Source organism: Corynebacterium nasorum, assembly GCF_030229765.1.
Classification (GTDB): Bacteria; Actinomycetota; Actinomycetes; order Mycobacteriales; family Mycobacteriaceae; genus Corynebacterium; species Corynebacterium kefirresidentii.
The window spans coordinates 1-57,671 of sequence record NZ_JASPGY010000010.1 but is presented as its reverse complement, the minus strand read 5'-3'; the positions used below and the strand labels follow the sequence as shown (position 1 = coordinate 57,671).

The 57,671-nt window shown below is 57.3% G+C and carries 51 protein-coding genes, 2 tRNA genes and 1 pseudogene (1 of these 54 running past the window's edge); 33 read left to right on the top strand and 21 right to left on the bottom strand.

Going from position 1 to position 57,671, the window contains the following annotated elements:
• On the bottom strand, positions 1-1,364 hold the 5' portion of the coding sequence (gene leuS / locus QP904_RS10725) for a leucine--tRNA ligase (RefSeq protein ID WP_284836049.1). Its footprint begins 1,483 nt before the window's first position; the window shows 1,364 of its 2,847 coding nt (coding positions 1-1,364); its start codon is at positions 1,362-1,364; its stop codon lies beyond the left edge, outside the window.
• Between the two features lie 173 nt (positions 1,365-1,537).
• On the opposite strand from leuS, the gene QP904_RS10720 reads away from it, so the two are divergent.
• Both QP904_RS10720 and QP904_RS10715 read left to right on the top strand, forming a co-directional pair.
• Positions 1,538-4,111, top strand: a complete 2,574-nt coding sequence (locus QP904_RS10720; RefSeq protein WP_284836048.1) for a hypothetical protein — start codon at positions 1,538-1,540, stop codon at positions 4,109-4,111.
• Between the two features lie 10 nt (positions 4,112-4,121).
• On the top strand, positions 4,122-4,754 hold the full coding sequence (locus QP904_RS10715; RefSeq protein ID WP_284836047.1) for an MOSC domain-containing protein: 633 nt from the start codon (positions 4,122-4,124) through the stop codon (positions 4,752-4,754).
• A 168-nt stretch (positions 4,755-4,922) separates the two neighbouring features.
• Here QP904_RS10715 and QP904_RS10710 read toward each other — a convergent pair whose 3' ends face one another.
• Positions 4,923-6,134: an MFS transporter gene (locus tag QP904_RS10710; protein WP_023020163.1), complete on the bottom strand. Its 1,212-nt coding sequence runs from the start codon at positions 6,132-6,134 to the stop codon at positions 4,923-4,925.
• 327 nt (positions 6,135-6,461) lie between these two features.
• Positions 6,462-7,937, bottom strand: a complete 1,476-nt coding sequence (locus QP904_RS10705; protein ID WP_023020164.1) for an NAD-dependent succinate-semialdehyde dehydrogenase — start codon at positions 7,935-7,937, stop codon at positions 6,462-6,464.
• A 338-nt stretch (positions 7,938-8,275) separates the two neighbouring features.
• Between QP904_RS10705 and QP904_RS10700 the strand changes: the two genes are divergently transcribed.
• Genes QP904_RS10700 through trpA form a run of 6 tightly spaced genes read left to right on the top strand, consistent with a single transcriptional unit; the run spans position 8,276 to position 15,006 of the window.
• Entirely contained in the window at positions 8,276-9,793 is a 1,518-nt protein-coding gene (locus QP904_RS10700) for an anthranilate synthase component 1 (protein ID WP_284836046.1), read from the top strand.
• Positions 9,790-10,437: an anthranilate synthase component II gene (locus tag QP904_RS10695; protein ID WP_284836045.1), complete on the top strand. Its 648-nt coding sequence runs from the start codon at positions 9,790-9,792 to the stop codon at positions 10,435-10,437. The genes QP904_RS10700 and QP904_RS10695 overlap by 4 nt, the downstream gene beginning before the upstream one ends.
• Before the next feature lies 1 nt (position 10,438).
• A complete protein-coding gene (trpD, locus tag QP904_RS10690; RefSeq protein ID WP_284836044.1) occupies positions 10,439-11,473 on the top strand; it encodes an anthranilate phosphoribosyltransferase in 1,035 nt (344 codons plus the stop codon).
• A complete protein-coding gene (trpCF, locus tag QP904_RS10685; protein WP_284836043.1) occupies positions 11,473-12,879 on the top strand; it encodes a bifunctional indole-3-glycerol-phosphate synthase TrpC/phosphoribosylanthranilate isomerase TrpF in 1,407 nt (468 codons plus the stop codon). The genes trpD and trpCF overlap by 1 nt, the downstream gene beginning before the upstream one ends.
• Positions 12,880-12,892: 13 nt before the next feature.
• Positions 12,893-14,098 (top strand): tryptophan synthase subunit beta, encoded by a 1,206-nt coding sequence (gene trpB / locus QP904_RS10680; protein WP_284836042.1) that lies wholly within the window; start codon positions 12,893-12,895, stop codon positions 14,096-14,098.
• Entirely contained in the window at positions 14,098-15,006 is a 909-nt protein-coding gene (gene trpA, locus QP904_RS10675; RefSeq protein ID WP_284836041.1) for a tryptophan synthase subunit alpha, read from the top strand. The genes trpB and trpA overlap by 1 nt, the downstream gene beginning before the upstream one ends.
• A 26-nt stretch (positions 15,007-15,032) precedes the next feature.
• Here the strand turns inward: trpA and QP904_RS10670 are convergent, their stop codons facing one another.
• The gene (locus QP904_RS10670; protein WP_284836040.1) at positions 15,033-16,244 is read right to left on the bottom strand and encodes a dicarboxylate/amino acid:cation symporter; all 1,212 of its coding nucleotides are present in this window, start codon (positions 16,242-16,244) and stop codon (positions 15,033-15,035) included.
• 192 nt (positions 16,245-16,436) lie between these two features.
• Here QP904_RS10670 and QP904_RS10665 point away from each other — a divergent pair, with 192 nt between their 5' ends.
• The 5 genes from QP904_RS10665 (at position 16,437) to QP904_RS10645 (ending at position 19,310) form a co-directional block, all read left to right on the top strand.
• Positions 16,437-16,907 (top strand): SdpI family protein, encoded by a 471-nt coding sequence (locus QP904_RS10665; protein ID WP_023020172.1) that lies wholly within the window; start codon positions 16,437-16,439, stop codon positions 16,905-16,907.
• A gap of 339 nt (positions 16,908-17,246) precedes the next feature.
• Complete coding sequence (locus QP904_RS10660) at positions 17,247-17,468, top strand: hypothetical protein (protein ID WP_084278937.1); 222 nt, start codon at positions 17,247-17,249, stop codon at positions 17,466-17,468.
• An 85-nt stretch (positions 17,469-17,553) separates the two neighbouring features.
• Positions 17,554-17,919, top strand: coding sequence for a Rieske (2Fe-2S) protein (locus tag QP904_RS10655; RefSeq protein ID WP_259825466.1), 366 nt, complete (start codon positions 17,554-17,556; stop codon positions 17,917-17,919).
• A gap of 101 nt (positions 17,920-18,020) precedes the next feature.
• Positions 18,021-18,986 (top strand): bile acid:sodium symporter family protein, encoded by a 966-nt coding sequence (locus QP904_RS10650; protein ID WP_259825468.1) that lies wholly within the window; start codon positions 18,021-18,023, stop codon positions 18,984-18,986.
• A 15-nt stretch (positions 18,987-19,001) separates the two neighbouring features.
• On the top strand, positions 19,002-19,310 hold the full coding sequence (locus QP904_RS10645) for a hypothetical protein (protein ID WP_284836039.1): 309 nt from the start codon (positions 19,002-19,004) through the stop codon (positions 19,308-19,310).
• A 16-nt stretch (positions 19,311-19,326) separates the two neighbouring features.
• Here QP904_RS10645 and QP904_RS10640 read toward each other — a convergent pair whose 3' ends face one another.
• Genes QP904_RS10640 through QP904_RS10625 form a run of 4 tightly spaced genes read right to left on the bottom strand, consistent with a single transcriptional unit; the run spans position 19,327 to position 22,447 of the window.
• The gene (locus tag QP904_RS10640) at positions 19,327-19,659 is read right to left on the bottom strand and encodes a branched-chain amino acid transport AzlD family protein (RefSeq protein ID WP_200288494.1); all 333 of its coding nucleotides are present in this window, start codon (positions 19,657-19,659) and stop codon (positions 19,327-19,329) included.
• Positions 19,659-20,375 (bottom strand): AzlC family ABC transporter permease, encoded by a 717-nt coding sequence (locus QP904_RS10635; RefSeq protein ID WP_284836038.1) that lies wholly within the window; start codon positions 20,373-20,375, stop codon positions 19,659-19,661. The genes QP904_RS10640 and QP904_RS10635 overlap by 1 nt, the downstream gene beginning before the upstream one ends.
• Positions 20,376-20,414: 39 nt before the next feature.
• Positions 20,415-21,011: a YqgE/AlgH family protein gene (locus QP904_RS10630; protein WP_284836037.1), complete on the bottom strand. Its 597-nt coding sequence runs from the start codon at positions 21,009-21,011 to the stop codon at positions 20,415-20,417.
• On the bottom strand, positions 21,011-22,447 hold the full coding sequence (locus tag QP904_RS10625) for a CCA tRNA nucleotidyltransferase (protein WP_200288492.1): 1,437 nt from the start codon (positions 22,445-22,447) through the stop codon (positions 21,011-21,013). The genes QP904_RS10630 and QP904_RS10625 overlap by 1 nt, the downstream gene beginning before the upstream one ends.
• Positions 22,448-22,535: 88 nt before the next feature.
• On the opposite strand from QP904_RS10625, the pseudogene QP904_RS10620 reads away from it, so the two are divergent.
• From QP904_RS10620 to QP904_RS10600, 5 genes and pseudogenes are all read left to right on the top strand, one after another.
• A pseudogene (locus QP904_RS10620) lies at positions 22,536-23,129 on the top strand (NUDIX hydrolase); the annotation flags it as partial.
• A complete protein-coding gene (locus QP904_RS10615) occupies positions 23,129-25,324 on the top strand; it encodes a DUF6049 family protein (protein ID WP_284836035.1) in 2,196 nt (731 codons plus the stop codon). The pseudogene QP904_RS10620 and the gene QP904_RS10615, both read left to right, overlap by 1 nt.
• 18 nt (positions 25,325-25,342) lie before the next feature.
• Positions 25,343-28,771, top strand: coding sequence for a murein biosynthesis integral membrane protein MurJ (gene murJ / locus QP904_RS10610; RefSeq protein ID WP_284836034.1), 3,429 nt, complete (start codon positions 25,343-25,345; stop codon positions 28,769-28,771).
• Between the two features lie 213 nt (positions 28,772-28,984).
• Positions 28,985-29,518, top strand: coding sequence for a YceI family protein (locus tag QP904_RS10605; protein ID WP_023020184.1), 534 nt, complete (start codon positions 28,985-28,987; stop codon positions 29,516-29,518).
• 179 nt (positions 29,519-29,697) lie between these two features.
• The gene (locus QP904_RS10600; protein ID WP_284836033.1) at positions 29,698-29,985 is read left to right on the top strand and encodes a hypothetical protein; all 288 of its coding nucleotides are present in this window, start codon (positions 29,698-29,700) and stop codon (positions 29,983-29,985) included.
• Between the two features lie 120 nt (positions 29,986-30,105).
• On the opposite strand, the gene QP904_RS10595 is transcribed toward QP904_RS10600, so the two are convergent.
• Positions 30,106-30,741, bottom strand: a complete 636-nt coding sequence (locus QP904_RS10595) for a hypothetical protein (protein WP_284836032.1) — start codon at positions 30,739-30,741, stop codon at positions 30,106-30,108.
• Positions 30,742-31,161: 420 nt separating this feature from the next.
• On the opposite strand from QP904_RS10595, the gene pepN reads away from it, so the two are divergent.
• The 6 genes from pepN (at position 31,162) to QP904_RS10565 (ending at position 38,382) form a co-directional block, all read left to right on the top strand.
• A complete protein-coding gene (gene pepN / locus QP904_RS10590) occupies positions 31,162-33,687 on the top strand; it encodes an aminopeptidase N (protein ID WP_284836031.1) in 2,526 nt (841 codons plus the stop codon).
• 82 nt (positions 33,688-33,769) lie between these two features.
• Positions 33,770-34,318: an RNA polymerase sigma factor gene (locus tag QP904_RS10585; protein WP_239206122.1), complete on the top strand. Its 549-nt coding sequence runs from the start codon at positions 33,770-33,772 to the stop codon at positions 34,316-34,318.
• Positions 34,319-34,402: 84 nt separating this feature from the next.
• Entirely contained in the window at positions 34,403-35,329 is a 927-nt protein-coding gene (gene trxB / locus QP904_RS10580; protein ID WP_023020189.1) for a thioredoxin-disulfide reductase, read from the top strand.
• Positions 35,330-35,335: 6 nt separating this feature from the next.
• Positions 35,336-35,659: a thioredoxin gene (gene trxA, locus QP904_RS10575; RefSeq protein WP_023020190.1), complete on the top strand. Its 324-nt coding sequence runs from the start codon at positions 35,336-35,338 to the stop codon at positions 35,657-35,659.
• Positions 35,660-35,744: 85 nt separating this feature from the next.
• Positions 35,745-36,926 (top strand): N-acetylmuramoyl-L-alanine amidase, encoded by a 1,182-nt coding sequence (locus QP904_RS10570; protein ID WP_023020191.1) that lies wholly within the window; start codon positions 35,745-35,747, stop codon positions 36,924-36,926.
• A gap of 94 nt (positions 36,927-37,020) precedes the next feature.
• The gene (locus QP904_RS10565) at positions 37,021-38,382 is read left to right on the top strand and encodes an MFS transporter (RefSeq protein WP_396130209.1); all 1,362 of its coding nucleotides are present in this window, start codon (positions 37,021-37,023) and stop codon (positions 38,380-38,382) included.
• Between the two features lie 594 nt (positions 38,383-38,976).
• On the opposite strand, the gene QP904_RS10560 is transcribed toward QP904_RS10565, so the two are convergent.
• The 7 genes from QP904_RS10560 to rpmH are packed head-to-tail and all read right to left on the bottom strand — an operon-like array spanning position 38,977 to position 43,275.
• Positions 38,977-40,017, bottom strand: a complete 1,041-nt coding sequence (locus QP904_RS10560; RefSeq protein ID WP_248100270.1) for a ParB/RepB/Spo0J family partition protein — start codon at positions 40,015-40,017, stop codon at positions 38,977-38,979.
• Positions 40,018-40,023: 6 nt separating this feature from the next.
• Positions 40,024-40,872 (bottom strand): ParA family protein, encoded by an 849-nt coding sequence (locus tag QP904_RS10555; RefSeq protein WP_023020194.1) that lies wholly within the window; start codon positions 40,870-40,872, stop codon positions 40,024-40,026.
• A 10-nt stretch (positions 40,873-40,882) separates the two neighbouring features.
• Positions 40,883-41,491, bottom strand: coding sequence for a 16S rRNA (guanine(527)-N(7))-methyltransferase RsmG (gene rsmG / locus QP904_RS10550; protein WP_023020195.1), 609 nt, complete (start codon positions 41,489-41,491; stop codon positions 40,883-40,885).
• A gap of 20 nt (positions 41,492-41,511) precedes the next feature.
• Entirely contained in the window at positions 41,512-42,489 is a 978-nt protein-coding gene (yidC, locus tag QP904_RS10545; RefSeq protein ID WP_284836030.1) for a membrane protein insertase YidC, read from the bottom strand.
• 13 nt (positions 42,490-42,502) lie between these two features.
• Positions 42,503-42,718, bottom strand: coding sequence for a membrane protein insertion efficiency factor YidD (yidD, locus tag QP904_RS10540; RefSeq protein ID WP_080971176.1), 216 nt, complete (start codon positions 42,716-42,718; stop codon positions 42,503-42,505).
• Between the two features lie 47 nt (positions 42,719-42,765).
• Positions 42,766-43,128 carry a ribonuclease P protein component gene (rnpA, locus tag QP904_RS10535; protein ID WP_023020197.1) on the bottom strand — a complete coding sequence of 121 codons (363 nt, stop codon included), beginning with the start codon at positions 43,126-43,128 and terminating at the stop codon, positions 42,766-42,768.
• Positions 43,129-43,131: 3 nt separating this feature from the next.
• Positions 43,132-43,275, bottom strand: a complete 144-nt coding sequence (gene rpmH / locus QP904_RS10530) for a 50S ribosomal protein L34 (protein ID WP_003847033.1) — start codon at positions 43,273-43,275, stop codon at positions 43,132-43,134.
• A 669-nt stretch (positions 43,276-43,944) separates the two neighbouring features.
• On the opposite strand from rpmH, the gene dnaA reads away from it, so the two are divergent.
• The 5 genes from dnaA (at position 43,945) to gyrB (ending at position 51,445) form a co-directional block, all read left to right on the top strand.
• Positions 43,945-45,582, top strand: coding sequence for a chromosomal replication initiator protein DnaA (dnaA, locus tag QP904_RS10525; RefSeq protein ID WP_248100276.1), 1,638 nt, complete (start codon positions 43,945-43,947; stop codon positions 45,580-45,582).
• Between the two features lie 699 nt (positions 45,583-46,281).
• Positions 46,282-47,463, top strand: a complete 1,182-nt coding sequence (dnaN, locus tag QP904_RS10520; protein ID WP_248100278.1) for a DNA polymerase III subunit beta — start codon at positions 46,282-46,284, stop codon at positions 47,461-47,463.
• Positions 47,463-48,656, top strand: coding sequence for a DNA replication/repair protein RecF (gene recF / locus QP904_RS10515; protein WP_248100280.1), 1,194 nt, complete (start codon positions 47,463-47,465; stop codon positions 48,654-48,656). Before dnaN ends, recF begins: the two co-directional genes overlap by 1 nt.
• Positions 48,649-49,218 (top strand): DciA family protein, encoded by a 570-nt coding sequence (locus QP904_RS10510; protein ID WP_200288483.1) that lies wholly within the window; start codon positions 48,649-48,651, stop codon positions 49,216-49,218. Before recF ends, QP904_RS10510 begins: the two co-directional genes overlap by 8 nt.
• A gap of 157 nt (positions 49,219-49,375) precedes the next feature.
• The gene (gyrB, locus tag QP904_RS10505) at positions 49,376-51,445 is read left to right on the top strand and encodes a DNA topoisomerase (ATP-hydrolyzing) subunit B (protein WP_284836029.1); all 2,070 of its coding nucleotides are present in this window, start codon (positions 49,376-49,378) and stop codon (positions 51,443-51,445) included.
• 70 nt (positions 51,446-51,515) lie between these two features.
• On the opposite strand, the gene QP904_RS10500 is transcribed toward gyrB, so the two are convergent.
• The 5 genes from QP904_RS10500 to QP904_RS10480 are packed head-to-tail and all read right to left on the bottom strand — an operon-like array spanning position 51,516 to position 54,374.
• On the bottom strand, positions 51,516-52,991 hold the full coding sequence (locus tag QP904_RS10500) for an MFS transporter (protein ID WP_396130206.1): 1,476 nt from the start codon (positions 52,989-52,991) through the stop codon (positions 51,516-51,518).
• Between the two features lie 42 nt (positions 52,992-53,033).
• Entirely contained in the window at positions 53,034-53,471 is a 438-nt protein-coding gene (locus QP904_RS10495; RefSeq protein WP_284836027.1) for a DUF6918 family protein, read from the bottom strand.
• 20 nt (positions 53,472-53,491) lie between these two features.
• Positions 53,492-53,848, bottom strand: coding sequence for a hypothetical protein (locus QP904_RS10490; RefSeq protein ID WP_284836026.1), 357 nt, complete (start codon positions 53,846-53,848; stop codon positions 53,492-53,494).
• Between the two features lie 37 nt (positions 53,849-53,885).
• On the bottom strand, positions 53,886-54,146 hold the full coding sequence (locus tag QP904_RS10485; protein ID WP_284836025.1) for a cell filamentation protein Fic: 261 nt from the start codon (positions 54,144-54,146) through the stop codon (positions 53,886-53,888).
• A 6-nt stretch (positions 54,147-54,152) separates the two neighbouring features.
• The gene (locus tag QP904_RS10480; RefSeq protein WP_086588404.1) at positions 54,153-54,374 is read right to left on the bottom strand and encodes a CopG family transcriptional regulator; all 222 of its coding nucleotides are present in this window, start codon (positions 54,372-54,374) and stop codon (positions 54,153-54,155) included.
• A gap of 78 nt (positions 54,375-54,452) precedes the next feature.
• Here QP904_RS10480 and gyrA point away from each other — a divergent pair, with 78 nt between their 5' ends.
• From gyrA to QP904_RS10460, 4 genes are all read left to right on the top strand, one after another.
• The gene (gene gyrA / locus QP904_RS10475; protein ID WP_284836024.1) at positions 54,453-57,005 is read left to right on the top strand and encodes a DNA gyrase subunit A; all 2,553 of its coding nucleotides are present in this window, start codon (positions 54,453-54,455) and stop codon (positions 57,003-57,005) included.
• Between the two features lie 3 nt (positions 57,006-57,008).
• A complete protein-coding gene (locus QP904_RS10470) occupies positions 57,009-57,347 on the top strand; it encodes a DUF3566 domain-containing protein (RefSeq protein WP_284836023.1) in 339 nt (112 codons plus the stop codon).
• A 161-nt stretch (positions 57,348-57,508) separates the two neighbouring features.
• A tRNA-Ile gene (locus QP904_RS10465) sits at positions 57,509-57,585 on the top strand.
• A gap of 9 nt (positions 57,586-57,594) precedes the next feature.
• Positions 57,595-57,667: transfer RNA gene (locus tag QP904_RS10460), tRNA-Ala, on the top strand.
• The last annotated feature ends 4 nt before the right edge of the window (positions 57,668-57,671 follow it).

Genomic DNA, 57,671 nt, shown 5'->3' with positions numbered 1-57,671 from the left:
TCGGTCCAGGCTTCTTCGTCCACGTTGCCGCCAGAAACAACCTCCGTAATGGGCAGGCCGAAGGTCTTGGCAAACTCGTAGTCACGGGTATCGTGCGCTGGAACTGCCATGATGGCGCCGGTGCCGTAGCCGGTCAGCACGTAGTCGGCGATAAAGATCGGGACCTTTTTGCCAGAAACCGGATTGGTGGCATAGGTACCCAGGAAGACGCCGGTCTTTTCCTTGTTTTCCTGCCGCTCTAGATCAGACTTGGCGGCAATATCGGTGCGGTAGGACTCCACGGCCTCCTTGGGATCATCGTGACCGTAGGTCCAACGCTCGTCTACGTCATCGTCATAAGGGATGGGGGAGAGGAGGGCGTCGACAAGCTCATGCTCTGGGGCCAGCACCACGTACTCGGCGCCGAAAAGCGTATCCGGTCGAGTGGTAAAGACCTCGATTTCATAGCCCTCAGCGGGGAAGGAGACCTCCGCGCCGCGGGAACGCCCAATCCAATTGCGCTGCATGGACTTGACCTTCTCCGGCCAATCTAAAAGCTCTAGATCATCGAGCAGACGATCGGAATAGGCGGTAATGCGCATCATCCACTGGGACAAGTTCTTGCGAAATACGGGGAAGTTGCCGCGCTCGGACTTGCCCTCTGCGGTGACCTCCTCGTTTGCCAGCACGGTACCCAAGCCTGGGCACCAGTTCACCGTGGAATTAGACAGGTAGACCAAGCGGAATTCATCGATAGCCGCGGCCTTTTCCTCTTCGGTAAGGTCCTCGTAGTAGCGGCCGTCCTTGGTAGTGCGCTTATTGGCCTCTAGTTCCTTGATGAGCTCCGCAATGGGGCGAGCCTTTTGCTGCTCCTCATCGAACCAGGAGTTATAAATCTGCAGGAAAATCCACTGCGTCCACTTGAAAAACTCCGGATCCGTAGATTCTACGGAGCGGCGCGGATCGTGGCCGAGTCCCAACATGCCCAACTGGCGGCGCATGTTTTCAATATTCGCCTCGGTGGTGGTCCGTGGGTGCGTACCGGTCTGGATGGCGTACTGCTCGGCCGGCAGGCCGAAGGCATCGTAGCCCAAAGTGTGCAGCACGTTCTTGCCCAGCATGCGGTTATAGCGAGCATAGGTATCGGTGGCGATATAACCCAGCGGGTGTCCCACGTGCAGGCCCGCACCGGAGGGATAGGGGAACATATCCTGCACATTGAGCTTTTCCTTAGGCAGCTCGCCCGCATCGGAGGCGAGCTCGCCTACCGGGTTCGGGGCGTTGAAAGTGCCATTGTCTTTCCAGTACTGCTGCCAGGTTTTCTCGATCTGGTTCGCCAGCTCCGGGGTATAGCGGTACGAGGTGGAATCGCTCTGGGTATTCATAATCACACAGTGTAATAGCCGCGTGCCGGTGCGGTGTAGTTCGCTGCCCGTTCCGCGTCCTGCTGGGCACGCGCACCCAAAATCTCCGCTGGACTCACCCCCGGCTTTCGGGTCATTTCCCCCGCTCGCAGCCAAAATGCAGATCTGCATGAAAATGATCTAGGCTGGGGTAAATGAGCCAGGAGAAGTTTCGCAGCCAGCTTTCATCTTTTGCAGACGCAGCGGTATTTCAGGGGATTCCGCACCTGCGCCTCTCCCCAGCTACCCACACTCTGGAGCTGTACCTACCAGCCTTAACCGCAGGTTATGAGCCAGAGGATCCCCAGTGGACCGTGTCCGCTCAGCTGCTCGACGACAGCGAGGACACTCGTAAGTTCTACTACGTGGAGGGCGAGGAGCCTGGGCTATGGATCAGCATGCCCCACCCCTTTAGCCACCTGAGCGTCTCCTTTGAGGAGCACACCTTGGAATTCGCCGGCGTGGCCAATGGCGGCTTAGTGCTGGATTCCACCCATCGTCCGGTCGATACCACCGCAGCGATGCCTAAAGGCTCATATACCTGCATCGCCCCTGCTGGCACGGAATTCACCAAGGCTAAGGCCGGCGAAGCTCGCCCACACGGCGCCTGGGAGGGTTGGTCCATCTTCCCGTTAGAGGTGAGCCAATCCTTCACGGTGGAGGCACCACAACAGGAGCCCGCCACCATCAAGGTGTCTGGCAGCCCTGACTTTGCCTGGGATATGGCCGTCAAGTCGCTGCCCAATGCCCACGGGCTAGATGGCGAGCTGGTCTATACCCAGTCACCGCGCGTCATCGCGAACACAGAGCTCAGCATGGAATTGACCTATGTCCCCATCGGTGGGGAAGAAGAGGCCGTGCTGGAGGATGAGCTACCGGAGGGCATCCACGAGGTGCTCCCGGCAGATGCCTTCGAAGATCCCTGGGTAGGTCGTTACCGCTTTAGCTTGTACAAGGATGAGGAACTGGTGGATATCCAGTACCTTAACTTCGCGGAAACACTGCATATGCGCGCCAAAAACGAGGGCCCGCGCGGCACTAACTTCCGCTTCATCGACGCCCTAGGCAATCTTTCACCGTTTAGCTACGCCTTGGCCTCTGCGCCGAGCAAGCCCATCCAGATGGAAAATGGCCAGCGCGTCTTTGGTGAGGACGAGAGCGTGCGCGAGGAGACCATCGGCAGCGAGGCCGGCTATGAGCTGACCTTCCAGGTGGAACCGGCGACGATTCGTACCCGGGTCAAGCGCACCGCGGCCGAACCAGTCGATTACCTCGATAAACAAGTCATCCTGGCAGATCAGCTCGATGCCGATGCCCTCTTTACCATCCACTCGCCGGAGCCTCTGCCACTAGCGAAGTTCGTGGTTATTGATAAAAACCAAAAGATCAGGGACCTCGTCACCGCCAATGGCTCTACGGAGGCGGCTACCAGCCTATCCGTGCCAAACCGGGCGCTGAAGTCTGCGCTGACAAAAAAGACCTCGCTGGAGCTTTATCTCTTGTGGTCCACGCTCTCCTATGAGGAGTACCTCGAGGGTCTGCCAGAAAAGGAGCGCGCAGCGCACCAAAAGCGCAGCTTTGACCGGCGCGTTATGGAATATGAAGCCACGGCGGCCAGCGACCTCATCTATGCCGCCATCGCCACCGTGCGCAAAGCTCCGTTGGTCTCCCGCGCCACCATCGAGGATGGCATCCTCGTCCCCGAGCAGCCACACGAGGAAGAGGTGGAGCTGCTGGCATGGGCTTGGCCACTGGGCAATCCCGCAGGCGAGCCGCTGCCACTAGAGCCCACCGAGGAAGGCTTCGAGCTGCCCGAGGAGCTGCTGGACGCCGGCCACCTCATCGTGGACTTCCGCGAGGATGAGCCGGCCAGCGACTTGGCCGCGCCGCAGTACCCGCCGGCGAGCGCGCTCATCATCTTCCAGGATGGTGAAACCGCAAACACCGAGGGTATGTGGCCCACCTACGCGGCTATGCGCCGCCTAGCGCCCAAGGCCAAGGAAACTTTCGAGGCGATCATCAAGGACATTGAGGCCGATCCGCGTGCCAGCATGGATGCCCTCATGGCGGCGGATTTTGAGCCGGGTCAGCGCATGCGCGCCTTTGTCCGCACCGGCTTGGTCTCCCGCAATTTCCGCCGCGAGGAGCCGGCCGAAAAGCCTTCCTCACTGCTGGCCGCGCTTGCCGACGCCGCCCATGACTACATCGAAGCCCACGGCTCCGCCGCGCTCGCGCGCGTGCCATCCACCGGCGTCGACGATGTCACCCGCCCAATGCTGCTGATGAGCGCCACGGGTGAGGCGCCCACACCATCGACGGCCAGCGATCAGCTCTGCGACGATGCTCACCGCATCGCTGCACTGCGCGAGTGCTTTGCCAACGACCTCGCGCTCACCCGCCTGGGCACCATCTCCAACCTGCGCAGCACCGCCATGCAGCTGCGGGTAACGCTGCAGCAGCTAGGTGTGGATAAGTCCGTACTGCACACCTTGCTCGCGCTCGATGCCTTTGGTGATGGCAATTCGGAGCTCGGCGATTCCGCCTGGATGCCGTTTATCTCCTACGTCTTTGCCATCACGGCGCGCGGCATGGCCAATGGCAAGCTGGCCGACCCCGCTTTCGCCGCTGCGCTTGACGGCGCCCTCCCGCAGCTAGCTGAAGCAGTCTCCCTCGCGCCGCAGCTGTTTTACCGCGATATTCTCACCGCGGAGGCGCTCACGCTCAGCTAGTGTGGCAGGCATGCAGGTCATTTCCACCAATGTCGCCGTCCGCCGGCCAGACCCGAGCGGGCGGCACGAGTTTTCGGGCATCGACAAGCAACCGCAACCTTTCATCGATGTGGCCGCGCCCGGCCCCCATTATGGCGATGGTTCCGGCGTGCACGGCGATATAATTGGTGACACCCAACATCATGGCGGCAATGATAAAGCCATCTACGCCTACGCCCGCGAAGAGTTGAACTACTGGCAATCCGAGCTTTCCCGCCCGCTGGCGTCTGGCTGCTTTGGTGAAAACCTCACCACCCAAGGCGTTGACCTGTCCGCTCTACTCATTAACCAACGCCTAAGAATCGGCACCGCTGTACTTGAGGTATCCGTTCCCCGCCAACCCTGTTCCACTTTTGCCGGCTGGCTAGGGGAGCGCGGGTGGCTCAAGCGTTGGACCGCCCGTGGCGATTGCGGTACTTATCTGCGCATTATTTCCCCCGGCCGCATCCAACCCGGCGACAGCATCACAATAGATGCGCCACCCAACCATGACATCACTATGCGCATCGCCTTTGCCGCCAAAATGGGCAACCGTACCCTTGCCCAGCGCGTAATCGAGGCTGGCTGCTTGCCCCCTCACCAGAACAACAGTCTGCGCGCCTAGCCCTACACCCTGGACTCTTATTCGGCGAGTTTTCCGTTCCTGCGCTGCGCGCGACCCCCAGCCTCCGGACCCTCAAACTACAACCGCACGGTCTACCTAAAGCGAAAGCACACCAACCTCGGTGGCTGGTGTGCTTTTAATGCTTCAGGCTAACAGGGGAGTGCCGTGTTACTTACCTTCGTCGAAGTGTAGATGGTGCCCCTTGGCCTTGGGGAAGCGACCGTGCACAAAGAAGTAGTAGATGGCTGCGATGACTACGAGGGCCGCAAGGATGAGGTACATGGTGTCAAAGCCGGTTGCCCCAACAATGGGGCCTAGGCCGAACGGAGCCAGGCCAATGCCTAGGTCCATCAGGAGGAACATGGTGGAGATGCCCGCGCCCATCTGTGCGGCGGGTACCGAGCGCACAGAGATAGCCTGGCAGGCGGGGCTGAGGGTACCGAAACCTAGGCCGGTGCAGGCGCCTGCAACCACCAGCATGACGTCGTTGGTGGGGAAGCCCATGAGGAGCAGGGCGATAACAAAGGCTGCCAGGCCGAGGTACATCACGGCGTTATCGCCCTTGTGGTCTTGGATGCGGCCCAAAACAAAGCGCATGATAAGCATGGTTACTGCGTAACCAATAAAGAACAGACCTGCACCGGTAACAAGGTCTTCCTTGCGCGCATAAGCGTTGAGATAGGTGACCACACCGGAGTAGGCGATTCCGACCAGCAACATAAACAGACCGATGGGAACCACGTTGGGGTGCACTGCATTGCGCAGCGTAAAGGCCGGCTTCTCGGCAGAAACCTCAGCTGGGTAGCGCAGCACCAAGGCCAGGACCAAAGACACGACATTAGCGCCTAGCGCTACAGCAAAGAGCGTGTTGTAGCCAATGTTATTAGCCAAGAAGAGGCCGAGTGCTGGGCCGAAGGCCGTTGCCAAGGTAGTACCGAGGGCGAAGTAGCCAGTACCCTCCGCGCGGCGCTCGTGCGGAATGACGGACTGTGCCACTGCCATAAGCGCGGTGGAGGTCAAAGCATAACCCGTGCCGTGCAGGAAACGGACGATAATAAGAACGGCGACGTTCTGTGCAAAAAAATACGCCACAGCAACGACTGTGACGAAGACTAGGGAGGTCAGGGCGGCCTTCTTGTGGCCTACGCGGTCCACGAGCCAGCCGGAGAATACGCGCATGCACGTCGCACCGAGAACAAAGGCGCTGGAGGCAAAACCACCCACGGTATCCGATGCCCCGAAGCTCTCTACCGCGTAGAGGGCCATGGTGGTCACGGACAGGTAGAAGACCAAAAACTGACAGAAATTAGCCACCCACGCGAGAACGAACGTGGGCGTAATCAGCTGCGGCTTAGCCGCTGCAGATTCAGTAGACGTCATATACTCACTCCAAATAACAAAAAGAAAATTCCCTCTCCACGAGCAGGCCATGAGGCCACACTGCGCGGGCGAAGGAGATACGAATTAAATTATACGGAGAGGAACTATACGCCCCGCAAGCTTCAATGGTTAATCAAAAACCCTCTTGGTCTTGTTCGGCCTCACTTTTTGCCGCCCAATGCAAACAATATTGACGGTTTGAGCAGGATAAATGCTTTAGGTCGGGGAGGCAGACTCATTTTCAATGAATGTTTACATTATTAGGCCGCAGCCGGGCCCCGAAAGGGAGCCCGGCTGGCCTGTGTGTCTTTTCAGACGCTTGCGTTTCTAAACATTGGCATAAGGGTCACGGATGCCCAGGTATTGAACTGAGGTATATTCCTCAATACCTTCGGCGCCACCTTCGCGGCCCAAACCGGATTGCTTGACGCCGCCGAATGGGGCAGCGGCGTTGGAGATGACGCCGGCATTGAATCCCATCAGGCCAAATTCGAGACCATCGGCCACGCGCCACAGGCGGTCTGAGTTTTCCGTAAAAATATAGGACGCAAGACCATATTCCGTCTCGTTTGCTAACTCTAGGGCTTCCGCCTCCTCGCTGAAGGTAAAGATAGGTGCAACTGGGCCGAAAATTTCCTCCTGGGCCACGCGGGTTTCACGTGAAACATTGCTCAAGATCGTGGGGGCATAAAAGTAACCCTCACCTTCGCCACGCTTGCCACCGGTAACAACGGTGGCACCCTTTTCCACTGCGTCATCCACTAAGGCGGCAATATTGTCGAGCGCCTTGGCCTCAATGAGGGGACCGCAGGTAACGCCTTCGTCCAGGCCATTGCCCACGACGAGTTTGTTAAACTCCGCCGCCAACTTCTGCGTAAACTCTTCCGCCACGGACTCGTGCACTATGAAACGGTTGGCCGCAGTGCAGGCCTCACCAATATTGCGCATCTTCGCACCCATGGCCCCTGCTACGGCCTGATCGATATCCGCATCCTCAAAGACGATGAACGGAGCATTGCCGCCCAGCTCCATGGAGGTGCGCAGCACATTATCCGCGGCACCCTTCAGTAGAGTCTTGCCCACTGGGGTGGAGCCGGTGAAGGAAAGCTTGCGCAGGCGATCGTCGGCAAGCAAAGGCTCCGAAATGGCTGAGGCAGAGCTTCCGGAAACCACATTGAGCACACCCTTGGGCAGGCCGGCATCGAGCATGGTTTGCGCAAAGTACTGCGTAGTCAGTGGGGTGAGCTTGGCCGGTTTCAGAACCATGGTGCAGCCTGCCGCAACAGCAGGCGCAACCTTGCGCGTGGCCATCGCGAGGGGAAAGTTCCATGGGGTAATTAGCAGGCATGGCCCGACCGGCTTGCGGCGTGTGACCATACGCAAAGTGCCCTCCGGAACGGGGGAATAGCGGCCATAATCGCGCGTTGCCTCTTCGCTAAACCAGCGCAGGTACTCAGCACCATAGGTGACCTCACCTTGAGACTCGGCAAAAGGCTTTCCCATTTCAAGTGTCATCAGCGTCGCGAACTCATCGGCGCGCTCGTGTACCAGCTCGAAGGCCCGGCGGAGGATATTCGCCCGCTCGCGCGGAGTGGTTCGTGCCCACTCATCTTGCACCGCACAAGCAGCATCTAGAGCGGCTACCGCATCAGCGGAATTAGCAGAATCGAGAGTAGCAATGGTCTCTCCGGTGGCGGGATTTTCCACCGTGAAAGTCTCGCCGGAAGATGCCTTTCGCCACTCGCCTCCAATCAAAAGTTGGGTAGGAACCTTTGCCACTACCTCATTAGGACTCATAGTCATTTACATCACCTTTCTTCCCTTTGTTAATGCACCCAACAGTACCCCACTCGTTTCTTTAAAGTCTTTAAAGTCCCGAATACGGCTTCTTCTGCGAGAAAGCCAGCTCGGGCTGTAAGAATATTTATCGGCAATATCTTCCGAGTTATAGAAATTTGGGTTAAAGTAGCTGCCATGAAGAACATGACTACTGCTTGGTGGTGGCGCGCGTAACCCGCGGGCCATCTTTCGCAACCTATTTTCAGGCTCGCATTCTGCGGGCCTTTTGGCGTTTTTGTGCCTGTGCTCGTGGAAGCTTAATTTTCGTTTCCCATACCCACCCTCTCCGAAAGGGCACTGCAATGCCATACACGGCTACCCGCGACATACCCTACGACAGCGATGCGGCCGCCACATTTGACGCGCTCGCGCAACCGCACGACTCCCTGTTGCTCGAAAGCGCAGACATCGAGACTAAGAAAAACCTCAACTGTCTCGCCATCCTCAAGGCAGCACTCAGAGTCACGTGCCATGGCCACAGGGTGGAGGTGCGGGCCCTCACCAACGCGGGGGAGGTGCTCCTTCCTCCTCTCCGAGACCGGTTCCGCCACCGCCTAGTTTCACGTGAAACTACTACCGCTGTATTCGAATTCCCGCCTTCTGCCGAACCCGACGAGCGGCAGCGACTCCTTGCTGAATCAACCGCTGACATTCTGCGATTCTTCCAATTAGAGGCCACCTATTCCTCTCCGCTACTACCATTTCTAGGGGGCGGGTTCGCTTATGACTACCTGGCCACCTTCGAAGATCTCCCCGAGGTTAAACCGGGGCCGAATTCCTACCCAGACTATGAGTTCTTGGTGGCTCAAACGGTCCTGGAGGTAGACCACCTGCAAAGAACTGCGCGCCTAGAGGGCTGGGATATCGACGAAGACCACCTTAAAGCGGAACTTGATTCCCTAGCCACGCGGCCGGAGACCCCACGCCCCACGGCACCACAGAGAAGCAAGATCCGTGCGGTGGCTGATGCGGATGACGCAACGTTTCGCGCAGACGTGGAAAAGCTCCAACGCAAGATTCACGCCGGCGATATCTACCAAGTAGTGCCCGCGCGTTCCTTCGCGCTGGAATGTCCAAGCGCCCTCGCGGCCTACCGGACGTTACGAGACACTAACCCTTCGCCCTATATGTTTTACGTTCGTGGCGACGGCTATGAGCTATTTGGCGCGTCGCCAGAATCCAATCTCAGGTTCACGCCGGAAGATAGGAGAGTGCAGCTCTATCCCATCGCTGGCACTCGGCCGCGCGGGCTGCGCCCGGATGGGAGCATCAGCCATAAGCTTGATATCCGCAATGAATTAGAGATGCGTACTGACCACAAAGAGATTGCGGAACACACGATGCTGGTAGACCTAGCACGCAATGATCTCGCGCGGGTGGCCGTTCCTCGTAGCCGCCAGGTGGCAGAGCTATTGCAGGTGGACCGCTACTCCCGTGTGATGCACTTGGTCTCCCGAGTCACGGCAACGCTCCACTCAGATTTCGATGCGCTCGATGCCTATCGGGCCTGTATGAACATGGGCACCCTGACGGGCGCGCCCAAGCTTCGTGCCACCGAGCTGGTGCGGCAAACGGAAGGGACACGCCGCGGATCCTACGGCGGGGCAGTAGGTTACTTGCGCGGCGATGGCGCCATGGATAACTGCATTGTCATCCGCTCCGCCTACGTCCAAGACGGCACCGCAGTAGTGCAAGCCGGTGCCGGTGTTGTCAAAGATTCCGTCCCACAGGCCGAGGCCGATGAAACGGTGCATAAGGCCTACGCCGTGCTCAATGCCATTGCCGTAGCACACGGTGCCGACTTGGAGGTGCAGCGATGAGTTCGCCACACATTGTCCTTCTGGATAACCACGATTCTTTTGTTTATAACCTCGTCGATGCCCTGGCTGGGTTCGATACCACCGTGTTTCGCAATACCGTTACGGTCGATGAGGTATTGGCGGCGCGGCCCGACATCATTGTGCTTTCCCCCGGCCCCGGGCATCCACGGTCGGCCGGCTGCATGATGGAGCTTATCGACGCCACCCTGGGCACCACTCCCATCCTCGGCGTGTGCCTCGGCTTCCAAGCGCTTCTTGAATGCCACGGTGGGGTAGTTGCGCCCTGCGGCCCGGTACACGGAAAATCCGTTCCGATGACTCTCACGCCAGCCGGGGTCCAGCATCCCGTATTCCAAGGGCTTGCCACCGATACCGAACCTGATCAACCAAATAGTCTCAGCACACAGATTCCGGTGGCACGCTACCACTCGCTCGGCTGTACGGATATCCCGCACGAGATGCGCTGCCTAGCACACACTTCCTCAGATATCGGCGAAGTAGTGATGGCCGCGGAGACAAAAGACGGTATGGGGCTAGGTCTGCAATTCCACCCAGAATCCGTCCTCACACCCACTGGCCCCATAATGCTCCAACGCTGCATTCACCAACTATCTACCCACACCACTATGGAGAAGGAAAACTAAAATGAGCCGAACACCACTGCGGACCTTTCAGGCCTATCTAAGCAATCCACAACCCACCATCGAAGAAGCCACGGAGGTATTTACCCCCTTGGCCGTGGGTGCCTACGACGATATCCATATCGCGGCATTGCTCGCTCATATCCGGGCTCGGGGCGAGACTTTCGCGGACGTTGCCGGCGCCGCCAAGGCTTTCTTAAAGGTGGGCTATCCCTTCCCCATCACCGGAAAAGGCCTTATGGATTCGGCCGGCACTGGGGGCGATGGCGCAAATACCATCAATATCACGACGGGGGCCTCGCTCGTCGCCGCTGCCGGGGGAGTGAAGATGATCAAGCACGGCAACCGCTCGGTCTCTTCCAAGTCCGGATCTGCGGATGTACTCGAGGCTCTTCATATCCCGCTCGACTTAGACGCCGCCCGAGCGGTCCGCCAATTTGAGGCCTCGAACTTTACGCTTCTTTTCGCCCCCGCCTACAACCCAGCCATCGCCCACGTCCAACCGGTGCGCAAGGCACTGGGCATCTCAACCATATTTAATACCCTCGGCCCGCTCTTGTCCCCAGGACACCCATCACTCCAAATCATGGGCATTGCAAACCCAGATCAAGGCCAACTCATTGCAGAGGTCTTTCGAGAACTTGGCCGCGAGCGCGCCTTAGTCGTCCATGGAGCCGGCACGGATGAGATTGCCACTCATGGCACCACGCAGGCTTGGGAGCTCAGAAACGGCGACATTATCACCTACCAGCTCACCCCTGAAGAGCTCGGTATCGAGCGCCACGAGCTCGCGGAGCTTGCCGGTGGGGATGGCGCTGCAAATGCCTTAGCCCTCCGCGCGGTATTTGCCGGCCGAGGTAAGCCCGCACACGTGGACGCCATCGCTGCCACCGCCGGAGCCATGTTTTACCTCAACGGGACCACGAGGAGTATCGCAGCAGGAGTCTCTCACGCTAAGGATCTTATTAATAGCGGCGCTGTCGAAAAGTGGCTCCATATCCACGAAAGCGCTAACTATGCGGTAGGGGAGAAGAACTAATGACGGCGAAGGAATTGCCAACCGTGCTACAAGAGATCGTCGCCCAGCGCCGCACTCATCTGCCGGCCATTCGCGACAGGTTGTCCCACGTGGACCTCGCTAGCGTACCACCTTCGGAGCGTTCGCTTGTCGAAGCCCTCGATGGCACCAGTCGCTTCATCATGGAATGTAAGTCTGCATCGCCGTCCCTGGGGTTGATTCGCGCGGACTACCGTCCGGGCGATATCGCTCGTATCTACTCACGCTATGCCTCCGCCATTTCGGTGCTGTGCGAGCCTGCGCGCTTTGGCGGCGACTACGACCATCTGCAAATCGTCGCCCAATCTACCTATCTGCCGGTGCTGTGCAAAGACTTCATTGTTGATCCCATTCAGGTTTACGCCGCGCGACACTACGGAGCCGATGCCATCTTGCTCATGATGTCCATCGTGGATGATGACACCTACGTTAAACTCAAGGCGTTGGCTGATGAACTGGGGTTAGACGTCCTGACTGAAGCCATCACCGAGGAAGAGGTGGAACGAGCGCTGCAATTAGGTGGCGACATCATCGGTATCAATAACCGCAACCTCCACGATCTCAGCATCGACCTAGAACGAACCGAGCGCCTCGCTAGCCATATCCCTGAAGGAAAAACGATCGTCTCGGAATCCGGAATCCGCGACAGTGCCACCGTCCGCCGGCTGGGCTCTCACGTGCACGCATTCCTTGTAGGCTCACAACTCAGCCACCAAGAGGATATCGATCGCGCCGCTCGCGATCTTGTCTACGGTGGCAATAAAGTATGCGGGCTTAACTCTGCCTCCGCTGCGCAAGCGGCGCGTGCTGCAGGGGCCCGCTACGGAGGACTTATCTTCGTACGGGAATCGCCGCGCAGTGTTTCACGTGAAACCGCGCGTGACATCATCTCCGCAGAGCCGGGTCTGGACTACGTGGCCGTGACACGTTCTTCGGATATCGAAGAGCTACAGAGACTTTCTGAGCTCCCAGGACTCAAGGCACTTCAGCTCCACACCCCATTCCAAGGAAGTGGGGAAGCGGAAAGAGAATTCCTACGCCAGGTACGCAGCGTCGCGGGCGGATTATCCGTCTGGCGTGCCGTCGATATGCTCAGCCCCGATTTCGCAGGACTGGCAACTGACCTTGTCCCAGAAGTAGAAGCGCTAGTCCTAGACTCCGGAAGCGGCGGGTCAGGAAGCTCATTCGAGTGGAGCACTATCCCCCCTGAAGTTAAGGATAAATCCTTCCTCGCCGGTGGCCTCCGGTTAGACAACCTCGAAGAGGCTCTGTCGATCGGCACGATGGGGCTCGATCTCAATTCGGGTCTAGAGTACGCACCCGGCCGCAAGGATTCCTCGCTTGTGTCCCAAGCCTTCCACATCATCCGACGCTATACACACCCATAGAAAGGACACGATCATGACCGTTTCACGTGAAACACTCCTTCCAGCATACTTTGGTGAATTCGGTGGACAGTTCGTCCCAGAATCCCTTATCCCCGCCCTCGACCAACTTGAGAAGGCTTTTGTAGAAGCACAGAATGACCCGTCCTTTCGCGAAGAGCTCAGCGGCCTTCTGCGTGACTACCTTGGCCGGCCCACGCCACTGACAGAGGCAAAAAATTTAGGCGGTAAAGCGAGGATCTTCCTCAAACGTGAGGACCTCGTACACGGTGGCGCGCACAAGACCAACCAAGTCCTCGGACAGGCCCTCCTCGCCAAACGTATGGGAAAGACTCGCATCATTGCAGAGACGGGAGCGGGCCAGCACGGCACCGCCACCGCACTGGCTTGCGCACTCTTAGGGCTCGAGTGTGTGGTCTATATGGGGGCAAAAGACGTCGCGCGGCAGCAGCCCAATGTATTCCGTATGGAGCTAATGAACGCGAAAGTCGTAGCCGTTGATACCGGGTCCGGAACGCTTAAGGACGCGGTGAATGAAGCGCTCCGCGATTGGACCGCTACGTTCCATGAATCCCACTATCTCCTCGGCACTGCGGCTGGGCCACACCCTTTCCCGACTATCGTCCGGGAGTTCCATAAAGTCATTTCCGAAGAAGCTAAGCAGCAGATGCTTGAGCGCACTGGCGGCCTGCCGGATGTAGTCGTCGCCTGTGTCGGAGGCGGTTCCAATGCAATCGGTATGTTCGCAGACTTCATTGCGGAGGAAAAAGTGGAACTCGTCGGCACTGAACCGGGCGGTGAAGGACTGGACTCCGGCAAGCACGGTGCCACCATCAACAACGGGACCGTAGGAATACTCCACGGCGCACGCAGCTACCTCATGCGGAACGCAGACGGCCAAGTGGAAGAGTCATACTCCATTTCCGCCGGACTCGACTACCCGGGAGTCGGTCCACAGCATGCTTACCTTCACTCCAGCGGCCGAGCACAATACGTTGGCATTACAGACGCCGAGGCATTGGAAGCGTTTCAACTGCTATCCCAGCGGGAAGGGATCATTCCCGCCCTTGAGTCTTCCCATGCTCTTGCTTATGCCTTGAAACGGAAGGATGAGGACATCACCATTGTAGTCTCTTTGTCTGGTCGCGGCGATAAAGATATCGACCATGTTCGCCGCACACTTGAGGCCCACCCAGAATTTAAACTGCAGGAGAAGCACTAATGAGCAATCGATACGAGAACCTATTCCGATCACTGCGCGAAAGGGGAGAGGGCGCGTTCGTCCCCTTCCTCATGTTGGGCGATCCCACCCCGGAGGACACGCTGGACATTGTACGAACCGTTGTCGCGGCCGGTGCAGATGCACTAGAACTTGGCGTCCCATTTTCTGATCCCGTGGCCGATGGACCGACCATTCAGGCGTCTCACCTTAGGGCGCTAGCGGCTGGCGCCACCGTAGATTCCGCCCTAGAACAGGTGCGGACGATCCGCTCAGAATTCCCTGAGCTTCCCATTGGCATGTTGATCTATGGCAACGTGGCTTTCACGCGCGGCTTCGAGCGCTTCTATTCCGAATTCGCTAAGGCAGGCGCGGATAGCATCTTGCTTCCCGACGTCCCCGTACGCGAAGGCGCTCCATTCATCGCTGCAGCAGAAAAGGCCGGCATAGATCCGATCTTCATCGCCCCGGCTCGTGCCACCGCGAGCACCCTCGAAGGCGTCGCTCACAGCTCGCGGGGTTATATCTATGCCATTTCGCGCGACGGCGTGACAGGTACCGAGAGAGAATCTAAAACCATCGGGCTTGAAGAAGTCGTAGCAAACATCAAAAGATTCGATGGCCCGCCGGTACTGCTCGGCTTCGGCATTTCAGCACCCGAGCATGTGCGCGATGCCGTGGCAGCCGGAGCGGAGGGGGCTATTACTGGCTCGGCCATTACTAAAATCATTGATCGCCACGTTTCACGTGAAACCGCTGCAGAGCGGACCCAAATCGAAGAGACCTCAGGCCGCGCTCGCGTGGACCCCGCGCTGCACAAAGAACTCGCTGAGTTTGTCACCCGCATGAAGGCGGCGACCCGAAAGAAGTCCCACAACGCATTAGACCCCTCGTCAGCTCTCGACAGCTGAACGAGGGGTGTGGTTTTGGTGAGCCTCTACGCGGTTGCTTCTGCAGATTCCTCTTCGGAGGGGTCTTTCTTGTCGCCTGCGAATTTGTCCACGATCATCGCAATAGCACCGTCGCCGGTGACATTGGCGGCAGTGCCGACCGAGTCGATGGCGATGTAGGCGGCGATCATGAGCGCCACCATGCCATCATCAAAGCCCATCATGTCTGCCAGAAGGCCGGCCGCCACCATGACGGCACCGCCCGGAACGCCCGGAGCAGCAATCATCATGATTCCCAACAAGAAGATGAAGCCAAGTCCGGTACCGGTACTAATATCAAGGTTTGCCATATACACGATTGCGAAGGCATAGAGCGTCAGCTTAATCATCGAACCGGACAAGTGGATGGTCGCGCACAGCGGGATAACAAAGCTTGCCACCGGCTTTGAAATGCCATTCTTAAGCGTAGACTCCAAGGACACTGGGATAGTCGCGGCAGAAGAGGAGGTTCCCAAAGCCGTGAAATAAGCCGGCAGCATATTGCGAAGCGCCTTGAAGGGATTCTTCCCGGTAATCGCACCAGCAATGATGTATTGCAAGACTAGGTAGACTAGGGTCATAACAACTGCCAAAATCAAAACCTTGGCAAAGGCCGAAAGTACCGAGCCCAGATTGCCATTCATGCCCAATCCCAAGAACATGCCAAAGATATAGAAGGGCAGAATCGGCACAACAAAGCCCCAGATTACCTTGACTACTACGTTCTCCAATTCCTTGGTGACAGCGTACAAAGTATCGGACTTCACGGTAGTCATAGCTACACCAATGCAGAACGACAACAAGAGGGCAGTCATAACCTCAAAAGGCGGCGCCATCTCCACCTCGAAGTAGGGAGAGAGTGCACCCTCATCAATATCGGAGACATTAGTAATCAGATTCTGACCACTAAGCATGGTGGGGTAGAGCCAGTGGGCAAGCACATAGGCAAGAAGACCGGCGACAATAGTGGAGCCATAGGAAATCCCCGCTGTAACCCCCAGCCACTTACCGGCACCACGCCCGAGACCCGCAATGGACGGAGCGATCAGCGCGAAAATAAGGACCGGGATAAAGAAGTTGAGGAAGTTGCTAAATAGTCCATTGAAGGTGGCGAATACGCGACCAAACCATTCTGGCGCGAATCGGCTGACCACCACGCCAAAGATGATGGCAACGATAATGCGGAACAACAAAGATTCCGAGAGTTTCTTGAGATTCATATACTTACAATCAGATCGGGTGCTCTACCTCTAGGACTAAACGACCGAGGCGAAACAGCGCAGTGCGGAGGCCAAGGTCGATTCAATATCTATCAATCGACCTTAAATGCATACTACCTGAGCGCACACAGCGACAGAGCACTCGGCCTAGGCGCAATTTTTATCTCAGCACTACAAGGCTAAACTGAATACATGATCGCAGTGGGAATCATCTTCTTCATCCTCGCCGTCTTCCTCATCGTTGTAGGTACCATGGCCTCAACCAAGCGCCTACCCGGAAATAACTACATTGGCTTGCGACTGCAAGAAATCCGCAAGTCTCGCGAAGCGTGGGATAACGCCCATCGCATCGCTGGTCCATTCTGGATCCTCAGCGGTGTCTGCCTAATTTTCGGTGGAATTGTCGCGCTTAGCGCTGAGGGCTGGATGTGGCTCCTTCCGGTTCTTACCTTTGTGGCGGCAGTTCTCGCCCTATCTGTAGGTTCCAACCTCGGCTCGCGTGCCGCGTTCCTCTACGAACAGGCACACGCTAGTGAAGAAGGTTGTGGGGATTCCTGCAATTGTGGCTCCGACGGTTGCGGTGGGGAAGAGGCTGCCGCGGCTTCTGCACCGCAGGTCGATGTCGACGCACTCCGTCACGCCGCACGAGAATCTGACAGATAGCAGCGCCTGCTGCACAACCGCCCCCCTCTGGATAAGAATTACGCCTCATCCAGAGGGGGAATTTTTGTAGCTATTTCCTCTCGCTTGAATAGCTTATTGGATGTTTCCCGACAGTCACAGTGACGTTATAGGTCAGGCTCTTTTTACATCTTCTTGTTCCGTCACTTACGATATCCCGTCACTCTTTTAATATATTGGTCCATACAACGCCAGGCTGCGTCAACAATTGGATTACCTACCATTCGCCTTACTGCCAATAACGATGGAGATTGCGTAAAGCTTCCGGGGAACCCAGAAAGTAAAGAGCATCAGAGGCCTCCGCTGGGCAAAATGATACATATGAAGAAAAGCACCGCCCTCGCAGCCATCGCCGCTTCGACCTTTGCCATTGGCGCTTATAACGAGCAAGGCCACAAAGAGGCAACATCCACACCGGTAGCGGAGGGGCAGCAGTCGGCCCATAGCATCGTCGATGATTTAGGCATTGAATCTGGCACCTATGAACTCACTCCTACACCCACTGGCTCCCCTGAAACATGGGAGGGCTATCTGGTTAGTTAACTTCTGTGTTTCACGTGAAACTCTAAATTCGCTTAGCTACACGGCTGAGTCACAAGGCACCATCATCACCAGCTAGACTAAGGGCATGAATAAGTGCTCTCGCCGAATCTTCTTGCTCGGTACCGCTACCACTTTCGCAGGTGCCTACCTAACAGCCTGTGGTTCTTCTCCGTCCGCGGAAATCGCAGCTACGGAAATTCCAGTCGGATCCGCGAAGATTGTAGATGGCGTCATTTTTACTCAGCTGAAAGAAGGTGAGTTCAAGGCCTATTCCCAGACCTGTCCGCACCAGCACAATCCGATCACCGAGATCGATGGCATGACGGCCACCTGCACCGCACATAACACCTCCTATGACCTCAGCGATGGAAGCGTAATATCCGGACCGGGCCGCGACCCCTTGGAAGGATACGAAGTTAAGCAAGACGGCTCTAATGTCACTACAGCCTAGGGTGCATTCCTCCCTCTGTGGTTTCACGTGAAACCACAGAGGGCATATTTTTGGCCCGAGTATTTCCGGGAAGAAGGAGCGGTAGGGTTTAAACTTTTAGAATGCTGCAGAGTTTAAAGAAGCCCGACCCCCTCATAGTGCTCATCATCTTGGCGGTCATCCTTGCGGTCATTGCACCAGCCCGTGGGGATTTTGCCGAGACATTCGGCCAGTTAACAAATGTTGCGATCGCTTTCCTCTTCTTTTTGTACGGCGCTAGGCTCTCCACTCAAGAGGCCCTCAATGGGCTTAAGCATTGGCGCCTACACCTAACGATCCTGGCCTTCACCTTTGTGGTCTACCCGCTAATAGGTATAGCGCTACGACCGCTTACCGCTTTCATTTCGCACGATATGTACCTGGGGATCTTGTTTCTCACGCTGGTGCCGTCCACCGTGCAATCTTCGGTTGCTTTCACTTCCATCGCGAAGGGGAACGTCGCCGGCGCAATCGTGTCAGCATCTACTTCTAACTTGGTCGGAGTATTTATTACCCCTTCGCTGGTTATGCTCCTCATGGGTACCGGGGGAGGAGTCCACATCGACACTTCCGTATTTGGAGAAATCGCGCTCTTGCTGCTGGCTCCCTTTATCCTGGGTCAGCTGACTCGGCGCTGGGTTGGCAAATTCGCCCAAAGCAAGGCCACCAAAGTGGTAGACCGCGGCTCCATTGCCATGGTGGTGTATTCTGCCTTTTCCAAAGGCGTAGTAGACGGAATTTGGTCCTCCATCTCCATATGGGAGTTGGCCTTCCTTGTCGCCTTCGCAGCGATCTTCGTTGCTTTCATGCTGTGGCTCACCAAGAAGGTAAGTGAAAAATTGGGATTCAAGCGCGCCGATACAGTCGCAATCGAGTTCTGTGGATCGAAGAAGTCACTAGCCACGGGCCTACCCATGGCCTCGGTTATCTTTGCTTCTGGGGGAACGTCTCTTGGTCTACTTATCCTGCCGTTGATGATTTACCACCAGGTCCAGTTAATGATGTGTTCGTGGCTGGCATCCCGCTACGCCCAGCGTGCCACCACGTAGCTACACTTAGGTCCTATGGGGAAATTTCTATACGTACGAACTGAACTAACCGTGCCCGGCGTAGGCTCGGCCATCCATATGGCGGAAATGGAGGAGCAAGATGCGCGCAGCTGTCGAATGGTCCGCATGATCGCCCTCGATCCCTCAGATGCCATAGTTGGTGTGGCTACCCCGACCAGTTCCACGGGAAACGTAGATCAGCCGCAGGAGGTTATCCCACACCCGGATACCTACGATGAGTTTCCAGACATTAGCGCCAAATACGTGGACCAATCTCATTTCGACGCCCTATGGTCCGAAGCTACCGCCAAGTTCGGCCTTTAGCGTCGAAACACGATGCCTACAAGACAACGTTAACGAGGAGCATATAAAAAGCGGTTCCTCCGAAGATGGACAGCGCTGATTCACGCTTCCACAGGTGGAGCAGGAAGGTTACCACCACGCCGAGGAGAGCCGCCCAGATGCCCCCAGGGGCACCTGCCTGCCCGTAGACGGTATAAACCACCAAAATGGTCATCACACCTACAGGCATCATCATGCCCAGCAATGAAAAGAACTGGCTATCCTTCATCCATTTCACAAAGGAAAAGGGAAGCTGGCGCAGCACAATGGTAATAAGGCCGACTGGGACCAACACCGTGGCGATGGAAGCAAGCGTAACTCCAGCGGGCATTAGCGTTCCTCCCGGAATCTCGTAGACTCGCCGCGGCTACGCAAGCCAATAGCGGCATCGATGCGGGGAGATGCGTAGCGGATAATAAGCAGAATGAAGTAGGCACTCAGCCCCACCATGAGCAGTTGTCCTGGGGCGAAGACTGCAGCAAGGATTCCCACCACCACAGCACTTAACGGCAATGAAAAGTCCTGGTTACTGCGGAAGGAATCCATTGCAAGCACGACAAAAAGGGCAACCAGAGCGAATTCCATTCCCTGCACGGAAGAGGGAATCACTCGGCCGGCGAGGGCACCGACGATGCCGCCGCCTACCCACAAGACCTGACAAAAGATTTGGATGGTGAGTATTCGGTTCCCACTCGGGCGCTCCTCGGCGGGGAGGGAGGAGACGATGGCATAGGTTTCGTCGGTAAGCGCATATGTGGAATAAGCCCGGCCCACCCGTGAATGAATGCGGTGCCGGGGAAAGGTGAGGCCATAGAAAATATGGCGGAAGTTCACCATGAATCCGGTAAGCAACGAAGCAAAGGCGGAAGCCCCACCAGTAACCATGGAAATGGCCAAGAATTCCATAGAGCCGGCGTAGATGACGAGGGAGAAAATCGGCGTCCACCACCAGCTGAAACCGGATTGGACCATGAGTAGGCCGAGGGGAATAAGGCCGATCGCGGCGACCCAGGTATCTCTTAATCCTTGAGAAATATCCGGGCGCATGCGGGCTAGTCTAGCCCATTACCTGCAGCGCGATAGGAATTAATTGTCTTCCACGTTGACTGGATATGTGGAATAGAGAGGCAACGGCATGGGCTGACGTTTCATAACATCGGCCCAGAGATCGGCCGGACCTGGAGTAATAACGTCTTGGGCAAGGGCAGGGGAGACGAACCATTCGCCGGCCTCGATTTCCTCCTCCAACTGGCCCGGGCCCCATTCGGCATAGCCGGCAAACATACGCATGCCAGAAACTAGGGGCTCGATCTCTTCTGGGTCCGCGCGCAGATCCACATGTGCCAGGCGCGGTGCGAGGCGGGTGAGCCGATCTTGCTTGTCCACATCGACGCCCTGTTTAGTCTGCGCGAGCCCAACAACGGATTGTTGGTTGAGCGGACCGCCGATATACAGCGCCTGCGGTTTAGCCACCACGGGAAGCCATTCCGGCAGCACATTGAAAATAGCTACCTCAGAGCGCTTGGTCAGATCCACGCCGAAGGTCATAATGTCATTGTGCTCAATGACGAGGATGACGGAGCGGGCGAATTCCGGCGAAAGCATGCCCGGAGCAGCGATAAGAAGCTGGCCGGGGGCGGGGTCATTGCGCTCGAGGGCGTTAAATAATCTATCGGCAAACATCACTGTTTAGAATCCCACCACTCGCGCAACTTCGCAATCGCTTCCTCGCGCTCGAGGGGGCCGTGCTCTAGGCGCAGCTCCTTGAGATAAGACCATGCCTGGCCCACCTCAGGGCCGGGCTGAAGACCGAGGATTTCCATAATCTCGTTGCCGTCAAGGTCCGGACGCACGCGAGCCAGGTCCTCCTTGCGGCCGATCTCTTCGATGCGCTCCTCAAGCTGATCATAGGTGCGCTGGAGTCGACGGGCCTTTTTAGCATTGCGGGTGGTGCAATCGGCGCGCACCAGCTTATGCAGACGGGGGAGGAGATTTCCGGCGTCGGTGACATAGCGGCGCACGGCAGAATCGGTCCACTGATTTTCCCCGAACCCGTGGAAGCGCATGTGCAGGTACACCAGCTGGCCGATGGCCTCCGTGGTGGCCTTGGGGTACTTCAACTTGCGCAGGCGCTTGCGGGCAAGCTTGGCGCCCACCACCTCGTGGTGGTGAAAGGAGACCTTGCCATCGGTGTTATCAAAGGTATCCGGTTTGCCAATATCGTGTAGAAGCGCCGCCCAGCGCAGGACAAGGTCTGGGCCATCTTCTTCTTGGTCCATGGCCTGACTTAGCACCTTCAGCGAGTGAGCATAAACGTCCTTGTGCTGCGCGTGTTCATCCGCGGTCATACGCAGTGCGGGGATCTCCGGAAAGATATAGTCCGCAATTCCGGTGGAAACCAGCAGGTCAATGCCGTCCCACGGTGCAGTGCCGCAGATAAGCTTATCCAGCTCCACCTGTACGCGCTCTACGGTGATGCGCTGGATCTCGCCGGCCATATCCCGCATGGCATCTACCACCCGATCGGCCACGCGAAATTCCAGCTGGGACGCAAAACGCGCCGCCCGCAGCATGCGGAGCGGATCATCGTGGAAGGAGATTTCCGGCTTGTCCGGGGTATCGAGCACCCGGTCGGCCACATCCTGGAGGCCGTGGAGGGGATCGTGGAAGGTAAAAGAGGCGTCGGCAAGCAGCTCGATGGCCATCGCATTGACCTTAAAGTCACGCCGCACTAGGTCACCTTCCAAGGTGTCACCATAGACCACCTCAGGGTTGCGGGACTGGCCATCATAAGAATCGGAACGGAAGGTGGTGATCTCAATCTGCTGACCCTTATAGGCCGCGGAGACGGTACCGAAGTCGATGCCGGTATCCCACACGGTCTCAGCCCACTCATCCAAGATCTCTTTAACCACGTCCGGGCGGGCCGGAGTGGTAAAGTCCAGGTCATTTCCCAAGCGGCCCAAAAGCGCATCGCGCACAGAGCCGCCCACAAGGTAGAGCGAATAGCCACGGGCGGCAAATTTCTCCACCAAACCGCCCAGCAGGTCGCTGAGGGAGGAGACGGTGGATTCCGCGCGGGCAAGAACGCCAATTAGCTGAGTGTCCTGAAAATTCACGGGTGAGAGTCTACTACGATTGGCAGGGATGACTAACCAAGAACAGGGCCCCTCTAAGGGAGGCGGCCGCAACCGTAACCGGTCCCGGCGCAGGCGGCGCCGCCGGCCGGATAATCGCGCGCGCCGCAGCACTCAGCAGCGCAGGCCCTACCGCGGTGGCAATGGCCAATCCACGGCCATGGAAACCCGCGATGAAACCTCCGCCGGCGGCCTTGTTGTCTCTGGTTTGGCGGAGTGCGTCGATGCCACTGGCCAGGTAGATCTTTCCCGGCTTTATGTGGCGCTCATCGGCCGCCTCGACCGTCGCGGACGCCTGCTGTGGTCCATGCCCAAAGGCCACGTAGAAAATGGCGAGGCCAAGGAAATCACCGCTGAGCGCGAGGTATGGGAAGAAACCGGCATTTCCGGTGAGGTTTTTGCAGACCTCGGCATGATTGATTATTGGTTCGTCTCTGATGGGGTGCGTATCCATAAGACAGTGCACCATCACTTGCTGCGCTTTGTAGACGGCATCATGAACGATGAGGATCCGGAGGTCACCGAGGTCTCATGGATTCCCGTCTCTGAACTCATCGAGCATTTGGCCTACGCCGACGAGCGCAAATTGGCGCGCATCGCGCATGATCTCCTTCCCGATCTCGCACGAAAGGAAGCCGCTGCGGGGAAAGTGACCCCACGGTAATGCGCCAACGCCTGAAGTCTTGGGCCGCCGTGGGCGGCTGCCTGGCGGTAGCGGGGTGGGGATTGGGCCTGCCGCTGCCAGAGGCCGCCGCGCAGATGGATTCGGCTGCGGGAAAACAGCAGGATATCCAGGCATGGTTGGGCGCGCGCGGACCAGAGCGGGCCACTCTCGATCTCATCGCGGCCGAACCCTTCACCGTGGGCAAGGAACTGAAACTTACCTTCCAGGTACACAATCCCACCGATGAGGCCATGGAAGACCTCCAGTTGACCAGCCGCCGTGGCGATGCCGTGGAGAGTACTGCACAGGCCCGCACGCAGCTGGCCACCGGCGAATTCCCGTATTACGGCCCCAGCACCACCACCGCGCCCCTGCAACCGGGCGAAACCCGAGAGGTTACCTTCCAGGTTCCCACCTCCTTACACGGCGAGCAGACCCTAGCCATCGAAGACGCCGGCGCCTATCCGCTGCTATTTACCCTCACCGGCACTGTCGGCGGCGAAGCGGTCAGCTTTGCGGAAGAACGCCTCATAGGCCAGGTGCAGGGAAAGAAGCAGGCGCTTGGCGATGCCCCCTCGGAGCCCAAACCCCACGATCTCACCGTGGTCTATCCCATCAGCGCCGATATCGACTCGGTACCAGGCGGCGCTGGGGGAGAAGACCTTATTCTCGCCTCCGATGAGCTAGCCACCGAGCTGGCTGAGGGCGGCCGGCTCGATCGCTTGGTGAGCACCTATGCGGACCACGATCTGCGCGGGGCAGGCTGCGTAGCCATCGATCCCGCACTCTTGGACACGGTCAACCGCATGGCGGAGGGCTATAAGGTGGGTTCGTCCCGCCCGGCTCAGGCGGAGCGTCCTAAGCGCCTGCGTGATTCGTGGTTCAATAACAACGACGATGTGCACCTCGAACCCGGCACTGGCAAAGAGGATGCCGCCCGCTGGCTCAAGCGCCTGCGTGAACTCGATTGCTTTATGTCTATGCCGTGGGCAAACGCTAATGCCTCATCCGTGGCCAAGGCGAATAATCCCTTCCTTACCTACGAGGGGCTGCAGCGCGGCAACCACACCATCGAGCGAATCCTCGGCACCAAGCCAGCCACCTCTGTCCTCGCGGTTGGCTCCGGCTATGTGGATCAACAACTGCCCCTGCCCGCACTGGTGGCTGATAATACTTCGTGGCCTGGCCGCGCCGTGACTTTCGACGCCTCCCTGGGCGCCCTTTTAGCCCAAACCGGCTCCAAGCCACAGACGGTGGGCTATTCCAACCCAGAGCTGCGCTACGACTACTCGCTCGATTCCGAACTTTCCCGCGCCATCACCGGCGGCGCCGCGTTGAGTTTAGCCGCTAGCGATGACACTGTGGCGCGTTTGCCCAATTACTTGGATCCCAGCGCCGCCGAATACGCGCTTGACTCCGCCGAAGCGCTCATCGATTCCGGCCAGTCCCATGCGCGTACCGTCGGCAGCCTCAAGCAGGAAACCGCCGATCCGGGGTCACTGCCTGGCAGCCCCTTTAGTGATCCCGCCGCCTTCGCCGAATCCGATATCGTCCGCGTGGAGCAGCAGGCCCGCTATACCGATGAGCTGATGAATATCATGGTCGATGATCCAGATATCGCACTGACTCCCTATGAATTCGTCCTGCCTTTGCGCCGGGATTTACTGGCCGCGCTCTCGCTGACCAACCGCGATAGCTTGGGCAGTAATGCTGAAGCGCGGCGAAGGTTCACCCACACGATGGATGTGCATTCGAATACTTTGCGCGATCTGCGATCTTCTGTGGCGCTTATCCCACCGGGCAATGTTTATACCCGCGTATCCGAGTCATCGCCGCTGCTCATCGTGGCAGAAAATGGGCTTCCGCTACCGGTGGAGGCCAAGCTGCAATACGATGCCCCCGATGGCGCGCGCCTCAACACGCCCAAGAGTGTCCGTATTCCGGCCAAGGGCTCTATTACTGTATCCATGACCGCCGATATGCCTAAGGACGTCGATCGCACAGACATTGGCCTGTGGCTTGCCACCCCAGAAAAGCAAACCATCTCGGAGCCGATCAGTATCGCTGTGCAAACGCGTGCCGGTATCGTAAGCGTGTATGGCGTCGGCATAGCCGGCGCTCTTGCGCTGGTCCTCGCCACTCTCTTCCGGCTAGGCCGCCATCGGCGCAAAAAATCACAAAGGCTTAAAAAGTAAGTTGAAGTTGTATCCTCTATGACTGATAAAACTGGCCGCGAGGCCGAACACGTGGAGAAGTCACCTGCGGGTGTAGTTGACCCGAAGGATGCCGCCGTGCCGGCAGAGCACCCCGCCCCAGCGGGTGCCCGCGGCCGCATCGTCCGCGCCTCTCCTCCCGCTCCGGTGCCAGAAAAGCGCCCCACGCCCGCGGTGCAGGACACCACCGTTCCTCCCGAGGAGGACAAGTCCGCGCTCACTGGACGCAACGCGGAAAACGAATCATCCAATCAGGACGTCATCCGCGCGACGGGCACGATGGCCATCGCGACGCTGCTATCCCGCGTCACCGGCTTCCTGCGCCAGATGCTCATCGGCGCCACCCTCGGTGCCACGGTGGGCACCGCGTTTAGTAGCGCCAACCAGATCCCCAACCTCGTCACCGAGATCGTATTGGGTGCCGTGCTGACCTCTCTGGTCGTGCCCGTTCTCGTACGCGCCGAAAAAGAAGACACGGACCGAGGCGAGACCTTTGTCCGGCGGCTATTTACCCTGGCCTTTTCTATCCTGGGCATAGTCACCATCGCCTCCGTGGTGCTCGCACCCTTCTTAACGAGGATGATGCTGCCGGAAGATTCCAAGGCCAATGCCGTGCAGGCAACCTCCTTGGCCTTCTTATTGCTGCCGCAGATCCTCTTCTACGGCCTCTTCGCCCTCTTCCAGGCCGTTCTTAATACTAAGAATATCTTTGGTCCAGGTGCGTGGGCGCCGGTAGTCAACAACGTCATCTCCATTAGCGTGCTGCTGGCTTATCGCTTCCTGCCCGGCCAGCTCGACCCGCACGAGCCCACCCCGGTGGCCGATCCCCACGTCATGCTATTGGGCTTGGGCACCACCACGGCGGTGATGGTGCAATGCCTCATCTTGTTGCCGTACCTCAAAAAGGCCGGCATTAACCTGCGCCCCAAGTGGGGCTTGGATGCCCGCATCAAGCAATTCGGTGGCATGGCTCTGGCCATCATCACCTATGTGGCTATCTCCCAGTTGGGCTACGTGATCACCTCCCGCGTAGCCGCCTATGCGGATGCCGGCGCCCCACTGGTCTATCAGAATGCTTGGCTCATGCTGCAGGTGCCCTATGGCGTAATCGGCGTGACGCTGCTGACGGCCATCATGCCGCGCCTGTCCCGCAACGCCGCCGACGGCGATGTTGATGCCGTAGTCCGCGATCTGACCTTGGGCTCAAAGCTGACCTTCATCGCGCTTATCCCCATCGTCATTTTCATGACCGGCTTTGGTGTACCGATTGCCCGAGCCCTCTTCCAATACGGTGCCTACGGCGCCGAGAGCGCCGAGCAGCTTGGCCTGACCATCAGCTTCTCCGCCTTCACGCTCATCCCGTATGCCTTAGTGCTGCTGCACCTGCGCGTGTTCTATGCCCGCGAGGAAGCCTGGACGCCGACCTTCATCATCGCCGGCATCACGCTGACCAAGATCGTCCTTACGCTTTTGGCCCCGTTGATGACGTCCAACCCGGACCGCGTGGTGATTTTGCTCGGTACGGCCAATGGCTTTGGCTTCGTCTCCGGTGCGGTCATCGGTGGCTTCTTGCTCAAGCGCAAGCTCGGCAGCCTCGGCGGCAAAGCCGTCACGCAGACCGTGCTGTGGGCTTCTGGTGCCGGTCTCGTAGGCTTGGTTGTCTCCTGGGTGCTGTACTGGGGCGTGAATTACCTCCTTCCAGAGAATTTGCCCTCCATCGTCTCGCTGATCAAGGTCGCGGTGCTTGGAGTCATCTTCCTCATCGCCACCGGCCTGGTGCTCTCTAAGTCCTCCTTGCCGGAGGTCCAGAACCTGGCCCGCGCCTTGCAGCGCATCCCGGGCATGTCCCGCTTCATCAAGGTCGATGCCTCCAAGGCTATCGAGCTGGAGGAGCCCGACGTGCCGGAAATCCGGCCGGTATTCACCCAGGATGCCTTCAATGCCACCCTGGTACCGCCACCAATGTCCGCCGGTATCGTCCGCGGCCCACGCCTCGTGCCGGGCGCCCCGGTATCGGATGGTCGCTTCCGCTTGCTCCAAGATCACGGTGCGGTCACCGGTGCACAGTTCTGGCAAGCACGCGAGCAGTCCACCGGCCGCCTAGTCGCGTTGACGTTCGTCGATACCAATAGCCTGGCACCGATTGCGCCATCGACTCCGGGAGTTGCCGCCCGCCGCTCCGCCGAGATTTCGCGCAATACCCGCCGCCTTGCCGAGCTGGAGCTCGATACCGTGGCGGATAATATCCAAGTCCTGTCCTACCGCACGGGCTGCCTGGTGGTGGCGGATTGGTTCGAGGGCACCTCCCTCAAGCAGGTGGCTGAGGCCGATAACCTCGACCCCCATTCTGTGGCTCGTGCTACTGCGCCGCTATTTGCTGACGCCGCCGCTGCCCACGATGCCGGCCTCATCCTCGGAGTGGAACACCGCGACCGCTTCCGCGTCTCTACCGACGGTGTAGTCAAGGTGGCCTTCCCCGCCGTACTGGATGGCACCTCCGCCGCCACCGACCGCGAGGCTCTCAGCTCCGCCCTGGAGCTGCTCGTGGAGTCCACGGAGCCTTCGCCGAAGAAGCTGCGCGATATTTCTGAAGATGCCAACCTCTCGGCCGACGAGGCCGCTCAGCGCGTCGAGGACGCACACTTTGCCCTCGATAATGCTGATGAGGACAGCCGCGAGGAAAAGATGGAACAGCTGCAGGAGGCAAAAGCGCTGACCTTAGCCGGCATCGCCCAGCGCCTGCACGACTTCGCACCGGAGGAACCGGAGGAAGCACCCGAGGCCTTGCCGGTAAAGGCAGAAGAAGAACCGGCCCAAGAGGATGACCCGGCCCAAGAGCCTGGCTTCGGCGGCCGTGGTTATTCCGGTTCCGGCGTCATCGTCATCGGTATCTTCGCCACCATCTTCGTCGTGGCAATGGCTGCGCTCACCACCTGGATCATGTCCTTGCTCAGCAATGTGGAGACGCCTAACCCGGTCAGCGAAACCATCCACGGCAGCACTGAAATTCCGGATGCCCCGCCGGTGCGTCTCCAGCCTTCCTCTGCGGTTACCATCCCTGATAACAAGGACGAAGCTGCGCTTATCGACGGCAAAACGGCCACCACCTGGTCCACCGAAGAGGAAGATACCGGCGTCCTCGTCACTGTGGATTCGCCAACGCACTTCGCAGTCTTGCCGGTGGTGCAATCCAATTCCACTGGGGCAAAGTACGCCGTCTATGGCGTTAACCGTGACCGCTTCAACCCGGAGAACCCACAGGCTGGCTCTCTGCACCAACTGGCAAGGGGCAAATTCAAAAACGGCAAGGAAGACATCGAGCTGGAGAAAACCCCTGAGCAATTCGATGGGCTGCTGCTCATGATCACCGAGCTACCCAAGTCCAATAAGGCAACCATCGCAGACATTGGGCTCGTCGGGCAGCCCTAGAAAAGCTCCTGTAGCTCAGACTTGATTCCTGGTCCATACATAGACGGCCGAACTGAAAAAAACTCGCTTCAGTTCGGCCTCAATTCTATTTTCCCCAACACAAAACTCCATGAGCTGGGATTTCTAAACTATTTTACTTCAAGTGTTGACTATTTAGGAGTAGTGCGTACACTGTGGGGTGTAACGCAAGCAACAACTTTAGGAGTATCCACTATGTCCCTCGCAGCAGGTACCTACGCACTCGACCCAGCCCACACCGTTATCGGATTCGTCGCCAAGCACGCAATGGTGACCAAGGTCCGCGGCAACTTCGCAGATTTTGAAGGCACCATTACCGTGGCCGAGAACATCGCTGAGTCCAACGCTCAGGCCACCATCCGTACCGCATCCATCTCCACTGGCAACGATGACCGCGATGCCCACGTAAAGAACGAGGACTTCTTCGCGGTAGAGCAGTACCCGGAGATCACCTTCAAGGCCACCAACCTCAACGTTGATGAGAATGGCAACGGCACCGTCACCGGTGACCTCACCATCAAGGGCACCACCAAGTCCGTCGACCTCGATGTGGAAGATGTTGCTACCGCTGAGGACCCCTTTGGTAATACCCGCCTGGGCTTCGAGGCAACAACCAAGATCAACCGCAAGGACTTCGGCATTGACTTCAACGCTCCGCTGAAGACCGGCGGCGTGCTGGTCTCCGAGGAGATCAAGATTGAGCTCGAGGTCTCCGCTATCAAGCAGTAGACCCGTGCCCCAGACGCACTAGAAGCATTAAGCTTCTCCAAGCCCGCAGCCACCTTCTGGCCGCGGGCTTTTCCTACGTCTTCCGGTATTGCGGTACAGCCACTCCTTAACCCTGGGAAGGCATTTCAGCGTGAACATGAAGACATAAAAAGTAATTTTCATGGAAAATATGGTGCTGCGTGGAGGACGGTAAGTGCGTCACCGTTGAAATGAAGTACATGGAGGTACCAATCACGGATACTTTCTATGGCGTTGACCTTAATCGTCACCCCGCCGAGACCACACAGGAGAGCACTGGACGAGTCGCACAAGAGCTACAACGCCAAGGAATCCGCACCGAGACAAATAATTTCCTCATCTTATTGCCTGACCACTTAATCGCAATCGAAGTCAACGAAGGCGTTGCTTGGTTCGATCCTGACTATTGGAGTCTCGAGGACTTTCTTGAAACGTCGTTCCTTGCCTAGTGAAAAGTAATCCTCAGTTGTCAGCGAACGAGGTGGCGGCATGGTTCAACGGAAAATAGTTAGAATGCACACCAACTGTGATGACGGTTTCAGTTTCCCACTTTGTACTGCGATATGGGCCTAAGGGCGTTGTGCTCGTAAAGCGGAGACTCTGGAATTGTTCTTGATCCATGTTGCTGCATGAGGATCAATGAAACCCGCTATTTCTTGGATAGCGTTATCAACGGAGTCGAGATGTGCGACTTCACGGGCTCTATCGCGCTGCTGAACGATTGATTCGTGGTGAGAGCACCTATTTCTCATTTCATAAACAATGACTACAAGCTCTTCGAACTGCTGTCTGCTGTCAGGGGGTTTCTTCAACGCCCTCTTTACCTGAGGCCAGATGCTTGCTTGATAGTGGTTACTTAAGAGATAACGCCAGAAGTCGAAGCTGAGTTCATCAATGATTTTTCCCGGTAACGCCCCTCCTCCTCCAGCTCGTCTTTTCGCTTTGCGGATATTCTTCTTTGCTGCAAGGTTGAAAGGTATTCGATCGTCATCAAACCATCGGTCACCGTACCTTCTGGTTAGGGCACTGTGAATGCAGTTTCGAAGAAGTACTTCAACATGCTCAATGTCAGCGAGATAGGTCTTCGTGAGGTGAGTATTCCAAAGGTATAGCGCCTCTGGTGTGGGGTGATCGGCGTACCGGCTCATCCGCGCGGATGAAAACCATTGCGATAGCGGTACGGGGGTCGATCTTGGAATACTCATTATGGAAATGCTAATCTCTATCTTGAAAGCCTCGGAACGATCCCTGCACTACGAAAGTAGGAGTAAATCGCCGAGGTTATTGATTTTTCCGGACGATTAATTTCTTGCACGTCTTTAGATTTAGTCGTGAGGCCCACCATACTGTGTACCTGAGGCGGCAACTAGGTTCTTTCGCAAATCTTGCGTGCTGAGATGAGATCGCCCACCTCCGCGCGCGGTTGCGTCCTCTAGTGTGGTGTAACGCTTGCAGATGGTCACTGACACCTTGCGCCACTTGAAGAGTGTGGGCCGGGCAAAACTGATCCAACAGGTCCACAGCAAGATCCCGATACCCGCTGGGTATTTTGCTCCTAAAAGGCAGCGGAACTTAGGACCCCAACCCCGTACCCTACGTGACGGAGGTAACTATAGTTCCTAAGTATGACCGCACCACAAAATAAGACGCAGCACGAGTTGCTCCAAGAACGCGCAGCAGCGGTGGACCTGCTCGCCTATCACCTCCACCTTGATCTTTCGGAGGTACTCGATAGCCCCACCTACCGCGTGACTACCCGCCTCGAGCTCACCAGCAATGAGCCCGAGCTCTTCCTGGATTACCTGGGAGAATCGGTCGCTGAGCTAAAGGTCAATGGCACCCCGCAGGAGGTGGACTTTGATGGCAGCATCATCCGGCTACACGGCGTGCCGGTAGGGGAGGAGCTGACCATCGAGGTCACCAGCCACTCCCGTTATTCGCGCACCGGCCAAGGCCTGCACCGCATGCACGATCAAGCCGATGACGCGACCTACCTGTACTCACACCTCGAGCCTTCCGATGCTCGCCGCATCTTCCCCTGCCTCGAGCAGCCGGATCTCAAGGCCGTCTTCCACGTGCGCATGACCGCACCGAAGCAGTGGCAAATCCTCTCTAACCAACCGGAAGTCGAGCGCAGTGAGGATGGTGACCTCGCCACTGTTACCTTCGCGCCGACACCGCCGCTGTCGACCTACCTGACTTCCTTCGCGGCAGGCCCTTACCAGTATCAAGAGCGCACGTGGACCGCCCCGGATGGCAGCCACTCGGCACAGTTGCGCGCCTTTGCGCGCGCGTCCATGTTTGAGTACCTCGACGAAGAAATCTTGGACCTTACTGCCCAGGGTATGGACTTTTTCCACCAGAACTTTGACTACCCCTACCCGTGGGGCAAGTACGATTCCATCTTTGTGCCCGAATACAACCTCGGCGCGATGGAAAACCCTGGTCTCGTCACCTTCACGGAGAACTACATTTTCCGCTCCCACGCCACCCGCGCGCAGCATGCCGGCCGCGCGAATACCATCCTGCACGAGATGTCCCATATGTGGTTCGGCGATCTGGTTACGCCACAGTGGTGGGATGATCTATGGCTCAAGGAGTCTTTCGCGGAGTTCATGGGCGCGGACTCCTCCGTCCACGGCACCGAGTACACCGAGGCCTGGGCCAACTTTGCCGGCGCCCGCAAGAATTGGGCCTACCTGCAGGATCAGCTGCCCACCACGCACCCGATCAAGGCGGAGATCCCAGACGTAGATGCCGCGCGCCAAAATTTCGACGGCATCACCTATGCCAAGGGCGCGGCGGTGCTCAAGCAACTGGTGCACTATGTCGGTCACGATAATTTCTACGCTGGAGCGCGCGACTACTTCCAGGAGCACGCCTTCGCCGCCGCCACCTTTGATGACCTCCTGAAGGCGCTAAAAAAGCACGCAGACCGCGATCTTGATGCCTGGTCGCAAGCCTGGCTGCGCACGTGGGGTCCAGATACGCTCACCCCGGAGCTGCACACCGAAGGCGAGAAGATTGCGGAGCTGGCCATCCTTGCAGAAGCCGAGGACGTCTGCCGGCCACACCGCCTGACCGCCTCGCTTTTTGATGCCGACTTACACAAGTATCGCGAGATCGACATCGATCTCCCCGCCGGCGATGACACCACCCGCACCATTATCGATGAGGCGGCCGGCCTTCCGGCCCCAGCATTGCTGCTGCTTAACGACGCCGACCATACCTACGCCAAAATCCGCTTCGACGACACCTCCCTAGAAACGGCAGGGAACCGCCTGACCGAAATCGAAGATGATCTCACCCGCGCTATCATCTGGACCGCACTATGGAACCTCACCCGCGATGGGGAAATGTCGGCGATTGATTATGTGGGGGTCGTCGTCAAGCACGAAGCCTACGAGACCAACACGACGCTGCTGGCTACTGCCTGCGCCAATGCCAATTTTGCCATTGCCCACTATGTTGCAGACGCCAACCGCGAGCAGGTCCGCACCGACTATGCCGAGGCAATCTGGGGCCATCTGGACGAGGCCGAACCAGCCTCGGACGCCCAGCTTGTACTCGCTCGCGCCGCCATCCGCGCACTCGCCGCAACGCCAGAGGAATCAGGCACCGCGCGCCTTAAGGCCCTGCTCTCCGGTGACATTGCCGGCCTTCGCTTGGACCCCGAAATCCGCTGGTCCATCCTGCGCGCACTCGCCGCCCGAAATGCCGTAGAACTAGACGAGTTGGAGAAAGAAAAACAGCGGGATAATACGCTGACCGGCGCTACGGAATTCCTCGGCGCCAGCCACGCCTTCCCCACGCCAGAGACCAAGCGTGCCGCGTTCGATAAGGCGCTTACGCCGGGCGCCTACTCCAATGCCGAGGTAGACGCACTGGTCGCCGGATTCAATGCCCCGCGCTCAGCTGCACTGCAGGAGGCCTTTGCGGAGGAATTCTTCTCCCGCGTGGAAGAGATCTGGGCCGCGCACCCGATTGAGATTGCCAACCGCCTCATCCGCGGCTTCTATCCACAGCTGCCCATGGCCGACGACACCACCACCCGTCTGCTGCACCGTGAGCTGCCAGGAGCACTGCGCCGCGTACTGCTCGAGTGTCGCGATAACTTGCGGCGCACCCTACGCGTGCGGGCTGGTCAATAGACTGTACTGTCCAGCGCTCGCGCTCTGCTTCCCCTCGGGTCACACTGTGTTTAACAGTTGTTGATCCGGGGGGAATCTACATATGACGCTGAGTCATGACCGCAGTGACGAAGAACTAGTTGATGCCTTTATTGAGGGGGATAATAAGGCCTTTTCCACCATCGTGGAACGCCACCGCACGCGGCTGACCACCGTGGCACGGCGCTACACCAAAAACGATCACGATGCCCAAGATGTGGTCCAGGAAGCCTTCCTGCGCGCCAGCTGCAACCTGCACTCTTATCGCCGCGAATCCGCGCTATCAACCTGGCTACACCGGCTGGTGAAAAATTCTGGCTATGACTACCTCAACCATCGCTCGAATAGGGAAAATGCCTCATTAGATACGGAGGACTTCGACGACGATCGCAACCCGCTGCTCGCGCATAATCCTTCCGAAAACCTAGCGGAGCAGCTGGCGGTACGCGAGGCCATGGAGTTACTGCGCGAGGATCAACGCGAAGCGCTGGTGCTTACCGACGTCGCCGGATTCCGCGTCGGTGAAGTCGCCACCGCCCAAGGAGTAAAGCCCGGCACCATTAAATCCCGCTGCGCCCGAGCGAGGGAAGTCCTACGCGCTGCCATTGGGTGAGTTTGCTAATACCGACGTTTGGCAGTGTGGCGGGTAGACTCAGGGCGTTACGCGAAACCACACTCTGATTTAAGGGAGTTAGCAATGACCGTCCACGATGTTGCCATCGTAGGTTCCGGCCCTGCCGGTTATACCGCCGCCCTTTATGCGGCACGCGCCGAGCTCAACCCGATTGTCTTCGAGGGCTTCGAGTACGGCGGCGAGCTTATGAATACTACCGAGGTAGAAAACTACCCCGGCTTCCAAAAAGGCATCATGGGCCCAGAGCTCATGGAGGAAATGCGCGCCCAGGCCATCCGCTTCGGTGCGGATTTGCGCATGGAAGTCGTTGACTCCATAGAACTAGAAGGCGATATTAAAAAGCTGCACGTGGGTGACGAGTTCTTCGAGGCCCGCGCCGTCATCCTCGCCACCGGTGCCGCCCCGCGCCACCTCGGCGTACCAGGTGAGGAAGAACTTACCGGCCGCGGCGTTTCTACCTGCGCTACGTGCGATGGCTTCTTCTTCAAGGACCACAATATTGCGGTTATCGGCGGCGGCGACTCCGCCATGGAGGAAGCAACCTTCCTCACCAAGTTCGCGGACTCCGTCACCATTGTGAACCGCTCCGAGAACTTCCGCGCCTCTAAAATCATGCTGGAGCGCGCCCAGGCCAATGAGAAGATTAAATGGGAGACTAATAAGGTCGTCGAAGAGGTCATTGAAGCCGACGGCAAAGTTGGCGGTCTCAAGCTCAAGGACGTGACCAACGGCGAGACCTCTACCTTGGACGTGACTGCCATGTTCGTAGCAATTGGCCATGATCCGCGCTCTTCCTTCCTCAATGGTCAGGTCGAGCTAAATGACAATGGCTATGTTGTAGTTGAACAACCCACCACCAAGACCTCCCAGCCTGGCGTTTTTGCCTGCGGTGATTTGGTGGATGACCACTACCAGCAGGCAATTACCGCGGCCGGCTCCGGTTGCCGCGCGGCAATTGATGCGGAACATTTCCTCGCAGAAAGCCGTTAATTCAGTATGAGCAACGTCAAGAAAGTAACCACCGATACCTTCCGCAAGGACGTCATCGAGTCCGATAAGCCCGTCGTCGTCGACTTCTGGGCCGAATGGTGCGGCCCCTGCAAGAAGCTATCCCCCATCTTGGAAGAGGTAGCAGAGGAGCTAGACGGCGAGGTCACCATCGCCAAAGTCAACGTCGATGAAGAACGCAACCTAGGTGCCATGTTCCAGATCATGTCCATCCCTAACGTGCTGATTTTCAACCACGGCGAGAAGGTAGACGAATTTGTTGGTCTGCGTTCTAAAGATGACATCGTGGCGCAAGTGAAAAAGCAACTTTAACTGTTAATCTAATTCCTATTAGATTAAGCGTGTAGAAATTCTGAAATGCGGCCCCTAAACACGGGCTGTGAAAGGGGTAAAAGGCGTGAACCGCGTTCTTCGAGTCGGCGATACAAGCGTGCGTGTAGCTGAGGCTCGCGCCACCTTGGCCCGTCTCGGCCTCTTGTCAGATTTCAAGGGGGAACTTTCTGCGTGGAAAAAGCAGAAGTACTCCGAGAGCGACAAGAGCTTTGATGCCAATTTGTCTGAGGTCCTCAAGGCCTTCCAGCAATCGCGCGGCATCGTGCCCACGGGAGAGATCGATGATCTCACCCTGCGCGAACTGCGCCAGGCCTCGTATACGCTCGGCAGCCGTGTACTTGCCTACGAGCCCGCAAATGAGCTCGTGGGTGATGATATCTCGCAGCTCCAGCAACAGCTGCAGGAGCTGGGCTTTTACCAGCAGCGCGTAGACGGCCATTTTGGCACCAATACCTACGCGGCGCTCAAGGAATACCAACACAACTGTGGCTTGCAAGAAGATGGTGTATGCGGTCCCGCCACCATCCGCGCCCTCAGTCTGCTTGGCCGCCGTATCACCGGCGGATCCGCGCACAATATCCAAGAGCGCGAGCGCGTGCGCAACGCCGGCCCTAAACTGGCGGGCAAGCGCGTTGTGATCGATCCCGCCTTGAGCGGCGGCGACGCCGGCCAACAGGTCAAGGGACGCTTTGGTGATATTTCTGAGCAAGAGATCCTGTGGGACCTCACCCAACGCATCGAGGGACGCATGATTGCCGCCGGCATGGAGACCATCATCTCCCGTCCTCGGACCTCCGATGCGGACGTGAAGTCCCGCGCGGAGTTGGCCAACGCCTTCGATGCGGACATTGTCATCTCTTTGGCTTGTGATTCCTACCCCAATGAGAAGGCCAATGGTGTTGCCACCTTCTATTTCGGTTCCGAATCCGGCAATTCCTCGCTTATTGGTGAGACCCTATCCGGCTTTATCCAGCGTGAGATTGTCGCACGCACCGAGCTGCTGGACTGCGGCAACCACGGCCGCACCTGGGATCTGCTTCGCCTGACCCAAATGCCGGTCATCCAGATCGTGCTGGGCTACCTCACCAACCCAGAAGACATAAAGATCCTCACCAATCCGTCCCGCCGCGACGATATTGCTGAGGCCATCGTCATCGCGGTAAAGCGTATGTATCTCATGGATCAGGATACAGTTGTGACGGGTACCTATAAATTTTCTGAACTCCTTCAAGCTGAGCAGTCCTAAGTCAACGAGATTTGCCCAAAAATCTTGGTTCGAAGCGAATCATTCGATTAGTATCTACTGATAATCTTCATTTCTACTATTTGAATGGATCTTCATGATGGATGCTTCGAGCCCCTCCGCGATCTCTCCCAAGGAAATGGGACGTGTAGTAGCTGCAACCACAATCGGTACGGCGATTGAATGGTACGACTATTTTCTATACGCTGCAGTAGCCGGACTCGTTTTTAACCAAGTAATGTTTTCTCCCTTAACCGGAAGTTTGGCCAGCATCGTGTCTTTTGCTTCTGTGGGCCTATCGTTTTTGTTTCGGCCCCTCGGTGCGTTTTTAGCCGGCTACTATGGAGATCGCTACGGTCGACGAATCGTCCTCATGGTCACACTTTTCTCCATGGGAGGCGCAACCACTTTAATCGGCCTCTTACCTACTTACGAAACGGTAGGTCTATGGGCTCCCATTATGCTCATTTTTCTCCGCATTATTCAAGGCGTATCCGCTGGAGGGGAGTGGGGATCAGCGGTATTGCTAGCGGTTGAACATGCTCCGAACCAGAAGCGTGGCCTTTACGGTGCCGGACCCCAAATTGGAGTTCCCATCGGTCTTCTCATGTCCTCGGGAATTTTATCCATTATGAATAGAATTGCGCCCGGAGATGCATTCTTTCAATGGGGTTGGCGCGTCCCCTTCTTACTTTCCTTCGTGTTGGTTATCGTGGGCTACGTAGTAAGAATCGGCGTCGATGAATCGCCGGTTTTCAAAGTTATAGCGGGCAACAAAAGTCATGAAGGCCCGAATCCCATTGGAGTTCTCTTCAAAAAGCATCTACCTCTTGTATTTGTCGCCGCACTGGTATTTGCAGGCAACGGAGCTGTAGGTTATATGACAGCAGGAGGCTATATTCAAAATTATGCCACCAACCCAGAAGGACCCATTTCCTTTGAGCGCGGTGATGTGCTCAACGCAGTTACTTTGTCTGCCGTAACTTGGTTAATATTCACGCTATTCGCCGGCTGGGTGTCGGACTATATCGGTCGACGAAGGACTTATCTCATTGGATTTGTCGTACAGGCAATTGGAGCTGGAATACTCTTCCCACTGGTCAACTCAGCTTCACTGGGCCTTCTTTATGTCGCGCTTATCTTTCTAACTGTAGGCCTAGGACTAACTTATGGTGCCCAGTCCGCCATGTATGCTGAGCTCTACCCTGCATCCGTTCGTGCATCAGGGGTATCGATATCTTATGCCATTGGATCAATTCTCGGCGGCGCATTTGCACCTATGATCGCTGCATCTTTAGTAGATGCAACAGGCACAACAGTTGCGGTTACAATCTATCTAGTAACTGCAAGCCTCGTAGGTTTTACCGCTATCTTGCTTCTCCAAGAAAGAAAAGGTATCCCTCTTAGCCCTGATTTTGAAACGGAACAATCTAAAAGTCCGTTTATTTTTGGTAAGTAACCTAAACAACAGTAGAACTGAGGCATCCGATTCTCATAATCTTCACTGTGACTATTTTATGGTCAATTCGTGGAGTTTCGGACAAATGATCCGAGTCGAACACGCTCTGCTTGACAGGCTGTAGCTGTCATTGAACGATTCTGAATCAGAATAGGAGAGTAACGCCAACGTCCCTCTCTGACGGCCTTTCAACCCGAGCAGATCAAAAGTGCAATTTAGGGGTGAACCAATTACTTCTTCTACTTTTCACTTTGACAAAGAGTACCGATTTCCTTGCAAGTGAATTGTAAAACTTCACAGAGAGGTATTTAACTACATAAAGCAAATTCGGCAGCAATGCAATAATTGCAAATAATTCATCATCCCAAAGTTAGCAACATTCTATTGAACGACACAAGAACCCCCCTTTAGGATCCTACGTCCGTATCAAATCTAAATACCTGGAGACGTCAATCGAAAGTTCAGAAAGCCATTAGCCTGACTTTAGGAGTTAAATAATCAGTGCTGCTACTAAAGCCTGCCTTGGGATTAAAAGATCGAATATTTTAAGTGACCGCAAACTAGCATTTGTTTAAACTTTCCATCTTTCGAAAGTTATCCACCTGGCTGCATTAGTGCCATGATGCGCTCAAAATCTTCTTGATCACCAAATTCCACGACCATCTTGCCCTTGCGTTTGCCCATGGTCACGGTGACTTTGGTGTCAAAGCGGTCCGATAGGCGCTCGGCAGAATCGGTGAAGTACTGCGGCTGTGGCGCCGACTGCTTCTTTTTTGATTCGGCCGGCTTGCCATCGCGCTTATAAAGGGTGACTGCCTCCTCAGTGGCGCGGACAGACAGGCCCTCCGCGATGATGCGGTTGGCTATATATTCCATCGCCTCCGTGTCATCCAAAGATAGAAGCGCACGCGCGTGGCCGGCGGATAAGGTACCAGCAGCTACACGTTTTTGTACCTCTACCGGCAGCTTAAGCAGGCGCAGCATATTGGTCACCTGTGGGCGCGAGCGGCCAATGCGGTCCGCCAGCTCGTTCTGGGTAACGCCAAACTCTTCCAATAGCTGCTGGTAGGCGTGTGCCTCTTCCAGAGGGTTGAGCTGCACGCGATGGATGTTTTCCAGCAGGGCATCGCGCAGAAGGTTGTCATCCTTGGTATCGCGCACGATGGCTGGAATAGTAGCCAGACCCGCCTTGGAAGAAGCGCGCCAACGGCGCTCACCCATGATGAGCTCGAAGCCACCCTCCTCGGAAGGGCGAACAACGACGGGCTGCAAGAGGCCAAACTCCCGGATCGAGTGAACGAGCTCGCCCAGCTCATCCTCGTCGAAGACGGTGCGTGGCTGCTTCGGATTAGGGATGATATCCCCAATGGAAATCTCACGGTAGGTCGCACCGATGGGAGCCGGGGTGGCCTGACGCTTCTTCGAAGATTGTGAGCCAGAACCCTGTTGAATGGTGGGCGCGCCCTTTACACGCTTGCCGTCTCCGCCCTTGCGGCCAGGCTGCGGGGTGGCATTTCCCAAGATGATATCCGCCGCGGAATCTCCCAGCCGCGGCTTGCGGGTAGGGGCATCAGGGCCGGATGGGATGAGTGCGGCGAGACCCTTGCCGAGTCCACCTTGCTTCTGTTCTGCCATGAGTTCCTATCCTTCCAATTCCGCGTAAATCTCTGGGCTCACGCCAATCGCCCCGGTGGTCGGGTGCGGGCGATAATCGCCGCGCCGGTTAAGCTCGCGCGCCGCCGCAAGATAGGCGCGGGCACCGGTGGACGAAGGAGCGTAATCAATAACCGTAGTACCGTATCCCGGCGCCTCCGAAACGCGCACGGAGCGCGGGATAACATTGCCCAACACCACGGCACCAAATTGCTCGCGAACGTTATCTGCCACATCTTCTGCCAAGCGCGTGCGGGCATCATACATGGTCAACAGCACGGCAGAGATATGCAGATCCTCGTTGAGGTGTTCACGGATCATGGAAATATTTCCCAGCAACTGGCCCACACCCTCGAGGGCGTAGTACTCGCATTGAATCGGGATGATGACCTCTTCCGCGCACGTCATCGCATTGATGGTAAGCAAACCTAGCGATGGCGGGCAGTCAATGAAAACGTATTCGAAGCCATGCTCCTCGAGGAAGCCGTTATGCAGGGCGTCATAAAGCCGAAATTCGCGGCGTACCAAGGACACCATTTCGATCTCCGCGCCAGCCAAATCAATGGTGGCGGGGATGCAGAAAAGGTTCTCGTTATGCGAAGAAGGCTGCATAGCCTTCTCGGCACTGCAGTCCCCGAGGAGCACCTCATAGCTGGAATCGGTGCCGGAATTATGTTCCGCACCCATGGCCGTGGAAGCATTTCCCTGCGGGTCAAGATCGATCACCAGCACTTTCTTGCCCTCTGCGGCAAGCGCTGCGGCCAAGTTGGCGGCGGAGGTGGTTTTGCCTACGCCGCCTTTCTGGTTAGCAATGGTGATAAGGCGCGGATTAGTCATGCCGTCTACTTTAGTTCACGCGCGGGACACGAATGATCGTGGTTCCCTCGATGGTTCTGACCTCGGCCTTTCCACCGCCGGCCTTCTTGATGTCAGCGGCATCGCGTTCTAGTTCCTCATGTACCGAAGAGCCCTTCAGTGCGATCATCTCGCCCCCCTTGCGCACTAGCGGCAGCGACCACTTCGCAAGCTTACCCAAGGGCGCGACGGCGCGCGAGGTCACCACATCGGCCCCCGCCACGGCCTTTTTAATCGGGCCTTCCTCAGCGCGGCCACGCAGGACCGTCACATTGTCGAGCCCTAGTTCTTCTACCACCTCGTTGAGGTAGTTATAGCGCTTCAACAGCGGCTCAATCAGGGTTATCCGCAGGTCTGGGCGCGCAATGGCCAGCGGAATGCCAGGCAGTCCGGCACCCGAGCCTACATCGATGACCGTGGTGCCCTCGGGGATTGCCTGCTTGACGACGGCGCAGTTAATAATGTGCCTGTCCCACAAACGCGGCACCTCCCGGGGGCCTATAAAACCACGAGTGGACCCGTCTGTAGCGAGCGAATCATGGTAAGCCTGCGCGAGGGGCAAGCGGGAGCCGAATACTACTGACGGGTCCATCTTGGACATGATGGGGTTCTCCTCCGTGTTTATTTGTTTTTGCGCTGTTTCTTGGTGCGGTTGTCCTTCTTGCGGGCACCCGGCTTAGGTGCGGAAGTCCGCTTGGCCTCAGCCTTCGCGGCTTCCTCTTCTTCTTCCTCGCGGTCCATCTTGGCATAGACGATGCGGGTTTGGAAGAAGGTCCAGACCGTATTGGCCATCATGTAGAACAGCAAACCGATTGGCCAGATGAAGCCGGAGAAGATCAGCATAGCTGGCATGACCCAGAGCATCATCTTGGACATCATGGCCATTTGCTGTTGCATCATTTCCGCATTCTGGCCCTGTGGCGCTTGGGTCTTACCGGCGGCGCGGCGCTGTTCCTGGCGGTTTAGGCTCATGCGGGCGTTGAAGTGCGTCATAACCGCAATCACGGCGATCATCGGAACGATGATAACGGCGGCCTGGCTGGTAGTAACGCCCTCCACAATCGGCGAGTTCAAGCGCAGGTTGGTCACCAGCGGGACATCGAAAATCTTGGCATCCAAGAACTGCTGGACCAGCTCCGGCTTAAAGATGTAGTTGGCAGTATTGGCGTTGTCCTCAATGGACATTGGATCGCCACTGGGGTGGCCAATGCCACCGGCTACTGCAACGGTGCGGTCGAAGGAGCGCAGTACGTGGAACAAACCAACGAACATTGGAATCTGCACGAATACCGGCAGGCAGCCGGCCATCGGACGAACGCCAGATTCCTTGTAGACCTTCTGCATTTCCTGCGCGGCCTTGGTCTGATCGTTGCCGTACTTCGCACGGATTTCCTGCACCTTAGGCTGGATTTCCTGCATCTTGCGCGAGGAACGAATCTGGCTGATAGTCGGCTTGACCATCAGCGCCTTAAGCGTCCAGGTCAGCAGCACAATGGCCAGAATCCACGTAATGCCCCAGGATGGGTCCATCACGAGGGAAAGCAGCCAGTGCCAGAACCATAAAACGGCCGAAATTGGCCAGTAAATGAAATTAAGCACGAGTGTTTAATCCTCAGTTGTTGTTGGGGTCCGGAACCGGATCGAATCCGCCCGGATGCCAGGGGCCACATTTGCAGACCCTGGCAATTGCCATCGCCGTACCCTTGAATGCCCCATGTTTGGATAGCGCTTCAAGAGCATAAGCACTGCATGTCGGTTCAAACCGACAGGTCGATACCATCTTAAGGCCAGAGACATGTTTTTGGTAGAAACGAACCACTTTGACCATTGGTGTGGCCAATCCTCTGGCTGGGGGAATTTCCTCCCCGCGGGAATTTAGATATCCCATTGCTTGCGCAGTGCTTTAGCAAGATCTTTTTCTAATTGCTCACTGCTAGCAGTGGCGCTAGCGGGCAGTGCACGAATGACCACATCCACGCTGGCAGGCAGCTTGGGAATGAAAGTCATGCACACATGGCGAAGCCGTCGGGAGGTGCGGTGGCGAACCACTGCATTCCCGACGGCTTTAGAAACAATTAAGCCAAAGCGCGGCCCAGTGGCTGCGATTTCGGCTTCCTTGTCCGTACCTGCGTTATCGCGCGCATGCACGACTACCGTACGAGTGCCCGCCCGGCGACTGCCCTTCATCGTGCGCCGAAACTGTGTCGGCGATGTGAGCTTGTGCTGGGCCGGAAGCATAACTTACGCAGTCAGCTTTGCGCGGCCCTTCTTGCGACGAGCCGCAACGATTGCGCGACCTGCACGAGTGCTCATGCGGGTGCGGAAACCGTGCTTACGAGCACGACGACGGTTGTTCGGCTGGAACGTGCGCTTACCCTTTGCCACGTTAATTCTCCTTGAAGTTGTGCGTAGGCACACCACCGCTAACAGCGGCGCACCCACTGATGATTAGATTCCATGAACCTGACGCATCACAGTCTCTCCGGTGCACGGCGAGCCGACGGGCCCAGCCAGTGCGAGGTGACGCTGTCACTTTCACGCGCAACTCTTTGTTGCAATAGACCATGCCAGATTACGTGATTTCTGCCGCTAGAAACAAATCGACACCCGGGTACACCCGAAATTACATAAATGTTTTTTCCTGCAGCTAGGCGGCCAGATTCCGGGCTCTTACTGCGCCGAATCCACCGCACTGGAGGACCTATCCAGATCGGCGTCCAGGGGGTGAATTTTTCTCACTAGACACACCCGCCGCTTCGGCGGTACAACAGAAGAATCAAATTCCACAGCCAAGCCTGGCATGTGGATAACTCTAAATCAACGCTTGAGACTTTTGTAGTTTCCGCAGCTTAATGCCATAAACCGGCCTATGAAGAGTTATCCACAGCCATGAACTAAGCTGTGAATAACTCTTTCATCCACACCTGTGGATAACTCTGTGGAGATCGAGGTGACTCGATAAAAACCACTGTGAAAACCACGGTGGAATCCACGGTGAAAATTGTTATTCAATGTCCACCCGTTCCCAACTAAATTCCACAAAGGTAGCCTGTTGTGACTGACCCACAAGCGAACCTGCATGCCATTTGGCGCGCGGTCGTTGATGACCTGCTCGCACAATCCGAGCAACCCAATTCCGAGGTCCCTAGTTTTTCCCATTCACAGCGCCTTTACCTTCAACTGGTCCGCCCCATCATGATGGTCGAGGGCTACACCCTCGTCGCCGCCGAGAATCTCGATGCCAAAAATGTGGTCGAAAATGAATTGGGCGAGTACATCGCCAAGGCCTTAACCCGACACCTCGGACGTCCCTGCTCCTTCGCGGTTACCTTGGCTACTCCGCAAGAACCACAACCACCGGCCACAGAGCCTTCTCCACAGGCAGCTCCCCCGCAACAGCAGCAGGCTCCGCAAGCGCAACAACCCCAGCACACGGAGCCTCCCCAGAACTACATTCCGCGCCCGCAACACTCTAATACCGGTACACAACCAGCGCCCGCACAAAACAACTGGCAATCCAGCCATGCCCCAGCCAGCTTGGATGAACTTGCCCAGCACTATAACCAGCAGCAGGCGCAGTCCGCGGGAAATTTCACCGACGCTAGCTCTAATTCCGCTCGCATCCCGCGCGAGGCTCCGGCACATGATCCCAACCGTGAAACTTCACTGAATCCGAAGCACACCTTCGATAGCTTCGTTATCGGTTCTTCGAATCGTTTTGCCAATGGGGCAGCCGTTGCTGTGGCCGAAAATCCCGCCCGTGCATATAACCCACTATTCATCTGGGGTGGCTCTGGTCTAGGCAAAACGCACCTTTTGCACGCCGCTGGTAATTACGCCCAGGTGCTGCACCCGGGTTTGCGCGTGAAATATGTGTCTTCGGAAGAATTTACGAATGACTATATTAATTCGCTGCGTGATGACCGCCAGGAATCCTTCAAACGGCGCTACCGCAATCTCGACATCTTGATGGTCGATGATATCCAGTTCTTGGAGGGCAAAGAATCCACCCAGGAAGAGTTCTTCCATACTTTCAATGCGCTGCACCAAGCCAATAAGCAGATCATTTTGTCTTCGGACCGCCCGCCGAAGCAGCTGACAACGCTGGAGGATCGCCTCCGCACGCGCTTTGAAGGCGGTCTTATTACCGATATTCAGCCACCAGATCTGGAAACGCGCATCGCGATTTTGATGAAGAAGGCGGCAAATGACGGCACCGAGGTGGATCGCTCCGTGCTTGAGCTCATTGCCTCGCGCTTTGAATCTTCCATTCGCGAGCTCGAAGGCGCACTTATCCGTGTTTCGGCCTATTCCTCTTTGGTAGATGAGCCAATCAACGTAGAGATGGCGGAAATCGCATTGCGCGATTTGGCCCCGGATTCCGCTGATCGAAAGATTACCGCTACCTCAATCATGGAGGTCACGGCAGACTTCTTCGATATTGATGTAGAAACTCTGCGCGGCGCCGGCAAGAAGCGCGCGGTAGCGCATGCTCGCCAGCTGGCAATGTATTTGTGCCGCGAGCTTACCGAGCTATCCCTGCCCAAGATCGGTGAACAGTTCGGCGGTAAGGACCACACCACCGTCATTTATGCCGATCGCAAAATCCGCAAAGAGATGACTGAAAAGCGCAATACCTATGACGAGATCCAGGCGCTTACCCAACGCATCAAGAATCGCAGTCGCGCCTAAGTCTTAGCGTGCTGCCTCCGCGCTCTCCTTTATATAAGGAGGGCGCTTTTGTTTTCCCGCTCCCGTTTCCCAGATTTCGCCGGGGTCACTTGGGGTTGAAACCAGCTAGAAAGCTAGACAGAATCCTCCACGCCGCACCGGCACACCCTTGTAATTTCACAAATAAGGCCCGAAACCCTCTAAAAAGGGCCGTTTATCTGCAAGAAAAGTTATCCACAGCGTTATTCACACTTGTGTAATTTCATCTTTGTAATTCATAGATCTTACTCACAGTTTTTGATTCCACAGGCCTTGTGCTGGGAGAACCACCCTGTGATCAGTGTTGTGTGTAGATCAGTGATCAAATGACAAAACCTGTGGATAAAACGGCGATCCCACTAGTTGTCCACAATTCACCCCGATTGATCACAGCAAGATCACAAGATTTGCCACACCCCAGATCTGCGCCATGAACTTGTCATTTACCTAGTTACCCACAGATCCCACAGCGCTTATTACTACTACTAAATTATTTCTCTGATCTGTATAGAAGAAAGAGGGTGTGTGGAATTCGGCCCGCCCCGCCTCCGGCCAGGCGCGGATCGAGCGGGCAAAGATGGAATTACACGTTGTGGCGCACCGCGCCCAATGCGGTAAGTTGGAAGCCAGTCTTTTGTAAGTAACAAATTTCCTACTTGCCTCAGAGGAGCTCTTCGCACCATGGATGAAGCCGTGTCATTTCGCGTTGCCAAAGATGACCTTGCCAACGCCGTAGCGTGGGTTGCTCGCAGCCTGCCTTCCAAGGTCACTCAGCCCGTGCTTCGCGCGATGTTGATCACCGCGGATGACAATGGTCTTGAGTTCACCGGCTTCGATTATGAGGTTTCTACCCGCGTCCGCATCGCCGGCATGGTGGATGAGCCCGGACAGATTGCGGTAGCCGGCAAGCTCCTCTCCGATATCGTTGCTTCTTTGCCCAACAAGGAAGTAGAGATCTCCCAGGTAGATTCCAAGGCACTGGTTACTTGTGGTTCCTCTCGCTTCGAGCTGCCACTGATCCCACTGGATGATTACCCTCAGCTTCCGGTATTGCCAGAGGTTACGGGCACTATCCAGCCACAGCTTTTCGTCGAGGCCATCCACCAGGTCGCTGCCGCAGCCGGCAAGGATGACACTCTGCCTATGCTCACCGGTGTGCACATGGATATCCATGGCAAAGACATTGAGATGACGGCAACGGACCGTTTCCGTCTGGCCATGCGCACCTTGGAATGGGAGCCGAAGTCCCCGGATGTCGAAGCCAAGCTATTGGTACCTGCTAAGACCCTCCAGGAAACCGGCCGTTCCTTGGATCCGCATCTCAACATTCCGGTAGAGATTGCCGTGGGCACCGATGACAATATTGGTGCCGATGGCCTCTTTGGTCTGCACGCTGATAATCGCGAAACCACCACGCGCATGCTGGATGCGGACTTTCCCAATGTGCAGCCGCTGCTGCCGAAGAATCACACCAATATTGCCTCCATTGAGGTGGCACCGCTGCAGGAAGCAATCCGTCGCGTTTCTTTGCTGACGGATCGTAATGCACAGATTCGCATGGAATTCGCCGATGGGCAGGTAACCCTATCTGCCGGCGCGGATGCCGGTAATGCGACCGAGACCTTGCCGTGCGCTTTCCATGGCCGCGATGAGTTTCTCATTGCCTTCAATCCGGGCTACCTCAAAGATGGCTTGGCAGTCATCAACACCGACCGCGTGGTCTTCGGCTTCACCGAGCCTTCCCGCCCAGCCATTATGATCCCAGAACCGGAAGAGCTGCCTGAGGCCGATGAAGATGGCAACTTCCCCACGCCGAAGACCAACTTCACCTACCTGCTCATGCCGGTTCGCCTGCCGGGCTAATGTACGTCAGGGATCTCGATGTTCGGGATTTTCGCTCATGGCCCGAACTTAATGTGCAGCTAGGGCCCGGGATCACCCTTTTTGTCGGGCGCAATGGCTTTGGCAAGACCAATATCGTCGAGGCCATTGGTTATACTGCCCATCTTTCCTCCCATCGCGTATCTCACGATGCACCGTTGGTGCGGCAGGGTGCCGATAGTGCACGGGTGTCTATTACCGCGGTGAACCAGGGCCGCGAGCTCACTACCCATTTGCTGATTAAACCCCACGCGGCCAATCAAGCGCAGATCAATCGCACGCGCCTGCGCAGCCCCCGTGAGCTGCTGGGCGTGGTAAAAACGGTGCTCTTTTCCCCGGAGGATTTGGCCTTGGTGCGCGGGGAGCCGGCCGGACGGCGCGCTTATCTCGATAGCATCATTGCCTCGCGGACTCCGCGCCTTGCGGGTGTAAAGGCCGACTATGACAAGGTACTCAAGCAGCGCAATGCCTTGCTGAAATCAGCCTCCGGCAGCCTGCGCCGCGGCTATTCCGATAGCGACGGTGCCGCCGCATTGGCTACCTTGGATACCTGGGATGCGCAGCTTGCCCGGCTCGGCGCCCAAGTAATCGCCGCGCGCCTTGCGCTTGTCGACGCCCTCTTGGACCACATCCCCGCCGCTTATTCCGGCCTGGCACCAGAATCGCGGCTGGCGCAGGTGGAATATAAGTCCACTATCGATACCTCGGATCGCGAGGTACTAGAGGCCGTCTTGCTTACCGAGTTGGCCACCGCCCGGCAGCGCGAGATTGAACGCGGCATTTCCCTGGTGGGCCCGCACCGCGACGATCTGGTGCTTAATCTGGGTGATCAGCCGGCCAAGGGCTTTGCCAGCCATGGTGAGACGTGGTCCTATGCCATTGCGCTGCGCCTGGCGGAGTTTAATCTGCTGCGGCAAGAGGGAGGATCGGATCCGGTGCTCATTTTGGATGATGTATTTGCCGAGCTTGACGCCAAGCGCCGCAAGCAGCTTGTCCACCTGGCCGCCGAGGCCGAGCAGGTGCTCATTACCGCGGCGGTAGATGAGGACCTACCGGGGAACTTGGAACCCATCGTGCGCTACCGCGTGAGCGTGGAAGATACCGATACCGGCCGCATCTCCAAGCTCAGCGCTGAGGATGCCGTTGAGGATGGGGATGGTGACAAGGATGAGTGAGGAACAAGGGGGCGTCGGCAAGCAGCGCATTGATCCTGTCACCCAGTACTTTAAATTGGTACGGTCCACCTCCAAGAACCCGCCGAAGCTAACCCGCCTTGTGCCGAAGATGCCGGTGCCCTCTCTAGAGAAGGCACAAAAGCAGGGGTATATGGGCTATCAACGGGGCATTCCTACGGGACCAGATGGCAGGAAGAAACGGCGAACGCTGGCGGTGCCGAGCCTGGGAGCCCAAATCAGCCGCGAGGTAGTCAATCGCGGCTGGGAGCACGACTTGGCCAATGGTTGGGTGATGGGTAATTGGGAGAATCTCGTGGGCGAGCGCATCGCCGCCCATACGCAGCCGCAACGGATTAAGGACAAGGTTGTCTATGTGTCCTGCGATAACTCCACCTGGGCTACGGAGCTGCGCTATCTGCAGCGACAAATCCTGCGGAAAATCTCTGACCGCCTAGGCCCGGATGTCATTGTTGAGCTGCGCATTCATGGGCCCAAGCAGCAGCGAAATTATGAGGGGCGGCAGTGGGTGAAACCACAAGGATCGCAAGATACGTATGGCTAATAGGTTGCACTTGGATCCGACCTTTAAATCCTAAATAACCTCAGAGCGCGCCAGATTCCTATCTCTCACGGGTGTGGGGTGTCTTTCAGTAGGGGGTATCCGTGTAGAATAGTTAAAGTCTTAGAATTAGCTATAGCCAAAAGGAGAGCACGAATCCGTGGCTGAAGAACACGCATATGATGCCGGGTCAATTACGATCCTGGAGGGCCTCGAAGCCGTCCGTAAGCGCCCCGGCATGTACATTGGTTCGACCGGTTCGCGCGGCCTGCACCACCTCATTTGGGAGATCGTTGATAACTCCGTCGATGAGGCTATGGCCGGCTACGCCGATAAGGTTACCGTCAAACTGCTGGAAGATGGCGGCGTCGAGGTCATCGATAATGGCCGTGGTATCCCGGTAGAAATGCACGCCTCCGGCGCACCTACCGTCCAAGTGGTCATGACGCAGCTGCACGCCGGCGGTAAATTCGACTCCGACTCCTACGCCGTATCTGGCGGCCTGCACGGCGTCGGCATTTCCGTGGTGAACGCGCTTTCTACCCGCGTAGAAGCGGAAATTAAACGCGATGGTAAGCACTGGTATCAAAACTTCCAGAACGCCGTCCCGGATGATCTCGTTGAGGGCGGCAACGCCCGCGGCACGGGTACCAAGATCCGCTTCTGGGCGGATCCGGAAGTATTTGAAACTACCGAGTACGATTACGACATCATTGCTCGCCGCCTGCAGGAAATGGCCTTCCTGAATAAGGGCCTATCCATTGAGCTCATCGATGAGCGCGTTACCGAAGAGCAGATTGAGCTGGAAGAAATCGCCGATGCAGAATCCGGCGAGACCAGTGCGGATGAAACCTCCTTCGATGATGCCCCGGACGCTGGCGATACCTTCAACGAAGAATCTGGTGAAGCGGCGGAAACTGCGGCGGAAAAGAAGCGCCGCAAAAAGGTCACCTTCCACTACCCGGATGGCTTGACCGATTACGTCAAGTACCTCAATAAGTCCAAGACCGCGATCCACCCGACTATCGTTTCTTTCGATGCCAAGGGCGAAGATCATGAGGTGGAAGTAGCACTGCAGTGGAACCAGGGCTATAAGCAGTCCGTGCACACTTTTGCTAATACCATCAATACCCACGAGGGCGGCACGCATGAAGAGGGCTTCCGCGCGGCCCTAACCTCCCTGATGAACCGCTATGCCAAGGAGCATAAGCTCATCAAGGAAAAGGATGGCAACCTCTCCGGCGATGACTGCCGCGAGGGCTTGGCCGCCGTCATTTCCGTCAAGGTGGGCGATCCGCAGTTCGAGGGCCAGACCAAGACCAAGCTGGGCAATTCCGAAATCAAGGGCTTTGTCCAGCGTGCGGTGAACGAGCACGTCAATGACTGGTTCGATGCCAATCCGGCTGAGGCAAAGGCCATTATCAATAAGGCCGTGTCCTCCGCACATGCTCGCATGGCTGCCCGCAAGGCCCGCGAGATGGTGCGCCGCAAATCTGCCACCGACCTGGGCGGTCTGCCCGGCAAGCTCGCGGATTGCCGCTCCAAGGACCCGAAGATTTCCGAGCTCTACATCGTGGAGGGTGACTCCGCAGGTGGTTCCGCTAAGGGCGGCCGTGATTCCATGTTCCAGGCCATCTTGCCTCTGCGCGGCAAGATCTTGAACGTGGAGAAGGCCCGCATGGATAAGGTCCTCAAGAATGCTGAGGTCCAGGCGATTATTACCGCACTGGGTACCGGCATCCATGAGGAATTCGACATCAAGAAGCTGCGCTACGACAAGATCGTGCTCATGGCCGATGCCGACGTTGACGGTCAGCACATTGCCACGCTGCTTTTGACCTTGCTCTTCCGCTTCATGCCGCAGTTGGTTGAGGATGGCCACGTGTTCTTGGCTAACCCGCCGCTGTACAAGCTCAAGTGGTCTAAGGGTACTCCGGGCTATGCTTTTTCCGACGCCGAGCGCGATAAACTGCTGGCCGAGGGCCTAGAGCAAAACCGTAAGATCAACAAGGATGATGGCATCCAGCGCTACAAGGGTCTCGGCGAGATGAACGCCTCCGAGCTCTGGGAGACCACGCTCGACCCGAGCACCCGCATCCTGCGCCGTGTGGATTTGGAAGACGCGCAGCGCGCCGATGAGCTCTTCTCCATCCTCATGGGTGATGATGTCTCGGCTCGCCGCTCCTTCATTACCCGCCGCGCGAAGGACGTCCGCTTCCTGGATATCTAAAGCGCAGCACAAAGCCCACCGTGGAATTTACCGCGGTGGGCTTTAATTGTGGCGTCGGAAAGCGCCGGGCCTAGGCCTGGGATCTGCGCTGATCCGCTACGGCGAATCCCAGGGAGGCAAGGCACATGGCCAGGATGACGCCGAAGCCGGCGACGATGGAAAGTGGCCAGTCCGCGTTCGTGCCGTGCAGGGTGGCAAAGACTATGGCCGTGATGACGGCAAGACCGATGGCCGTGCCGATGCGCTGGCCGGTCTGGAGGACAGCGCCCGACGATCCAGCGTAGGCCTGAGGGACATGTGCCAAGGTGAGCGTCTGGTTAGGGGAGATGACCGAGCCTTGCCCGCCGCCCACCAAGGAGAGCGACAGGACCATCCACCATTCGCTGGTACCCCATTGCTCGGTGGCCCAGATGAGCGCAATGGTGGCAACGAGCCCGGAGATGGTCACCATCATGCCGATAACCACGACCTTGCGGCCGTGGACGGACACGGATCGGCCGGCCAGTGTGGCAGAAATAGAGCTCAACAAAGCGGCCGGAATGCCTACGGATCCGGCAGCGAGGGCGGAGTGCCCGAGACCGCTTTGGAAGTAGAGCGCGACGAGCACCCAAATGCTGGTAATGCCCATGAACCATAAGGTGGCGATGATGGTGCCATTGCGAAAGCTTGGGGTAGCAAAGATATTAAGATCCACCATCGGCGGATGGCCGGTGGCTTTGTGGCGGCGTTCCCACAGCACCCATGCCGCCAGCAAAAACGCGCCCAGGAGCAGCAGAGACCACACGCCAGGTGTTCCAGAAGACTCCATGAAGGGGAAGAGGATGGCCCACACGGCGACGCCAAGGATCACAGCACCAATGGGATCAAGGGTGGCTAGGGTCTTGAAAATTCCCAGTTTATTGCCCATTTCATCGCGTACACGGGAAAATAGCGGCCGCGGAAACCACATCAATCCCAAAATGATGGCAAAAAGGCCGACGGGGAAATTGACCAGCATAGTCAACCGCCAGCCCAGGTCTGCGCCACCCAGGCGTATGAGCAAGCCGCCAAGTACCGGTCCAATGGCTACGGCGAGGCCCACCGTGGAGCCGAAATAGCCGAAAGCGCGGGCCCGCTCGGTGCCGCGAAAGTACTGTTGGATCATGCCCACGCCCTGGGGATTAAGCAGGCCAGCACCTATGCCTTGGATAAAGCGGGCGGCATTGAGTGCCTCAGCATTTGGGGCAAAACCGGCGACCGCGGCGCTAATGGAATAGATAGCGATGCCCGCCAGAAAGATGCCGCCGCGGCCGAGGAGATCTCCGGCGCGGCCGGCCGCAACGAGGATGACGCCGAAGGTGAGCGCATAGCCGGAGAGCACCCATTGCACATCCGAATTAGAAGCCCCTAAACCCGATTGAATAGAGGGCAGGGCCACATTAACAATGGATACGCTCAGCAGCGACATAAAAAGCGCCGTGAGCAAAACGATAAGTACCCGCCAGCGGGCGGGATCTTGGCCGGCGGGGTACTCGGTCTGGTTAGCTGCGGAAGTAGTCACTTCCACACTTATACCTGGCATTTAGAAGGCGATTCAACTGCCGGGAATCTACATATGCTTCTGCAGCACGCGGCCGAAATCCGGAACCGCAGGGGTGAGGAATTTCGAAGCCTTAGCACGCAGGGAGTTATAAGGCTTGGATAGTGCGGGGGAGTTGACCTGCTCGGCATGCTTATCGGCTACCGCCATGATGGCATCACTGACCTCGGCGCTGCGCGGCTCCAGGAAGGAACCGAAATCCTGCTCAGAGCTGTTTTCAAACTCTTGCCAGTGCGGGTCCATAGCGTCGAGGACATCCGGTAGCACGCGGCCTAGCGCCTTGGTGATGATGGCGGAGTCGACCTTCTTCGCGGCGGCGACTGCGCCCTTCAGCGCCATGCCGGTAATGCCCGATTGCTTGGCGACGACCCTCTCAACCAGCTCGCCACAATCGCTTATCACCGCAGTGCGCTGCGGACCTGACATAAGTTCAGAAAGATGTGCCATGCTGCACCACCTTACGCGAATTAAGCCGGCTGTCCCGGCAGGCCAGGAAGGTTGGCCTGAATGGCAGCAATCTGATCGGCGATCTGGCCCAAGCCAGCATCGCGGGCTGCCTTTTCCAGATCCACGTTGGGGGAGTAGAGGGCCACGGCGCTGGCCAGGGCGGTGACGCCCGCGGCCGCTGCGGTGATGATCAACGTGAGATCCAGCTGGGAAGAACCGGTAGAGGAACCACCAGTCTGGCCCTGTTCAAATTCCGGATTTACCTCGTCTTTCCAGGAATCCGCCTCAGCTGCAGTAGCGGTAGGAGCAGTGATGGCGGTGGCGGTTAGGGCCGCGGCGGTAAGGCTCGATACGGCGATCTTCTTGACGTGGGACATGGTGCTAGTTCCTTCCTTGGGTCACTCTTCCCAAAACTTAGGCAACTTCTTTAACACTAAGGTAGACGCGCACGGTGAACTTTGCGAACTCTGCGTTATACCCGCTCAGCGCCGGAACGCGGGCTAAAACCTCCGTCATAGCGCGGGCGGCATCGCGGTGGCTATCGTGGATGGCTATTCCTTCCACCTTGGCAGTGCTGGCCGCCGCAGCGGCCGCAAGAGCAGCAAAATTGGTGATGCGGACGTTAAAGCGCGCGCAAAACTCGTGTGCCAAAAGGTAGAGCTGTTCGGTACTCATGATCACCTAGGACTGCGTGGGCCGGGCGCGGCGGATTTCCGCCTCCAGCTCAGCGCGGCCGGGGAGGAGGGCGCGGGCGGTGGATTGCACGTGGGCGTCGGCAAGCGTGCGGGCTGCCGCCGCAACGATGGCGCGCACTACCGCTTCATGTTTGGAGGTACCCTGCGCCGAGGCCAGCAGGGTGAGCGCGTGGTCTTGTTCGGCCGTAAGCCGCAATGTCATTGCCATGCCTTAGTGATACCACGGTGATACCATGCGTGCGGCAATTCGGGCCCTGAAAGGCGCTAAAGGGTAGAATCTGGCGTTATGAGTGACAATAACGACGATCTTTTTGATCGCATATTTCCCATTGACATTAATGAGGAGATGGAGTCGAGCTACATCGACTACGCCATGTCCGTCATCGTCGGCCGTGCCCTGCCGGAGGTCCGCGATGGACTAAAGCCGGTGCACCGCCGCATCCTCTACGCGATGTTCGATTCCGGCTACCGGCCGGAGCGCGGCTACGTAAAGTCCGCCCGCCCGGTCTCGGACACCATGGGTCAGTTCCACCCGCACGGTGACGTCGCCATTTATGACACCTTGGTGCGCTTGGCCCAGTCCTGGAACATGCGCTACCCACTGGTGGATGGCCAGGGTAACTTCGGCTCCCGCGGTAACGATGGCCCAGCAGCAATGCGTTATACGGAGTGTAAGCTCACCCCGTTGGCGATGGAGATGGTGCGCGATATCCGCGAAAACACCGTTGATTTCTCGCCCAACTACGATGGCAAAACCAGCGAGCCGGACGTACTGCCGTCCCGCGTTCCAAACCTGCTGATGAACGGTTCGGGCGGCATTGCCGTGGGTATGGCCACCAATATCCCGCCGCATAACCTCAACGAGCTGGCTGAGGCCATCTACTGGCTACTAGATAACCCAGACGCCGATGAAGAGACTGCGTTGGAAGCCTGCATGGAACGCGTCAAGGGCCCGGATTTCCCCACCGCGGGCCTTATCGTGGGCGATCAGGGCATCAAGGATGCCTACACCACCGGCCGCGGATCCATCCGTATGCGCGGCGTGACCTCCATCGAGGAATCTGGATCCCGCCAGACCATCGTCATTACCGAGCTGCCGTTCCAGGTCAACCCGGATAACCTCATCTCCAATATCGCGGAGTCCGTGGCCAGCGGCAAGATTGCGGGCATTTCCAAGATTGAGGATGAGTCCTCCGACCGCGTGGGCATGCGCATCGTGGTCACCCTTAAGCGCGACGCTGTGGCGCGTGTGGTGCTCAATAACCTCTACAAGCACTCCCAGCTGCAGACCTCCTTCGGTGCCAACATGCTCTCCATTGTTGACGGCGTGCCGCGCACCCTCCGCCTGGATCAGATGCTGCGCTACTACGTGGAGCACCAGATCGAGGTCATCGTTCGCCGCACCCAGTACCGCCTGAATGAGGCCGAAAAGCGCGCCCACATCTTGCGCGGTTTGGTCAAGGCACTGGACATGCTCGATGAGGTCATTGCCCTTATTCGCCGTTCGCCCACCGTGGACGAAGCGCGCGAGGGCTTGAAGGAGCTTCTCGACGTCGACGATATCCAGGCCGATGCCATCCTGGCCATGCAGCTGCGCAAGCTGGCCGCCCTGGAGCGCCAAAAGATTATCGATGAATTGGCGGAAATTGAGCGCGAGATCGCTGATCTGAAGGATATCCTCGCCCGCGAGGACCGCCAGCGCCAGATTGTCCACGATGAGCTGGCAGAGATCGTCGATAAGTATGGCGATGAACGCCGCACCGAAATTATTCCGGCGACCGGCGATGTCACCGATGAGGATCTCATCGCCCGCGAGAACGTCGTGGTCACCATTACCTCTACCGGCTACGCTAAGCGCACCAAGGTGGATTCCTATAAGGCGCAAAAGCGTGGTGGCAAGGGCGTGCGCGGCGCTGAGCTCAAGCAGGACGATATTGTCAAGAACTTCTTCGTCTGCTCCACTCACGACTGGATCTTGTTCTTTACCAACTTCGGCCGCGTCTACCGCCTCAAGGCTTATGAGCTGCCAGAGGCCGGTCGCGCTGCTCGTGGCCAGCACGTGGCAAACCTGCTGGAATTCCAGCCGGAAGAAAAGATTGCCCAGGTCATCCAGATCCAGTCCTACGAGGATGCTCCTTACCTGGTTCTCGCCACCCAGCAGGGCCGCGTGAAGAAGTCCCGTTTGACCGATTATGAGTCCGCGCGTTCCGCTGGCCTTATCGCCATCAACCTCAACGAGGGCGATGCTCTCATTGGCGCACAGCTCGTCTCCGAGGGCGACGACATCCTGCTCACCTCCGAGCAGGGACAGGCCATCCGCTTTACTGCGGACGACGACCAGCTGCGCCCCATGGGCCGCGCTACCGCTGGTGTGAAGGGCATGCGCTTCCGCGGCGATGACCAGCTGCTGTCCATGTCCGTGGTCCACGATGGCGAATTCCTCTTGGTTGCCACCTCCGGCGGCTACGGTAAGCGCACCGCTATCGAGGAATACACTACGCAGGGCCGCGGTGGCCTGGGTGTCATGACCTTCAAGTACACCCCGAAGCGCGGCAAGCTTATCGGCGCCATCTCTGTGGATGAGGATGATGAAATCTTCGCCATTACCTCCGCCGGCGGCGTCATCCGCACCGAGGTGGACCAGATTCGTCCGTCCTCCCGTGCCACGATGGGCGTGCGCTTGGTCAACCTGGGTGACGATGTCGAACTGCTTGCCATCGACCGCAACGTCGAAGAAGATGGTGAGGAAGACGCTCAGGCCGTGGCTAAGGGCGAAAAGACCGTGGATGAGGTCCAGCAGGAGCACAAGGCTGGCGATGCTTCCAAGGATGAGGAGTAATTAATGGCACGACGAGACATAACGATTACGCGAATCTCGCCTATTTCGGCGTTCCGCGTCGGTCTGGCCCTGTCACTCGTCGGACTGATCGCCTGGATGCTGGCCGTATGCCTGCTTTATATTGGCCTGAACCAGGTGGGCATTTGGGAATCGCTCAATAGCCTCGTCGGCGGTGTCGGCGGCGGATTCGAGGTCACCTTCGGTGTCATCATCTCCGCCTCTGCGCTCATCGGCGTTATTTTCGCCGTTCTCCTTACATTGCTGGCGCCCCTGATGGCGGTTATTTATAACGCCATCGTGGACGTCTTTGGCGGCCTGCGAGTCGACTTAGACAACCGCTAGCACCTCTCTTGCGTTTGAAGATGCCGGTACCTTCGGGTGCCGGCATTTTTCTTTCTTCAGTACGAATCTTCCCCTTTTGCTAATGGTCTGAAAAGCTTCTTGAGCAGGCGATTTGTATAAATCCGGGGATAGTATGTAGAGTTAATTCTCGTTCCGCACAAGGGCCTATAGCTCAGTCGGTTAGAGCGCATCGCTGATAACGATGAGGTCGCTGGTTCGATTCCAGCTAGGCCCACCACGGAACAACGGGGCATTAGCTCAATTGGTAGAGCATCTGCTTTGCAAGCAGAAGGTCAGGAGTTCGATTCTCCTATGCTCCACAGC

Bases quoted from the DNA above. Each gene is read 5' to 3' on its own strand.
- trxA (WP_023020190.1), top strand. From the start codon at position 35,336: ATGAGCAACGTCAAGAAAGTAACCACCGATACCTTCCGCAAGGACGTC.
- QP904_RS10655 (WP_259825466.1), top strand. From the start codon at position 17,554: ATGAATAAGTGCTCTCGCCGAATCTTCTTGCTCGGTACCGCTACCACT.
- QP904_RS10510 (WP_200288483.1), top strand. From the start codon at position 48,649: ATGAGTGAGGAACAAGGGGGCGTCGGCAAGCAGCGCATTGATCCTGTC.
- gyrA (WP_284836024.1), top strand. From the start codon at position 54,453: ATGAGTGACAATAACGACGATCTTTTTGATCGCATATTTCCCATTGAC.
- QP904_RS10710 (WP_023020163.1), bottom strand. From the start codon at position 6,134: ATGACGTCTACTGAATCTGCAGCGGCTAAGCCGCAGCTGATTACGCCC.
- QP904_RS10645 (WP_284836039.1), top strand. From the start codon at position 19,002: ATGGGGAAATTTCTATACGTACGAACTGAACTAACCGTGCCCGGCGTA.
- rsmG (WP_023020195.1), bottom strand. From the start codon at position 41,491: ATGTCCAAGATGGACCCGTCAGTAGTATTCGGCTCCCGCTTGCCCCTC.
- QP904_RS10595 (WP_284836032.1), bottom strand. From the start codon at position 30,741: ATGAGTATTCCAAGATCGACCCCCGTACCGCTATCGCAATGGTTTTCA.
- trpCF (WP_284836043.1), top strand. From the start codon at position 11,473: ATGACGGCGAAGGAATTGCCAACCGTGCTACAAGAGATCGTCGCCCAG.
- QP904_RS10565 (WP_396130209.1), top strand. From the start codon at position 37,021: ATGATGGATGCTTCGAGCCCCTCCGCGATCTCTCCCAAGGAAATGGGA.
- QP904_RS10700 (WP_284836046.1), top strand. From the start codon at position 8,276: ATGCCATACACGGCTACCCGCGACATACCCTACGACAGCGATGCGGCC.
- QP904_RS10630 (WP_284836037.1), bottom strand. From the start codon at position 21,011: ATGTTTGCCGATAGATTATTTAACGCCCTCGAGCGCAATGACCCCGCC.
- murJ (WP_284836034.1), top strand. From the start codon at position 25,343: ATGACTGATAAAACTGGCCGCGAGGCCGAACACGTGGAGAAGTCACCT.
- QP904_RS10670 (WP_284836040.1), bottom strand. From the start codon at position 16,244: ATGAATCTCAAGAAACTCTCGGAATCTTTGTTGTTCCGCATTATCGTT.
- trpB (WP_284836042.1), top strand. From the start codon at position 12,893: ATGACCGTTTCACGTGAAACACTCCTTCCAGCATACTTTGGTGAATTC.
- yidD (WP_080971176.1), bottom strand. From the start codon at position 42,718: ATGGTCAAAGTGGTTCGTTTCTACCAAAAACATGTCTCTGGCCTTAAG.
- QP904_RS10470 (WP_284836023.1), top strand. From the start codon at position 57,009: ATGGCACGACGAGACATAACGATTACGCGAATCTCGCCTATTTCGGCG.
- trpD (WP_284836044.1), top strand. From the start codon at position 10,439: ATGAGCCGAACACCACTGCGGACCTTTCAGGCCTATCTAAGCAATCCA.
- trxB (WP_023020189.1), top strand. From the start codon at position 34,403: ATGACCGTCCACGATGTTGCCATCGTAGGTTCCGGCCCTGCCGGTTAT.
- QP904_RS10490 (WP_284836026.1), bottom strand. From the start codon at position 53,848: ATGTCCCACGTCAAGAAGATCGCCGTATCGAGCCTTACCGCCGCGGCC.
- QP904_RS10660 (WP_084278937.1), top strand. From the start codon at position 17,247: ATGAAGAAAAGCACCGCCCTCGCAGCCATCGCCGCTTCGACCTTTGCC.
- QP904_RS10720 (WP_284836048.1), top strand. From the start codon at position 1,538: ATGAGCCAGGAGAAGTTTCGCAGCCAGCTTTCATCTTTTGCAGACGCA.
- QP904_RS10605 (WP_023020184.1), top strand. From the start codon at position 28,985: ATGTCCCTCGCAGCAGGTACCTACGCACTCGACCCAGCCCACACCGTT.
- QP904_RS10665 (WP_023020172.1), top strand. From the start codon at position 16,437: ATGATCGCAGTGGGAATCATCTTCTTCATCCTCGCCGTCTTCCTCATC.
- trpA (WP_284836041.1), top strand. From the start codon at position 14,098: ATGAGCAATCGATACGAGAACCTATTCCGATCACTGCGCGAAAGGGGA.
- QP904_RS10650 (WP_259825468.1), top strand. From the start codon at position 18,021: ATGCTGCAGAGTTTAAAGAAGCCCGACCCCCTCATAGTGCTCATCATC.
- QP904_RS10560 (WP_248100270.1), bottom strand. From the start codon at position 40,017: ATGGCAGAACAGAAGCAAGGTGGACTCGGCAAGGGTCTCGCCGCACTC.
- QP904_RS10480 (WP_086588404.1), bottom strand. From the start codon at position 54,374: ATGGCAATGACATTGCGGCTTACGGCCGAACAAGACCACGCGCTCACC.
- QP904_RS10555 (WP_023020194.1), bottom strand. From the start codon at position 40,872: ATGACTAATCCGCGCCTTATCACCATTGCTAACCAGAAAGGCGGCGTA.
- recF (WP_248100280.1), top strand. From the start codon at position 47,463: ATGTACGTCAGGGATCTCGATGTTCGGGATTTTCGCTCATGGCCCGAA.
- QP904_RS10640 (WP_200288494.1), bottom strand. From the start codon at position 19,659: ATGCCCGCTGGAGTTACGCTTGCTTCCATCGCCACGGTGTTGGTCCCA.
- QP904_RS10635 (WP_284836038.1), bottom strand. From the start codon at position 20,375: ATGCGCCCGGATATTTCTCAAGGATTAAGAGATACCTGGGTCGCCGCG.
- QP904_RS10495 (WP_284836027.1), bottom strand. From the start codon at position 53,471: ATGGCACATCTTTCTGAACTTATGTCAGGTCCGCAGCGCACTGCGGTG.
- QP904_RS10585 (WP_239206122.1), top strand. From the start codon at position 33,770: ATGACGCTGAGTCATGACCGCAGTGACGAAGAACTAGTTGATGCCTTT.
- pepN (WP_284836031.1), top strand. From the start codon at position 31,162: ATGACCGCACCACAAAATAAGACGCAGCACGAGTTGCTCCAAGAACGC.
- QP904_RS10695 (WP_284836045.1), top strand. From the start codon at position 9,790: ATGAGTTCGCCACACATTGTCCTTCTGGATAACCACGATTCTTTTGTT.
- QP904_RS10485 (WP_284836025.1), bottom strand. From the start codon at position 54,146: ATGAGTACCGAACAGCTCTACCTTTTGGCACACGAGTTTTGCGCGCGC.
- rnpA (WP_023020197.1), bottom strand. From the start codon at position 43,128: ATGCTTCCGGCCCAGCACAAGCTCACATCGCCGACACAGTTTCGGCGC.
- QP904_RS10705 (WP_023020164.1), bottom strand. From the start codon at position 7,937: ATGACTATGAGTCCTAATGAGGTAGTGGCAAAGGTTCCTACCCAACTT.
- dnaN (WP_248100278.1), top strand. From the start codon at position 46,282: ATGGATGAAGCCGTGTCATTTCGCGTTGCCAAAGATGACCTTGCCAAC.
- QP904_RS10715 (WP_284836047.1), top strand. From the start codon at position 4,122: ATGCAGGTCATTTCCACCAATGTCGCCGTCCGCCGGCCAGACCCGAGC.
- QP904_RS10615 (WP_284836035.1), top strand. From the start codon at position 23,129: ATGCGCCAACGCCTGAAGTCTTGGGCCGCCGTGGGCGGCTGCCTGGCG.